The sequence below is a fragment of the Spirochaeta thermophila DSM 6578 genome, assembly GCF_000184345.1.
Taxonomy (GTDB): domain Bacteria; phylum Spirochaetota; class Spirochaetia; order Winmispirales; family Winmispiraceae; genus Winmispira; species Winmispira thermophila.
The window spans coordinates 2,231,062-2,288,466 of sequence record NC_017583.1 but is presented as its reverse complement, the minus strand read 5'-3'; the positions used below and the strand labels follow the sequence as shown (position 1 = coordinate 2,288,466).

The window sequence follows — 57,405 nt, the reverse complement described above, 5'->3', positions numbered from 1 at the left end:
GCATCGCCGACGATGCGGTCTTCGAAGGTTCCTGTGAGATGCTTCGTGCGCCGGATGAGATCGACATCTTCGCCTACACGGTGGACCAGCTTCGATACTCGCTCAAGAAGGTGAAGTAGCACGTCCCATGCACGCATCAATCGTCGTCTTCGGTACAGAGCTTCTTCGGGGCAGGGTGAGGGACAGCCATGTGCAGTACCTCTCCCGCGAGCTCGGGCTCCTGGGCGTGGAGGTGAGGGAGGCGCTCGTGCTCCCCGACGATCCTGCGCTCGGGCATGAGGAGCTCTCCCGCATGATCGAGCGGGGTGGAGTGGTGCTGGTGTGTGGGGGGCTCGGGCCCACGAGCGACGATCACGGGAGAGAGCTTCTGGCCTCGTGCGCGGGTGTGCCGCTCGTCTTCAGAGAAGATGTGTGGCAGGCCCTCGTCGAGCGGTATCCCCACCTGCGGGAGGTTCCCTCCAACCGCCGGCAGGCCTACGTACCCGAAGGGTTCGAGGCCCTGCCCAACCCCGCGGGGACCGCACCGGGACTCTGGGGCAGGGTGGGGGAGACGTGGGTGGCCGCGCTTCCAGGCCCTCCCGTGGAGCTCGCCCGGGTATTCGAGGATGAGGTTGCGCCTCGCATCAGGGCGATCTCCGGGAGGGCGAGCGATACCGGCGAGCGGATGTATACCACCTATCTCATCCCCGAGTCGGCCCTGGAAGACGCCCTCGCACCCTGGGAGGGGAGGCTCACCTGGGCCACGCAGGCCCAGCCGGGGAGGGTGTTTCTCGTGCTCTCGGGTGGAGACGAGGAGACCATCCGCGCGTGCGTGACCTCGCTCGAGGAGCGGTTCCTCCCCGTGCTCGTCTTCGAAGGGGAGAAGGATCTGTTCGTCCTTCTCAAGGAGGCCCTAGCCCGCCGTGGGCTCACGGTGGGTTTCGCCGAGTCGTGTACCGGCGGGAGACTCTCCTCATCGCTCACGAGGGTGGCCGGCTCTTCGGAGATATTCTGGGGAGGGGTGGTGACCTATAGCAACGAGGCGAAAGAACGGTTCCTCGGCGTGCGGCCCGAGACATTGCAGACCTTCGGGGCGGTGTCCCGACAGACCGTGGAGGAGATGGTGCGGGGTGTATTCGACCGCATGCCCGTGGACGTGGCTGCCGCGGTCTCCGGGATTGCCGGGCCTTCAGGGGGGAGCCCCGAGAAACCGGTGGGCACGGTGTGGGTGGGAGTGGGCAGGAGAGGCGGCCGAAGCCGTACCTTCAGGGCCCTCCTTCGCGGTGACCGGGAGCGGATACAACACAAGAGCACGCTCCTCGCGGGGCTGCTCACGTACGTTTTGGTGCAGGAGGAAGACTGGCTTGACAGGAAGGAGCTTGCAGACTATATTGAAAATAAACTGACGTGAGGCACACCCCGATCGTTCTCCCCCTGATACCGGGATGGAATTCCATGAACAGAGTGATGTGAGTGAGGAGTTCACGCCTATAATCCCTTCGCATACTGGAGTTTTTCATGGCACTATTGCGCAGAAGACGAAACGAATCCACTGAAGACACGACATCCATCGCAGGAGAAGGGGATCTCTTCGGGGATCTCGCGCCTGCCGGAGAAGAGAAGCCGCCTTCCGATCCCTCGGAGACCGGAGAGATGGAAGCCTCTGAGAAGACCGAAGCCGCCGAGAAGGGCGCAGCCCCTGAAGGCGAGGAGCGACCGGGAGACGATGCCGGCGACCGGTCCGAGCCCCCTTCCGAGGAATCCGTGGGCGCCGAGGATGCGGCTCCTGCGGAGCCCGAAGAAGCAGCAGGGCAGGCGGAGGCGGAGGAGGAACCGCAGAGCGCACCACAGAAGGTGCAGAGGCGGGGCAGGAGGCGGAAGATCAAGGTGGCCATCGTGAAGGACGGCGAACGTCAGAACGGCAACGGCCATGCGCGAAAACCCGTCTCCCAGGCGTTCGTGCCGCCGATCTCGCCTCCTCCCAATGCAGAAGGGGTGGGCGAAGAGCACACGCCCCCCATGCCTTCGGTGGACGCACGCGGGCCTTCGAGGATAGAGCGGCTCGCCACCTGGATCCACGAACTGGTGAAGCCCTACCGGCCGTATCGCATGATCCTCCCCAACGACCCTGCGGGGATCACCATCAACGAGCTCATCCTCCTCGATATGAAGGAGATACGGGGGATCGCCGAGTACCTGGGCGTGAAACACGACGATCTGGTCGCCTTCAGGAAGCAGGAGCTCATCTACGAGATCCTCAAGCAGTACACCCACAGGGGCGGAAACATCTACGCATACGGTGCCCTCGAGATTCTTCCGGACGGGTACGGGTTCCTCAGGTCGCCTCAGAACAACTTCCTCAATGGGACCGACGACATCTATCTCTCGCCCTCGCAGATACGGCTTTTCAACCTGAAGACCGGAGATACGGTCTTCGGTCAGATACGCCTCCCCAACAAGGAGGGGGAGCGGTATTTCGCGATGCTCCGGGTGGAGAGCATCAACTTCACCGATCCTTCGGTGGCCCAGCAGCGGATTCCGTTCGAGAACCTCACCCCGGTCTATCCGAACGAGCGGCTCGATCTCGAGACCAGGGAGGGGAACATCTCCACCCGAATGATCAATCTCTTCTGTCCCATAGGAAAGGGGCAGAGGGGCCTCATCGTCTCCCCACCGCGTACCGGTAAGACGATCCTCCTCCAGCAGATCGCCAATGCGATCACCGAGAACCATCCCGAGGTGTACCTCATCGTCCTCCTCATCGACGAGCGACCTGAGGAAGTCACCGACATGCAGCGGAACGTGGAGGCCGAGGTGATCTCCTCCACGTTCGACGAGCAGGCGAAGAACCACGTACAGGTGGCGGAGATGGTGCTGGAGAAGGCCAAGCGCCTCGTGGAGCACGGCCACGACGTGGTGATCCTGCTCGACTCCATCACGCGACTCGCCCGGGCCTACAACCAGACCGTGCCTACGTCCGGGAAGATCCTCTCCGGTGGTGTCGACTCCAATGCCCTGCATCGTCCCAAGCGGTTCTTCGGGGCGGCGCGGAACATAGAGAACGGCGGGAGCCTCACCATCGTGGCGACGGCGCTCATCGATACGGGGAGCCGCATGGACGAGGTGATCTTCGAGGAGTTCAAGGGTACGGGTAACATGGAGGTGCACCTCGACAGGCGGCTCGCGGACAGGAGGCTCTTCCCTGCCATCAACATCAAGAAGTCGGGTACGCGGAAGGAGGAGCTCCTCCTCGCTCCCATGGAGCTCCAGCGGATCTGGATACTGCGCAAGTTCCTCAACCCGCTCGACGACGTGGAGATCATCGAGTTCCTCATTGACAAAATGTCGAAAACCAAGAATAATGAGGTGTTCCTCAATTCCATGAATACACCGCTTGTCCCCAACGAGGGGATGTAGAGATAGGAGTGAGCTATGAAAAAGGGTATCCATCCCGAATACAGGCTTGTGGCGTTCAGGGATGCGTCGACGGGTACGATCTTCCTCGCCCACTCGACCGTGAAGACCAAGGAGACGGTGACCTACGAGGGCAAGGAATATCCCCTCTGCAACCTGGAGATCTCCAGCGCCTCGCATCCGTTCTTCACGGGGAAACAGAAGCTGGTGGACACGGCGGGGCGGATCGAGCGCTTCAGGAAGAAGTACAACATCAAAGAATAGGCTCTCCGGTATGTTGTTCTCCCACCCTTCGCGGGGTGGGATTTTTTTGTGCGTGTGGACTATGCTGGTGGTATGAGGACGAAGGACGGACGACTGTGTGGGGTGCTCCCTCCTCTTAGGACCGAGGGTCGGTGGATCGTGGATGGGGCGGGGAGGGTGGTGCTCCTCAGGGGGATCAACCTGGGGGGAGATTCGAAGGTGCCTGCACGGCCGGACGGGCGTACCCACGTGCGTGAGGGGTTCTACGACCGGCGGGATGTCTCGTTCGTGGGGAGGCCGCTGCCGCTCGAGGAGGCGGAGGACCACCTGGAGCGGATTCGCGCCTATGGGTGTTCCCTCCTGCGGCTGGTGATCACCTGGGAGGCGGTGGAGCACGCAGGACCGGGGGTGTACGACAGGGAGTTCCTGGACTACCTGAAGGCGTTGGTGGAGATTGCGGGGGAGCGGGGGCTCCTCGTGTGGGTGGATCCGCACCAGGATGTGTGGTCGAGGTGGACAGGGGGGGATGGTGCGCCGGCGTGGACCCTGGAGGCGGTGGGGATGGATCCGCGGCGGATGCACGCCTCGGGTGCGGCTTTCCTCCACCAGGAGGCGGGGGAGGCGTTTCCCTACATGGCCTGGCCCACCAACTACTCGCGCTACGGTGCGGCCACGATGTTCACCCTGTTCTTCGGGGGACGGGTGTTCGCCCCGCACTGCAGGGTGGAGGGGCGGAACGTCCAGGAATGGCTCCAGGATCGGTATCTGGGGATGCTGCGGGAGGTGGCGAGGAGCCTGCGGGGGCTTCGGAACGTGGTGGGGGTGGGGACCATGAACGAGCCGCACCCGGGGTTCATCGGGGTGCGCGACCTGCGTGGCCTTGAGAACCACATGCTGGCCCTGGGACCTGTGCCCACGGGGTTCGAGGCGATGGCACTGGCCAGCGGGTTCCCCACCAGGGTGGGGGTGTACCGGCCGGGGCTCGGGGGTGAGAGGCGGGTGGGGGAGGCGGTGCTCAACCCGGAGGGGGTGTCGGTGTTTCGGGAGGGGAGGGAGTGTCCGTGGCTCGTCGAAGGGGTGTGGGCGGTGGAGGGGGGAAGGCCGGTGCTCAGGATGCCCGACTACTTCGCGCGGGTGGGGGGACGTCCCGTCTCGTTCGAGGAGGATTTCCTGGCGCCGTTCGTGGCGCGGGTGGCGGAGGCGGTGCGGGCGGTGCTCCCGGAGGTGCTCGTGATGGCGGAAGGGGTGCCGAACGGCAGGCCGCCACGGTTCAAGGGAGGGGCGCCGGATAGGCTCGTGCACGCCTTTCACTGGTACGACGGGCTGACGCTCTTTACCCGCAGGTTCGTACCGTGGTTCACGATGGAGGAGGGAGGGATCCGGCCTGTGCTGGGGAGGGGGGCGGTGAGGGCCTCGTTCCGGCGCCAGCTGGAGAGGAGGGTGGAGGAGACGTTCCGGGCCATGGGCGAGGTGCCGTGCGTGGTAGGGGAGTTCGGGGTGCCGTTCGGTCCCGGGAGGAAGGGGGGTGGGGGGCAGTACAGGCGGCAGGAGGAGGCCCTCTCCATGTACTACGATGCCATGGACGAGCTCCTCCTCGGCTGCACGCTGTGGAACTACTCGGCCTCGAACACCCATGCGCATGCTGATGGGTGGAACCTGGAGGACCTCTCGGTGTGGTCGAGGGACGATGCCCCGGAGGGGAGGGGGTGGAGGGGGTTCGTGAGGCCGTACCTCCTGGCGGTGGCGGGTGTGCCCCTGCGTGAGCGCTTTGCGAGGGGCGTGTTCACGTGCGCGTTCAGGGCCGATCCCTCCGTGAGGGCGCCCACGGTGATACGCCTTCCCCGCCTCGGGTTCGGAGGTGCGTGGAGGGTGGAGGTGAGCGGGGAGGGGGTGCGGTGTGAGGAGGTGCCGGAGGAGGGGGTGCTGCTCGTGTGGTGTGAGCGGAAGGGCGAGGTGAGGGTGAGGGCCGCCGCCGTGTAGACCGGCGGAGCTGGGAGTATTATATTTTTGCCATGAACGACGAGACGATCCTGCGAGAGATCAGGGAACGGAGGGCCTACCGCGCCCTCTCCCCGCGTCCTGTGCCGAGGGAGGTGCTGGAGCGCCTCCTGCACGCCGCTACCCTTGCCCCTTCCTGCATGAACAAGCAGCCCTGGCGGTTCCTCGTGGCCCTCTCCGAGGAGGCGAGGGGGAAGGTGGCCGCCCACCTCTCCCCGGGGAACTACTGGGCGAAGGAGGCCCCTGCGTACGTCCTGGTGGTGACCGCGCCCGAGCTCGACTGTCAGCTCGACGACAGGCGGGAGTATGCCTTCTTCGATACGGGGATGGCGGTGATGGGCCTGCTCCTCCAGGCCACGCACGAGGGGCTCTATGCCCACCCCATGGCAGGGTTCGATGCCCCGGGTCTGCGAAAGGCCTTTGGGATCTCCGAGCGTGCGGTGCTCCTTACGGTGATTGCCCTGGGGTATCCGGGTGATCCCGCTTCGCTCAACGAAAAGCACCGGGAGGTCGAGAAGGGCCCGAGGGTGAGAAAGCCGCTCGCAGACGTGGTGTGCTGGGATGAGTGGGACGAGGAGCGGGCCCTGAAGTAGGGATCCCTGAGAGGGGTGCCCGTTCCCTACAGAGCATGAGTATCAAGGAGGAGACGACTCAATGGAAACGATTCGTCATGCGCTCGAGGTGTTCTTTTCTTTCAAGGCCTATGTGATGCTCCCGTTCATCATGCTGGCCCTGGGCCTTGTGGTGGGCATGAGGGTGAAGGATGCCCTGCTTTCCGCGCTTCGCATGGGGGTGGGGTTCGCCTCGATCTTCGTGGTCTTCTCGTTTTTCGTGGACAACATCCGGCCTGCAGTGGAGGCCATCGTGTCGGTTCGGGGGCTCGAGTACACGGTGCTCGATGTGGGGTGGCCGCCGCTCGCAGCGATCACCTGGGCCTCGATGATCGCCCCGCTCTCGATCCTCCTCGTGCTGGGACTCAACGTGCTCATGATCGCGCTCAACCTCACGCGCACGGTCTACCTCGATATCTGGAACTACTGGCACTTCGCCCTGCTGGGGGCGCTGGTCCAGGCGGTGACCGGGAACGTGTGGCTCGCGCTCCTTGCAACCCTCCTCATCGCGTTCCTCACCATAAAGCTTGCCGACTGGGCAGCGGTGTACGTGGAGAGGGAGACCGCGCTCGAGGGGGTGACCATTTCACCGGTCTCTGTGGTGGGGCTCCTGCCCTTCACCGCGGCGATGGACTTCCTGTTCGAGCGGATACCCGGGTTCCGCAGGTGGAACGTGAACCCTCAGGACCGAAAGGATGAGTCGAAGCCACGTTCCCTCCTTTCCGAGCCCATGGTGATAGGGCTTCTCCTCGGCGTGGTGCTCGGCGTGCTCGCCGCCTATTCGGTGAAGCAGGTACTGGAGCTCTCGATACACCTTGCGGCGGTGATGTTCCTGCTTCCGCTCGCAGGTGAGCTCATAGGGAAGGGGATCTCGCCCATCTCCTCTACCCTCAAGGAAAAGATCCAGCGGCGCTTCCCTTCGAAGCAGGGGCTGTATGTGGCGGTGGACACCGGGGTGCTCATGCAGCATCGTTCGGTGATCGTGACCGGGCTCCTTCTCATGCCGATTTCGCTCCTCCTGGCCTTCTTCATCCCGGGGAACAGGGTGCTCCCGCTGGGCGACCTTCCCAACCTCATCTCCGTGATGTCCGTCTCTGTGCTCCTCTATCGCGGGAATGTGGTGCGCTCGGTGCTCGCCGGTATCCCGGTGGTGATCACCTATCTGCTCATCGCCACGAAGCTCGCCCCGCTCTACACCTCGCTCGCGGCCGGGGTGGGCGTGGAGGTGCCGGAGGGCCAGTTCATCACGGCCTTCACCGACGGCGGTCACCACCTCAGGTTCTACCTGCTGGGGCTCTTCTCCGGAGAGGGGTGGGCCTTCTGGCTCCTTCCGGGGGTGGTGCTCCTCTTCGTGGCGGCCTTTGCCCATGCGCGTCGCAGGGCACGGGAGCGCGTGTGAGGGAGCCTCAGGGCACGAGGACGATCTGGATGTCGCACACGTTCGTGCCGGTGGGGCCGGTCACGAGGAGTGCATCGAGGGAGGCGAGGGCGTGGTAGGCGTCGTTGTCGGCGAGGGCGGCCCGGAGGCGGGACAGGTGGGGCCGGGCGTGCTCGATGATGCGGGGGATGATGAGGCCGCCGGCGGCGTCGGTGGGGCCGTCGGTGCCGTCGGTACCGCCGGAGAGGAAGCCTGCAGGCCGCAGGGCCGGGCGCTGGAGGAGGGAGAGGAGCACGGCGAGGGCCATCTCCTGATTGCGGCCGCCCGTGCCGCTTCCGGTGACGGTCACGGTGGTCTCGCCGCCTGCGAGGATGCAGCAGGGCGGGGAAAGGGGGATGCCGCGTGCTGCGTCGCGCATGAGGGCGGCGAAGAGGTGGGCCACCTCCCGGGCCTCACCCTCCAGGCCTGCGGTGAGGATGAGGGGGGTGTAGCCACGGCGGCGGGCTTCTGAGGAGGCGGCCCTGAGGGCGGTGAGGTTGTTGCCCACAAGGTGTGTGGTCACGCGGTCGAAGGCCGGGTCGCCGGGCTTGGGTGTCTCGGGGACCTCGCCGCGGACCCCGGCCTCCAGGAGGGCCTTCGCACCGGGGGGGAGCCGGTCCTCCATGCCGTAGCGGTGCACGATGGCGAGGGCGTCGGCAAAGGTGGTGGGATCTGGGACGGTGGGGCCCGAGGCGATGGTGGACAGATCGTCCCCGATCACGTCGGAGAGCACCAGGGTGACGGTGCGTGCCGGAGAGAGGGCGCGGGCGAGCCGGCCGCCCTTGAGGCCGGAGAGGTGCTTCCTCACGCAGTTCACCTCGCTGATGGGGGCACCGCTCTCAAGAAGGGCGCGGGTGGTGGTGAGCAGGTCGTCCAGGGTGAGGCCGATGCGCTCGTCCCGGTAGGGGAGGGTGAGGAGGCTGGAGGCGCCTCCGGAGATGAGGAGGAGCACCAGGACGCGTTCGTCGGCCCGGGAGGCGAGGCGCAGGAAGGCCTCGCCCGCCTCGAGGCTCCTCTCGTCGGGTACCGGGTGGCCGGCTTCCTTCACCGGGAGGCGTTCGAGGGGCCGGGCATGGCCGTACTTGGTGACCACGAGCCCGTCCGTGATGCGGTCGCCGAGGATCTCCTCCGCCGCACGGGCCATGGGGCATGCGGCCTTGCCTGCGGCGAGCACCCACACCTCGCGGAACGAGGAGAGGTCGCATCGTAGAGAGGGGCCTTTGGCCTGTACGGTGAGGAGGTTCCCTTCGAGGGAGAGGGCGCTTCGTACGAGGGATGCGGGGTCCACCGCCGCCACGGCGGTCGTGAAGAGTCCGGTGAGGTCGGCTTCCAAGGGTTCCATGGAACAAGTATAGGCAAAAAACTTCGGGAATTGAAGGGAATCCTTTCTCCTGTGATCCACATTTATAGATAATTTCTGAGCATTTCTTGACAAAGGCCCCGACGTGGAGTAGTCTCTGGATATAGTTTCATCCGTATATTCCCCGGAGGAGTTCGAATGGAGACGAGGCGAATTGTCATCATAGGCGGCGGGTATGCCGGTGTGCATGCGGCCAAGATCCTGGAGAAGCGGTTCAGGAAGCGGGAGGATGTGGAGATCCTGCTCATCGATAAGAATCCCTACCACACGCTCATGACCGACCTCCACGAGGTGGCAGGCGGGCGGGTGGTGCCCGATGCCACGAGGGTGAGTTTCCACGTGATCTTCGGGGGGAGGAAGGTGCGTTGGGTCACCGACAGGGTGGAGACCGTGGACGTGGAGGAGAAGGTGGTGATAGGGGAGGAGGGACGCTACCCCTACACCTACCTGGTGATGGCGGCTGGCGGGGCGCCGGAGTTCTTCAACATACCGGGTGTGCAGGAGAACTGTTTCACCCTCTGGAGCTGGGACGATGCGGTGAGGCTGCGGAGGCACGTGGAGAACTGCTTCGACGAGGCCTCGAAGACTCAGGATCCCCGGAAGAGGCGGCGCTACCTCACCTTTGTGATCGCAGGGGGTGGGTTCACCGGGGTCGAGCTCGCAGGCGAGCTGCTCGAACACAGGAAGGTGCTCTGCAGGAAGTACCACATTCCGAAGGATGAGGTGAGGGTCGTCATGGTGGAGGCCCTCCCGCGGATCCTCCCGAACTTCACCGAGCGTCTCGCCCGGAAGGCGCACCGGAGGCTCGAACGGATGGGGGCGGAGATCCTCACGAGCTCGCCCATCACCGGCGCGCGCAAGAGGGAGGTGCTCATAGGCGAGAAGACCATAGAGACCGAGACCTTCATCTGGACCGCCGGGGTGCACGGCGGTGAGCTGAGTGCTCGGGTGCCGCTCACCATGGGACAGGCGGCCAGGGGGCAGTGCTCGGTGGTGACGTCGGACGGGATCCACGGCATGGCGGCCTGCTACATCGACGAGGAGGACCGGGATATGGTGGGGGTGCGGGGCCGGTTCCTGGTGAACGATCAGATGCAGGCCCACGATCACCCCGATGTCTACGTGGTGGGCGATATCACCTGGTACGTGGAGGGGAAGAAGGTCCTCCCCCAGGTGGTGGAGACGGCGCTCCAGACCGCCGAGACTGCGGCGCACAACATCATCGCCGATATAGAGGGCAAGGAGAAAAAGCCCTTCCGGAGCAACTACCACGGGTTCATGGTGTCGGTGGGGAGCAAGTACGCGGTGGCCCACGTGATGGGGGTGCAGATGTCCGGGGTTCCCGCCATGGCCCTCAAGCACATGGTGAACCTCCACTACCTGTGGGGACTCGCAGGGTTCAATGCGGTGTGGAAGTACCTCAAGGAGGAGTTCCTCCACATCAAGGACAGGCGTTCGATCGTGCACGATCACCTCGCGTGGCGGATCCCTGTGTACTGGGCCCTCCCCTTGCGGCTTTTCCTGGGGGCGAAGTGGCTCGTGGAGGGGATCAAGAAGGTGCTGGAGGGGTGGCTCAATCCCGGCGCGGGTGGGGTCTTCAACCCCGATCCTTCGGCGATCCACCTTCCCGGTGTGGTGCTGGGTGATGCGGTGAGCGCGGCCTCGGCCCAGGCGGCAGCGGATGCGGCCACTGCGGCGAGCGCGGCGACGGAGGCTGCAGCGGGTGGCGGCTACGGCGAGGCGCTCATGCCGGCTTTGGGGATCTACACCTGGTTCGCCGAGCACGTGCTCTCGGCCGTGCCTGCGCTCGCCTTCCTGGCGCAGGCAGGGGTGGTGCTCGCGGAGATCTTGATAGGGCTCGCCTTCGTCGGAGGGCTCTTCGTATTCCCGGCTGCGGTGGCGACGATCGGTCTTGCGGTGATGTTCATCATCTCCGGGTGGGGTTCCCCCGAGCTGTTGTGGTACATCGCAGCGGCGGTGGTGATGATGGGTGGTGCGGGTCGTGGCTTCGGCCTGGATCACTACGTGATGCCCTGGGTCAGGGACCGCTGGAACGGGTTCGGTCTCGCCAAGAGGACCTATTTCTACAGCGGAGAGCCTCGTCCCTGATGTTCTGGGAGAAGTTTCCTTCCATAGCGCCCGACGTGGTGCGGGTGAGGGATCTCATCCGTGAGGAGCTCGGCTCCCCTTCGGGGGAGCTTTCTTCTGCGCTCGTGGACCTCGCCTCGCGGGATGCGAAGCTCCTGCGGCCGGGATGTATGGTCCTCTCGGCGCGGTTCGGCGTGGGCGAGGGTGAGATCCCCGAGAGGGTGGTGCGGCTCGCCGCGGCCCTCGAGATGCTCCACATGGCGACGCTGGTCCACGACGATATCGTGGACGATGCGGCGACGAGACGGGGTGGGGCGGCCTTGCATCGGGCGTACGGGGTGAAGGAGGCGGTGCTCATGGGGGATCTGTTGTTCGCGAAGGCCCTCGAACTGGTGGCCGAGTACGCGAGCAGGGAGCACGCGGTGTTCCTCTCCCGCGGGGTACGGCACATCCTCGACGGCGAGATAGAGGAGGTGGAGGTGCGTCGGGCGTTGGGGAGGGAGTCCTTCAGCCTGCGGCGGTATCTGCGGCGTATCCTGAGGAAGACGGGGCTCCTGTTCGTGGTGGCGTTCCACCTGGGGGCGTCGGAGGCCGGGGCGGAGGAGGAGGTGGTGCGTCGGCTCAGGCGTATCGGCTACAACGTGGGGATGGCGTTCCAGGTGATCGACGATGTGCTCGACGTGGCGGGAAGGGGGTTGGGGAAGCCGGTGGGGCGGGATGTGGAGCAGGGGGTGGTGGGGGCGCCGGCGGTGATGCTCGCGCGGAAGGAGGGGGACCGCCTGGGGGTCTGGATGAGACGGGCGTGTGCGGGAGGGATGGCCGGCCGCGTGTGGGCGGGAAAGGTGCGGAGACTGCTCGTGGACTCGGGGGCGGTGCAGGAGGCGAGGGGGATGGCACAGGGATTCACCGACCGGGCCATGCGGGAGGCGGCGGGACTGCCGGAGGGGAGGTGGCGGGAGGTGCTGGAGGGGGTGCTGGCGGAGCTGGTGGTGCGAAGGGTGTAGGGGGTGTCAGGGGACGGGGAGGAAGAGACGGAGGGCGAGGGGGACGACGGCGGCGAGGGTGAAGACGAGAAAGATCGAGAGGATGTCCTGCATGGAGGGGCCCTTGGTGGCGTGCGCGTAGCCCCGCCGGTGCATGCGGCGGTAGGTGAGAAGGGCGTGGGTGAGGCCGAGGGCGGCGGTGGGGAGGGTGAGGCGGGGGAGGATGTCGAGGAGGCCGCAGAGCGCGAGGATGAGGTAGCCCAGGATGCCCTGCGCGTAGACGAGGATGCGGCTGGCGTGGTGGCCCAGCAGGATCGAGAGGGTGAGGCGCCCTGCCACGCGGTCTCCTTCCATGTCGCAGGTGTTGTTCACGGTGAGGATGGAGGCCACGAGGAGGGTGGAGGGGACGGCGAGGAGGAGTGCCTGGGGGGTGATGCGGCCTGTCTGCACGAAGATGGAAAGGAGCACCAGCACGCCTCCCAGGAACCCGCCTGCGAAGAGCTCCCCGAAGGGGGTGAAGGAGAGGGGCCTCGGCCCCCCGTTATAGAAGAAACCCACCGCCATGCAGAGGGCTCCTGTACCGAGAAGCCCGAGGGCAGAGGTGAATCCAAATGCCTTGCCCACGAGAAACGCGAGGACGAGACCCAAAATCCCGGCGATGAGGAAAAGACCCACGGCTATGATGAGGGCATATCCGGGCGGTACGTTCTGATGGACGAGCACCTTGTCCTCTTCCCGGTTGAGTTCTTTCCGATCGACGCCCTTCCAGTAGTCGAAGAAGGTGTTGAAGGCCGTGGTGCCCATATCCACCGCGAACACGGCGAGGAACATGACCAGGAGGCGTACGGGCTCCCATTCCCCCACCATGGCGATGGCGTAGAGCGTACCTATGGCGAACGAGGAGACACTTACCAGCTTCGTACGGATTTCCACGATGCGGGCGAACTGATAGGGTGTGATCACGCGATCCTCCTTGGTGCGAACGATAGCAGGAAGAAGGGTATGAAGAAAAGGCCTCCCTGTCTGGGGAGGCCTTGTAGTGTGGCGAAGGGTCTACCTTCGGGCGTCCTTGAGCGCCTCCTGGGCGAGCTGGAAGAAGGAGTTCACGTGTATCGAGACCCCCGAGATGGCATCGGTGTGGCCCTCGTCGTCCTTGTAGGTGATCTTGGTGGGATCCTGGGTCTGCATGAGGTACTTCTCCACCGCCTCGGCCTGCTGCCACCAGGGGGCCTGTGCCCCACCGTTCTCATACATGCCGTACTCGCCGTTGCGGGAGCGAGTGTCCTTGGGATCGCCGCCGTCCTTGTGGAGCGCATCCCATCGCACGGCCACGATCCTTCCGCCCAGCACCGTGATGTCCACGAACTCCTTCCATCCCTGGGGGCTGAAGTCGGCCTGTTCGGCATGATAGGTGCCGTCCTTGTAGGGGCCGTAGCCGACGGGGCCGCGCTCCAGGGCCTCCTTCGCGAGCTCGAAGAGCTCCTTCACGTGGATGGAGACACCCGAGATGGCGTCGGTGTGGCCCTCATCGTCCTTGTAGGTGATCTTGGTGGGATCCTGGGTCTCGAGGAGATACGCCACCGCCTTCTGTGCCTGCTCGTGCCAGGGAACCTTGGCACCGCCACGCTCCACCATGGGATACTGTCCGTTCATGGAGCGTGTGATCTTGTCGGGACCCGCGTCTCGATGCACGGCGTTCCAGACCACGGAGGCGATCTTCCCGTCCTTCACCTCGAGGATCACCACGTCCTTCCAGCCGGTCTCGGGGTCGAAGTCGGGAAGCTGGGCGAAGTACACCCCGTCCTTCCATGTACTGGCTGCGGCTTCTTCCTTCTTTGCGCAACCGGAGAGGATGAGGAACACGCCCATGAGTATGACGAGCATGGAGATAATGGCCTTTCGCATATAGCCTCCTCGTGATATTATGATAATTTATTATATATTTCCTTAGAGAAAAGTGCAAGAGTGTTATTCATTTTTTGACGGAATCACCACGTCATCGGCCCTGATCACCACGTCCGGGCTCTCATGTCCGAGGATCTCCTTCACCTGCGAGGAGTGCCTGCCTCTCACGAGAAGGATTTCCTCGCTGCTTAAGGCCGCGATGGCTTTGATGGTGCGGTTCACCGTGACCACTTCGCCGGCATCGAAGTGTCCCTCCACCTCCCGTATGCCGGAGGGGAGGAGGCTTTTGCGGGAGAGGAGGGCGCGGTAGGCCCCCTCGTCCACCACGATGTTGCCTTTGGGCCTGGCCTGGAGGATCCACCGTTCCCGCTGACTCCTCCTCGCCTGAGGGAGGAAGAGGGTGCCCTCCTCCTCGCCTGCGAGGATACGCTCGAGGATCCGCTCCTTCCTCCCGTGTGCGATGACCACCATGCACCCCGCTTCGCCGGCGATCTGGGCGGCCCTGAGCTTGGTGCGCATTCCACCGGTGGCATGGGTGGTGCCTGCATCCCCTGCGAGGGCGAGGATCCGGGGAGTGATCTCCTCCACCTGGGGGATGAGGGTCGCCGAGGGGTCTTCCCTCGGATCGGCGGTGTAGAGGCCGTCGATGTCGGTGAGGATGACGAGAAGCTGGGCGTCGATCTTGCTCGCGATGTGGGCGCTCAGGGTGTCGTTGTCCCCGAAGGCCGTGCCTATCTCGGCCGTGGAGACCGAGTCGTTCTCGTTGAAGATGGGGATGGCGCCAAGCTCGAGGAGGGTTTCCACCGCCTGTCTGAGGTTGAGGTAGGTCTTTCGGTTGTCGAAGACCTCCCGGGTGAGGAGCACCTGGGCCACGGGAATACGGTGGGCGAGGAAAGCTTCCCGATAGGTGTACATGAGCACCGGCTGGCCGATGGCGGCGAGGGCCTGTCTGAGACGTATCTTCTTCACCTTACCGGTGATGCCGAGCTCCCGCGCCCCCATACCGATGGCACCCGAGGTGACGATGAGCGGACTGTAGCCGTACTCCTTGAGCCGGGCGATCTGGGAGGCGATCTCGTGGATGAAGGCCTCGTCGATGCCGTCGGGCCCGGTGAGGCAGTTGGTGCCTATTTTCACCACGATGCGCCTTACCGCCGAAAAGTCGCGCATGTTCATTCACCTTGAGAGAAAGGATAGGGTTTGGAAAGCTTCCTGTGTGTGAAGGGGCGGGCGGAAGGGCCGGTATAGTCGGCCACCACGTGACCGTTGCCCAGGAGGAGGTACTTGTAGATCACCAAGCCTTCGAGCCCCACCGGGCCCCGGGCGTGGATCTTGTTGGTGCTGATACCCACTTCGGCCCCGAGTCCGTAGCGGTACCCGTCGGAGAAGCGGGTGCTGCAGTTCCATAACACGTCTGCCGAATCCACGAGGGAGAGGAAGGTGCGGGCGGTATCGGGTGACGAAGTGAGGACGGTGTCGGTGTGGCCCGATCCATACGTGTTGATGTGGTCCACCGCCTCCTCCAGACTGTCGACCATCTTGATGGAGAGGATGTAATCGAGGTATTCGGTGCCCCAGTCGGCCTCGGTGGCGGGGTGGCACGCGATGATCTTTCTGGTACGATCGCAGCCCCGCAGTTCCACTCCCTTTTCTTGGAGCGCCTTTGCGAGAGGGGGAAGTACCCGGTGTGCGATCTCTGCGTGCACGAGCAGGGTCTCCAGTGCATTGCACACGGCCACGTACTGGGTCTTCGCATCCACCACCACACGCACCGCCATGTCGATGTCGGCATCCTGGTGGATGTAGGCATGGCAGATCCCGTCGGCATGCCCCAGGACCGGGATGCGGGTGTTGTCCATGATGTACCGCACGAACTGGTTGGAACCGCGGGGGATGATGAGGTCGATGTACTCGTCGAGCTCGAGCATGGCCTTCACATCCTCGCGGGTATGGAGGAGCTGGATCCATCCCTCGGGGATGCCTGCGGAAAGGGAGGCCTCTTCTATGATGCGGGCGAGCATTGTGTTGGTGCGTTCGGCTTCGCTCCCCCCCTTGAGGAGGGCCGCATTCCCGCTCTTAAGACAGAGGGTGGAGATCTGCACCAGGGCATCGGGCCTGGACTCGAAGATCACGCCGATCACCCCGATGGGGCAGGAGACCTTGTAGAGCTCGAGCCCCTCGTCGAGCTCGGTGGCCGAGAGGGTCTTGCCCACGGGGTCTTCGAGCGAGATGAGGGTCTCTATGCCCTTGCACACCTCGGCGATCTTCTCCTCGGTGAAGGCGAGCCGTTTCTTGAGCGGCATGGGGAGCCCTGTCTCTTCGGCCCGTGCGAGATCCTCCTGGTTCGCCTCCACGATCTCCTTTGTATGGGAGATGAGGGCCTCCCGAATGGCCGAGAGCGCCCGGTTCTTGAGCCCGGTCGAGACTGCCTGGAGCCGTTGTGCCGCCTTTCTCGCCTCACGTGCCTGCTCGAGTACCGACATGATCCCTCCTTGGAGATTTCGCACCAGTATCGGGTATAAGCATAGAGGATGAGCGCCTCCGCTTCAATCGGGAGAGAGCGGCCTGAGTTCACACAACCTCGTGAGGAATTTCATGGATGTGTTCAGGAATTCTGCTGTCCACTGCGCTATGTTGATAGTATGCCATAGTAATCCCATCTGGAAGGGGGATACCATGAAACGAGTGATCATGGGTATGGTGGGCATCATCGTTCTGGTGCTCGCAGGGTGTGATCTCACAGGAACGGGTGAGGACGGGGGAGGGAGCGAGGAATACCTCATCGTCGCCGATGGTGACATCGACGGAAACGTGACCTGGGAATCCGGCAAGGTCTACGTGGTCGAGAACTCGGTAAACGTGATAGGTGACGGACGGCTCGTGATCGAGCCGGGGGTGGTGGTGAAGTTCTACCCGGATGCGTACCTGTGGGTGAGTGATCAGGCGGCGGTCATCGCAGAGGGCACCGCGGATGCACCCATCGTCTTCACCTCGATACGGGACGACGCCCACGGCGGGGATTCCAACGGCGACGGGGACCTCACCCAGCCCGCGCGTGGCGACTGGGACCAGGTCTACATCGAGGCGAGCGGGAGCAGGTTCGTGTACTGCGAGTTCCTGTACGGAGGGGGAGGGTCGTACGACAGCACACTGGAGGTCTACGGTTCCTATGTGACCGTGGATCACTGCACCTTCGCCCACAACGAGGGACAGGGCTCCGGAGCCTTCGATGCCGCGGTGGCCCTCTCGCAGACCGTCATTACCAACAACGTGTTCTACGACAACGAGAAGCCCCTGCGGGTGGGGGTGCGCTACAGCCTGGACGACTCGAACACCTTCCACGATCCCGACAATCCCGCGGTGACCAACGACTACAACGGGATCTTCGTGGACTCCTACTCCCTCGCCATCGGAGCGGATGGGCCGAGCATCACCTGGGAGGAGACCGAGGTGGCCTATGTCCTCGAGTGGACGCTCACGGTATCGGCAGGCTACACCCTCACGCTCGGGAACGACGTGGTGCTGAAGCTGTGGGGTGCTGGCACGGAGATCTACCTCGAGACCAGCGAGGATCAGCTCGTGAACCACGACGGAAGCGGGGGACTGTAACATCGAGTGTTGAAAAAGGCGGGGAAAAAAGATAAGGGGTATCTCCCACCACCAAACCTCTGAAAGAAGGAGGAGATACCCCATGAAGCGTGGTAACACACGCACACTGATTGATACACAGTATACCCTCTCTGATCTGATGAAGCAAGTGGAGGCCCAACTCCGGGAGGAGGTGCGCCACACCTACAAGACGTACCTGGAGCACCTCCTTGAGACGCTGAGAGAGGAGGCAGTGGGACGACCACGATATGCACGAGGGGAGGCTGAGAAGGCACCGTACTACCGGTACGGCTACAGAAAGTGGAAGAGCGTGCAGACCCCCTGGGGGCCGATCGAGGAGGTACGCGTGCCCGTATTCGCACCGGCGGGGGGAAGGAGGTAAAGCTGGTGACCTACGAGCAGAGGCTCGTGGCCCTCGCTGAGCAGCTCCTCCTTGGGTATGTGAGAGGGATGAGCGCGCGGACGTGGGCCATTCTGTTACGGGAGCTGGGGATAGGAGAGGCTCACCCGCAGACACTCCTTAGGCTCATAAAGCGTCTTCGCGAGGAGAAAGAGCGGTGGCGGAGGCGGCCCATTAGAGGGGTGAAGGCGCTCGTGCTGGATGGGGTGTGGGGAAAGCTGAGGGGAAAAGGGAGGAGGGGGCTGGTGATCCTGAGTGCCGTGGGAGTGAAGGAGGACGGGTCTCATGAGCTCCTCGACTGGGTGGTTGCGGAGCAGGAGGACCGGGCGAGCTACGAGCGACTCCTTACCAAACTCTATGAGCGAGGGCTTGAGGAGGTGGAGCTGGTGGTGGCCGATGAGGCAGAGGGGATCTGGCAGGCGGTGGAGACCGTGTATCCTGAGGCGAAGAAGCAGGTATGCCTCTGGCACCTGCAATGCACCCTTGAGCAGAAGCTTCTGCAGGATATGGGGGACCAGAAGGGGAAGAAGGCTCACCTCCAGGAGGAGAGGCGAGCCTTTCGGACTGAGTACTGGAGGCTCTTTGAGGCAGGAGGGAAGGAGGAGGCAGAGGAAGCGTTCGAGGCATTCGTGAAGAAGTGGGCGACGAAGGCCCCCCGGATGACGGCTGCTCTCCTGTGGCGGAAGGAGCGGCTCTTCTCCTATCTGGAGTTACCCTATGAGTGGAAGGAGAAGGTGAGGACGAGCAACCTTGCGGAGAACATGTTTCGTCACATGAGGAGCTTTCTGCGGAGGTATCCTGGGTATATGAGCCGTGCCCATGCAGATGAGGTGGTAGGCCTCTACGTGGTGGGCATGCAGGTGATACAAGAGGTGGGGAGATGCACCCCTTATCAACTCCAGCTCAATTTCAACACTCCCCCTTGACAGTGCCGGAAGCGGGGTGGCCTTCACCTCGTACCGGGACGATACGAGAAAGGGCGACACCAACGGCGACGGGACTACCACCTCGCCTGCAGACGGCGACTGGGAGGGGATCTACGTGGATGATGGGACTACGGGGTATGTGAATTGGAGCAACATCTACTACGACAGTCACTAGATGAGCGCCTGCGGGCACCCACGGCCCGGCGTAAGCCGGGCTTTTTTTTGTTGACATAATGATGGGGGTGTTGTATTATTCGAATGAAATGTTCGATTATTCAAAAGGAGTTTCCATGGAGCAGACGGAAGTGAGGGAGCAGATCCTGGACACTGCGAGGGACTTGTTTCAGAAGCAAGGCTTTGGCAAGACCTCTATGGACGACATAGCCCGTCACCTGGGTCGAGCGAAGAGCGGGATCTACTACTACTTCAAAAGCAAGCACGCCATCCTGGAGGAGCTTGTGAGGCGTGAGATTGAGCGTATGGAGGAAGAAGTGGAGTGGATCACAGGGCGGGAAGAGATCCCCGCAGATGTCCGCTTGAAGAAGTGCGTACGCGCCTGTATTCAGGCTTTACCAGGGATGAAGAGCTATTTTCTCATCCTGCGGGATCGTTCGCTGAGGAGCCACCCTTCCATCCAGGCGCTCAGGACATCGTTCCATGAGTTCATGGCCCGGAAGCTCGAAGAGTTGTTCGGGGAACTAAAGGAGCGGGGAAGGTCTGCGATACACGACTCCTCCGTACGGGATGCGTTCCTCGTGTTTCTGCGGGGGTGCGAGCTCCTCATAGAGGAGGTAGGGGCGGGGGTCAGGGATCGATTGAAGGATCTCGCCGACCTCCTCGTCAGAGGAATCCGTATCGCGACATAGCGGTTGCAGGGAACGTGCTGGATATTCCCGAGGGAGGAAGGAAAGGGGAGAGGGGGTGGTTTTCGGCTTTTGGCGACCGACGGTCGGTCGAAAAACGGGTGTTGGAGGATGGGGGGCGAATGAGTCACCGGAGGACTGATACGGAATCCTCTCCGGAGAGTTTCTCCGGATCGTATAAACCTATCTCTTTGGAGAAAGGAGAGAGTCGATGAAGAGGATGGGAAGGGGACTCGGAACTCAGGTCCCTTCGCTCCTGCTCTCGACTTCGGTCGGGAGGAAATGGCTTCTCCGCAGGGTGGAGAAGGTGATTGAAGACTCCTTCAGGACAAGTGTGGATCCTCCCTATGTGAGGGAGGTGAAGAAGGCCTTTCTCCTCTCCCTCCTCAGGCAGGGGCTGAAACAGATGGATCGGGGGAGGTTTTCGCCTCGTTTTGCTGTTCGGGCCGTGTCTCTCTTCATGAAGGAGATATTCTTCAATCGCGACTACCTCCGCGTCCTTGAGGAGTTCAGGGAGCGCTATGGCTTTCATCCGCCCGCTTTCCTTACGCTCTCTCCCACCCAGAAATGCAACCTCAACTGTGTGGGGTGCTATGCGGCGAGCCATGCTGCCACCGCGGCCTCTCTTCCCTATGCGATTGCCCGGCGTATCGTGAGGGAGATGCACGATCTTATGGGAGCAAGGTTCATCGTGATCTCCGGAGGAGAGCCCCTGCTCTGGAGAGACGGGGGGAAGGGGATCCTGGATCTCGCCGAAGAGTTCCCGGACACCCTGTTTCTCATGTATACGAACGGGCTGCTCATCGACGAGAAGGTGGCGGAGCGCATGGTGAAGCTGGGGAATCTCACGCCAGCCATCTCGGTGGAGGGATTTAAGGAACACACGGATGCCCGCAGGGGAGAGGGCATCTTCGACCGTATCCTCGAGCGGATGTCTGTGCTCCGTTCGTGGGGTGTTCCCTTTGGCGTTTCGATCACCGCCACCAGGGAAAACATCGATCTGCTCCTGGATGAGAGGTTCTACGACTTCTGGTTCGAAGAGCAGGGCGCCACGTACATGTGGATGTTCCACCTCATGCCCATAGGTCGGGCAAAGGACACCATGGATCTCATGCTCACCCCGGAGGAGCGGCGTGATCTTCTCCTGGTGGTGGAGAGGATGCTCCTTGAGAAGAGCTATTTCGTTGGAGACTTCTGGAACGCCGGGGCCGCCTCTGAAGGATGCATCGCCTACGGCCGTGGTGGAGGGTACTTCTACATCGACTGGCACGGCAACATCATGCCCTGCGTCTTCATCCCCTACTACGTGCACAACGTGCACGATCTCTACCGGGAGGGTAAGACCCTCGTCGATGCCCTTATGAGTGGCTTTTTCGAGGCGGGCCGAACGTGGCAGGAGGAGTACAAGCTTCAGGACGGGAACTTCTTCATGCCATGCTCCATTCGCGATCACCATCCCACCTTCAGATCGCGCATTCTCCCTGACGAGGCGAAGCCCGAGGACCAGCATGCAGCAGAGGCGTTGGCAGACCTCGAGTACTATGAAACCCTGTGTGCATTTCACACACGACTGAAGGAACTGGTGGATCCCCTCTGGAAGGAGCGGGTGGAAGGAGGGGGGCCCGTGACGTCCGGGGAGAGGGGCTGAACGCCTCCCTTCTTTGTGCTTTCGGGACTGTTGACACCCTTGGAAGGGAGGGGTACCATGTTTTCGACCATTGGCCGAGAAAGGGGGACCCATGGGACACCAGCTTCAGGATCAGGAAACGAAGCTCTTTCTTGACCTCTACAAGCACATGTTCTCCGCAAGGGAGATCGATCGCATAGAGGAGGACTACACCAAACGGGGTGAGGCCTTCTTCACCGTCTCGGGCGCAGGTCATGAGGCTGCGGCAGTGCTTGCCCCGCTCTTCACAGCGCACGACTGGCTCCACTGTCACTACCGCGACAAGGCCCTCATGCTCGCGCGAGGGCTCGATTCGGCCCAGTTCTTCCATTCGCTCTTCACCAACAGGGAGTCTCACTCCGCAGGCAGGCAGATGAGCGCGCACATCAGCGCCCCACACCTCAAGATCCTCTCCATCGTGGGGCCGGTGGGAAACTCCGCCCTCCAGGCGGTGGGTGTGGCCAAGGCCGTACGGGATACCGAGGGGGCTCCGGTGGTGCTCTGCTCCCTGGGCGACGGCATGATCCAGCAGGGTGAGGTGCTCGAGGCCATCGCCCACGCGGTGAGGGATGGCCTCCCCGTGCTCTTCTTCATCGAGGACAACAAGTACGCCATCTCCACCAGGACCAGAGGGAAGACCTTCTACGAGCTTCCCGAAGGCAGGGTGGACTCGTTCTACGGCATCCCCATCACGTATGTGGACGGTACCGATGCGGTGACCGCCTACCGCACCCTCAAGGATGTGGTGGCAGGGATGCGGGAGGACAGAAAGCCGCGCATCGTGGTCTTCGATGTGGAGCGGCTGTGCAACCACACCAATGCGGACGATGAGTCGGTGTACCGTCCCGAAGAAGAGCGAAAGCGGGTGCGGGAGGTTGCAGACCCCATCAAGAAGCTCAGGCAGGTGCTCATAGAGAACGGGATCGCAGAAGAGGAGCTTGCCTCCAGGGAGCAGGAGTGGCGCAAGGAACTGGAGGAGCTCGCCGCCCGGTGTCAGCTCGTGTCCGACCCGGAGCCCATCTTCACCGCGAAGAAACCCCTCCCTCCAGAGCTGGAGGACCCTTCGATCGAAGACAAGGCACCTCCCCTCTCGGAAGAAGAGGTGCTCGTGATGCGCGATGCCATCAACCGGGTACTGGAGAAACACCTCGCAGAGAATCCCGGGGTTTTCCTCTTCGGAGAGGACATAGAGGATCCCAAGGGCGATGTCTTCGGGGTGACGAGGGGGCTCACCCGGAAGTTTCCGGGTCGTGTCCAGAACTCGCCCCTCGCCGAGTCGAGCATTCTGGGCATCTCCATAGGCATGGCCCTCGCAGGAAAACGACCTGTGGCCTTCCTCCAGTTCGCCGACTTTCTCCCCATTGCCTTCAACCAGATGATCAGCGAGCTGGGGAGCATGTGGTGGCGGACGAACGGCGGGTGGGAGTGTCCGGTGATCGTGATGATCTCGTGTGGGGGGTACAAGCCGGGGCTCGGGCCATTCCACGCGAGCACCATGGAGGGGATTGCGGCACACATCCCGGGGGTAGACGTGTTCATGCCGAGCTCGGCCGACGATGCGGCAGGGCTCCTGAACGCCGCCTTTGCCTCCGGAAGGCCTACCCTCTTCTTCTACCCCAAGAGCATGCTCAACAACAGGCAGTTTGCCGCCACCCGCGATGTGCGCCAGCACCTCGTTCCCATAGGCAGGGCAAAGGTCCTCAGGCGCGGCGAAGACCTCACCATGGTCACCTGGGGGAACAACATCCTCCACTGTCTCAAGGCCGCCGAGACCCTCTCGCAGTATGGTGTGGAGACAGAGGTGATCGACCTCCGGAGCATCGTGCCGTGGGACAAGGAGACGGTCCTCGCCTCTGTGAAGAAGACCGGCAGGCTCATCGTGGTGCATGAGGACACGCACACCGCGGGCATGGGGGCGGAGATCGTGGCCACCGCGGCAGAGGAGGCAGGGGTGCCTGTGGAGGTGGTGCGGGTGACACGGGCCGACACCTATGTGCCGTGCAACTTCCCGTGTCAGCTCGAGGTGCTCCCCTCGTACAAGCGGGTGCTCACCACGGCGGTGGAGATGCTTGGGGGGAGCATCCGATGGCAGGAGAAGCCCAGGGCCGAGGCCGGCTACTACTTCCTGGAGGCAGTGGGGTCGAGCCCCTCTGACGAGCGGATCACCATCCTCGAGTGGAAGGTGAAGGAAGGCGATGCCATCAAGGCCGGCGAGATCGTGGCCGAGGCCGAGGCCGACAAGGCGGCGGTGGAGATTCGGGCCTCGGTCGATGGAGTGGTGGAGGAGCTGCTCGTACAGGAAGGTGAGTCGGCCCCTGTGGGGAGCGCCATCGCAAAGATCCGATTGCCGGAGGGAGCCGCCCGTAAGGAGAAGCCCCTGACCCAGGAGGAACCCGGTACACCACTCATCGAGGGGCTCGGCGGGGCGAAGAAGAAGGCCCGCCTCACCGTAGAGGCACCTCGCGAGGAGAGGGCAACGGTACGGGACGGCGGAGAGGGTGCCCTGCCTGTGATCGTGGACGTGGCAGGAAGGCCGGGCTCCCGGGTGGTGACCAATGAGGAGATCTCCCGCATGTGCCCCACATGGACGCCTGAAGACATCGTCCGGCGAACCGGTATCCAGGAGCGCCGGTGGGGCTCCGACGATGAGGATATCCTCTCGCTCTCCGTGGATGCGGTGCAGAGACTCTTCGAGAAGACCGGCGCCCGGATAGAGGATGTGGGGGCCATCATCTGTGCCACCACCACCCCTCCCTACAACAGCCCTGCACTTGCCACCCTGCTCCAGAACCGGCTCAGCGAGGGGAAGGGCGGGATCACCTGTCCTGCATATGATATCAATGCGGCCTGCTCCGGGTACCTCTATGCCCTCCAGATCGCCTACGACTACCTCTCTTCACGGCCGAAGGAGACCGTGCTGGTGGTGACGGCCGATGTGCTCTCCAGGAGGCTCGACACCTCTGATCCTTCCACCGCGCCGGTCTTTGCCGATGGTGCGAGCGCCACGCTCGTGGCAGGACCCGAGGCCGGAGTACGGGGCAAGGCCCTCCTCTACCGGCCTGTGCTCTCGGCAGAGGGTGAGGATGGGTCCATCCTCAGGATCCCCTACCAGGAGCCCATCTTCATGGACGGTCCTGCGGTCTACCAGCGCGCGGTGAAGGCGCTCATCCACATCCTTCGCAGGGCCCTCGAAGAGGCGGGTTTCACGGTGGAGGACATGGATCTCATGGTTCCCCACCAGGCGAACCAGCGCATCATCGATGCGGTGCGGAAGCGCATGGGGCTCCCCGAGGAGAAGGTGTTCTCCAACATCGCCCGGCTGGGGAACACCTCGGCGACCACCATTCCCCTCTGTTTCGAGGAGATCTTCCCCACAGCCGGGCCGGGGATGGTGCTGGGACTTACGGCATTTGGTGCAGGGTTCACCTTTGCAGGGGGAGTAGTGAAGACCCTGTGATCGATGAGGGGCTGATCTCCCGTGTGCGCATGAAGGATTCAGGCCGCCGCAGAGTCGGCGGCCTTTTTGTGTCCTGTTGTCAAAGCGCGGAATATGGTGTAGAGGAAGGAAGATACGCGCGCATAAGGAGGCGGACGTGAGGGAGCATCTGGTACCGGGCACCCGTGTGGGAGGATTCCTCATAAAAGAAGTGGATGCAGTCCCGGATTTCACCGGGGTGGGGATACGGGCGGTGCATGAGCCCACGGGGCTCGAGGTCTACCACCTGTACAACGACGATGATGAGAACTTCTTCGCCTTTGTCTTCAAGACCCTTCCCGACGACGATAAAGGCACACCACATATCCTGGAGCACACGGTGCTCTGCGGTTCGGAGCGGTTTCCCCTTAAGGACCCTTTTGCGGTGCTCATGAAGGGGAGCCTTGCAAGCTTTCTCAATGCCATGACGTATCCTGACAGGACGATCTATCCTGCAGGGAGCACGGTGAAGGAGGACTACTTCAACCTCATGAAGGTGTACGGGGATGCGGTGTTCTTCCCCCTTCTGCGGGAAGAGGCCTTCATGCAGGAGGGGCACCGCCTCGAGTGGGTTCCTGATGGGAGACTTGTGAGGGTGGGGGTGGTGTACAACGAGATGAAGGGGGTCTACTCCGATCCAGAGGCGGTCTCGGGCGAATGGTCGCTGCGCGGCCTGTTCTCCGAGAGCCCCTACCGGTTCGAGAGCGGGGGTGATCCGCACGCCATTCCCTCGCTCACCTATGAAGAGTTCGTGCGCTTCCACAGGGACCACTATCATCCCTCGCGGTGCAAGGTGATGCTCTACGGCAATATCCCTACAGAGGAACAGCTGGCCTTCCTGGAGCGGGAGTTCCTCTCGCGGTGTGAGGGGAGGCGGGCGCCGGATACGCGGGTGCCCTTCCAGGCGAGGTGGGAGGTTCCGCGTACCATGGAGAAGACATACGGCATAGGTGAGGGGGAGCCGCTCGAGGGTCGTTCCATCATGACCGTCAACTGGTTGCTCACCACCCTGTGGGACAGGTTCACCACCATGAGCCTGGAAGTGCTGAGCGAGGTGCTCGTGGGACACGACGGTGCGCCCCTGCGCAAGGCCCTCCTGGAGTCGGGTCTGGGTGAGGATGTGGCCTCTACCACTGGGATCGAGAGTGAGATCTTCCAGCCGGTCTTTTCCGCAGGGCTCAAGGGGACCGATCCGGAGAGGGCTGGAGAGATAGAGGAGTGCATCTTCTCGTCCCTGAGGGAGCTTGCAGAGGAGGGGATCGATCGGGAGCTGATCGAGAGTGTGCTGCGGCGTGTGGAGTTCAGGTTCAGGGAGCTTCCGGGCAAGCGGAATGCAGGGCTCTCCCTCATCCGCAGGGTGGTGCGTGGCTGGATCTACGATATTCCGCCGGGATTCATGCTGGAGTTTCTCCCGGTCTTCGAGGCCCTCAAGGCGCGGCTCGCCGAGGAGCCCGACTACTTCTCGCGGCTCATCAAGGAGTACTTTCTCGAAAATCCGCATCGGCTTACCCTGGTGGTACGGCCTGAGCCTGGCAAGCTCGCGCGGGAGGAGGAGGCCGAACGCCGGGCCCTCGAGGAGCTGGGGGCGAGGCTTTCTGAGGAGGAGCGGAGGGAGGTACAGGAGAAGGCGGAGCGAGTGCGGGTCTTCCAGCAGAGTCCCGATGATCAGGGCGTGATCCCCCTTCTTCGGCGGGAGGATCTCCCCCGGGAGGTGGAGCGGATCCCTCAGGAAGAGGTGGTGTGTACGGGGGTGCCGGTCTACGTGCACCCGCTTGAGACGAACGGGATCGTGTATGTGGATCTCCTGTTCCCGCTCTCCGGGATCAACCAGGAGGAGCTGCCGTATGTACCGCTCCTTGTGGATGTGCTGGAGGGCGGGGGGCTTCCGGATATGTCCTACGACAGAGTGGCGGTGCGGCTCTCGCTCACCACGGGTGGGTTCTCGGTTGAAGAGGATGCCACGTCGCACCTCCTCACGCGGGAGCCGGTGCCTCAGGTGGTGGTGCGCGTGAAGATGCTGGAGCAGTACGTGGAGGAGGGGCTGGGGCTGGTGCGGCGTCTGCTCGAAGAGGTGGATGTGCGTGATGAAAAGCGGTTGCGGATGTTGTTCCTGGAACTCAAACAGGACTTTGTCTCATCGATCGTGCCTTCGGGACACAGTTTCATGAGTCTACGTGCCGAGGCGGCCTTTTCGCGGGCCATGCGTCTGGAGGAGGCCTGGGGAGGGGTGAGCCAGTTCTTCTTCCTGCGTGAGCGTGAGAAGGAGGGGCTGGCAGGGGTTGGTGAGGTGCTCGAGGGGATGAGGCGGCGTGTGGTGGTGAAGGGGGGTCTCGTGGCAGGGATCACGGGGCGGGGTGAGGGGGTACGTCGTGTGCAGCGGGTCCTGGAGGAGTGGTTCGGGGCGATGGAAGAGGGGATGGGTGGGGGTGTGCCTGAGGGGCCTGAGGTGGGGCGTGTGGCGGAGGCCTTCGTGGCGCCGAGCAAGGTGGCGTACGTGGCGCAGGCAGTGCCGGCCTTGAGGCTGGGGGAGGAGGGGTTTTCGGCCATGGTGGTGCTCGCCCACCTGCTCAAGGGTGGGCCGCTGTGGGAGCGGGTGCGTATGGAGGGAGGGGCGTATGGGGCGTTCGCAGGGGCGTCTGCCATGGAGGGGGTGTTCACGGTGACGAGCTATAGGGATCCCCATGTGCGCAGGACACTCCAGGTGGTGCGCGAGGTGGTGGAGGAGGTGGCGGAGCGGGGGGTGCCGGAGGATGTGGTGGAGCAGGCGGTACGGGGGGTGGTGGGGCGCGAGATCGCGCCGGATGGGCCGGGGGTGAAGGGGTTCAGGGCGCTGCGCAGGTGTGTGCTGGGGATAGGGGATGAGGTGCGTCAGGCGTACCGGGAGGGGGTGTTGGGGTGCGGGGTGAGGGAGGTGCAGGAGGCGGCGCGGCGGCTGGTGGAGAGGTGGGATGAGGGGCGGGTGGCGGTGCTGGGGGATGGGGAGCGGGTGGCCGAGCTGGAGGGGATGCCGCACCGGAAGGTGGTGCTCCCGCTGTGAGCGGGATGCGATCTGGTGTGGGGAGATTTTCATTGCGTTTTAACAGAGATGCGCTACAATGGGAGAAATCAGACAAGGGAGGTGGATGGTGAAAGGTATGACGACCCAGGAGCGCAGCTGGGTGCTCTACGACTGGGCGAACTCTGCGCACACCATGATCGTGATGACGGTGATCTTTCCCATGTTCTTCAAGGGCGTGCTCGCCTCGGGGATGGAGGCCCATCGTTCTACGGCTCTCCTCGGTTATGCCAACAGTGCTGCCTCACTCGTGGTGGCCTTCCTGGCCCCGATACTAGGTGCCTTGGCTGACTACCGAAACTCCAAGAAACGGTTCTTCTCGGTCTTTTTCACCATGGGCGTGCTCGCCACCGCAGGGATCGCCTTTGTGCTTGAAGGTCAGTGGAGCATAGGGCTTCTCCTCTTTGTGATCTCGGTGATCGGGTTTTCGGGGGCCAATATCTTCTACGATTCGTTCGTGGTGGACGTGACTTCCTCGGAGCGTATGGACTGGGTCTCTGCGAGCGGCTATGGGTGGGGCTACATCGGCGGGAGCATCCCGTTCCTTCTCGCAATGGTCCTCATCCTTCTTCATAAGCAGCTGGGACTCGAGAGCCAGGTACCCATGGTGAGGGCCTCGTTCCTCATTGCGGCGGCCTGGTGGGCGGTCTTCAGCATCCCGTTCTTCCTCTTTGTGAAGCAGAACTACTTCGTGGAGCATGCGGGCAGGCCTGTGCGCGAGGCTTTCAGCAGACTCTACCACACCTTCAGGAACGTGGCCCACTACAGGGCCCTCTTCGTCTTTCTCCTGGCCTATTTTTTCTACATCGATGGGGTGGTGACCATCATCAAGATGGCGATTCCCATAGGGATGGATATCGGGCTTGGACAGACGACGTTGCTGGTGGTGCTCCTGGTGGTGCAGTTCGTGGCCTTTCCCTTTTCGCTCATCTACGGGAGGCTTGCGGAGCGGTTTTCCACCCGGACGATGCTCTTCGTGGGGATCGCCACGTACTTCGTGATCACCCTGCTCGCGACGTCTTTGCCGTTCATCCCTTCGCTCGGGGTGAAGACCGCGGTCTTCTGGCTCATCGCGGTGCTCGTGGGTACGGCGCAGGGTGGGGTGCAGTCGCTGAGCCGTTCGTACTACGGGAGGCTCGTGCCCAAGGAGAAGTCGGCGGAGTTCTTCGGGTTTTTCGACGTGATGGGCAAGTTCGCGGCGATCATGGGGCCGGCGCTGGTGGGGGCCTTCACCGATCTCACGCGCCACACGGCGGCGGGGATCTTCAGCGTGAACCTGCTGTTCCTCATAGGGCTCGTGCTCCTGCTGGTGGAGAGGAACCTGGAGAAGAGGGGGGTGTAGGGTGCCGAAGGAGGTGCTCCACTGGGTGATCGCCCGGATGGTGGGAGAGGGGCTCCCTCCGGGGAGGGTGCGAAAGGCGGTGGAGGCGCACCCCGGGCTGTTCTTCTACGGGGCGGTGGCGCCCGACTCGCTCTTCTACGTGCTGTCCCCTTCGAGGGAGGTGAGGGAGGCGGGGAGGCGGGTGCACGGCACGGCGGGGGTGGAGAGCTTTGCAGGGCTGCGGCGTGTGGTGGAGGGTGGGGCCGGGGAGGTGGCGGATGCCCTGGTGGCGGGGTGGCTTACCCACGTGGCGGCGGATGTGGTCTTTCACCCCATGGTGTTCTACCTTACGGGGAGCAGGGAGGCGGAGGATGAGCGGGTGAGGAAGGGGAGCACCTACCGGCACTATGCCCTGGAGACGGTGCTCGATCTGTACGTGTTGGACCGGTGGGAGGTGCCGTGGGGAGGGCGGCTCGAGCGGATGGTGGGGCCGTATGGGGGGGATCGGCGGGTGGGGGAGGTGCTCGGGGCTGCGTGGTTCCTGGATGAGGGGCGGGCGGATGAGGCGGGCCGCGTGATGCGGCGGCACGCCCTGCTGCAGGGGCTGTTCTTCTCGAAGGGGGCGGCCTTCCTGGTGGATGCGGCGGGTGTGGTGGTGCCGTGGTTGCGGAGCTTCCGCGGGCTGTTCTACCGGGAGCGGTTCCGATGGCTGCGAGGGGTGTGGAGAGGGCCAGTGGCCTGGCGGCACCCGGTGACCGGGGAGGAGCGTGAGGCAGGGGTGGAGGAGTTGATGGAGGAGGCGGTGGAGAAGGGGCGGGAGCTGGTGCGGATGCTGGAGGAGGTGCCGGCCCGGGAGTGGCCGGTGGGGCCATGCCTGGAGACAGGGCTTCCTGTGGACGACACGAGACCCATGCGGTACTTTGATGTGGAGAGAGAGCCGGTATGCAGTATCTGGAGCTGAGAGCGCCTGACGACATGCACCTTCACCTCAGGCAGGGTGAGGCCCTCATCCACTATGCCCGCGATGCGGCACGCTCGTTTGCCCGCGGCCTGGTCATGCCGAACACCATCCCTCCGCTCACCTCGCCCGATGCGGTGCGCGAGTGTGGGAGTCGGATTCGCCGGGCAGCCCCGGGCTTCACTCCCCTTCTCACCTTCAAGATCCTCCCGAACATGGATCCGGGCCTCGTCCATTCTCTCAAGGAGGCAGGGGCGGTGGCAGGCAAACTCTACCCCGAGGGGGTCACCACCAATGCAGAGGACGGGGTGCGCGACGTGGAAGCGCTTTTCCCTGTGTTCGAAGCCATGGCCGGAGAGGACCTCGTGCTCTGTGTGCACGCCGAGATACCCGGCGCCCCGGTGTTCGAGCGGGAGGTGGCCTTCCATGAGACCTTTCTGCGCATTCACCGCGCCTTTCCCTCGCTTCGACTGGTCTTCGAGCACATCTCCGACGCGCGCACCCTGGCGTTGATCCGAGACCTGCCGGCAGACCGTGTGGCGGGAACCATCACCCTTCACCACCTCCTCTTCACCCTCGAGGACCTCATGGGAGGGGCTCTCAATCCGCACCTCTTCTGCAAACCAGTGGTGAAGACGGCCGACGATAGAAAGGCCCTGCGTGAGGCAGTCTTCTCAGGCGATCCGCACTTTTTCTTTGGCTCGGACAGCGCGCCCCACCCCCGTGCGCACAAGGAGCAGAAGGGGGCGGCGGGGTGCTACACCGCGCCTTACGCACTCGAGGCCCTCGCCTCGCTCTTCGAGGCGCACGGTGTGCTCGGTGCGCTGGAAGGCTTTGTGAGCGAGCGCGGCGCCCGTTTCTACGGCCTCCCGCGCAACGAGGGAAGGCTGGTGCTCCGAAGGGAGGAGTGGACCGTACCGGAGGAGTACCACGACGTAGTTCCCGCCTGTGCAGGGATGCGGCTCACCTGGAGGGTGGTGGAGAAGGAGGGGTGAGCATATCCCTTCTGCTGATGATGTGGCGCCTTCCACCAGGGCCCATGGTGCTGGGAAAGAAAGGAGGTGACCTGCTGTGCCTTTCTCTTGATTAGACGTCTAATATTTAGTATTGTTTTCTTGTTATATTCTACCTCTGGAGGCTATGTGTGCAACAGATGCGAGGCGTATCGCTTCAGGAGCAGATGTTTTCCGGGCCGGTATTTCCCCTCCTTATTAGGCTCTCCCTTCCCATATTTGCTGGGATGCTCTTTCAGTTGCTCTACAACATCACCGATACCATCTGGATAAGCTGGATTGATCTGGAGGATCCCTCTCTGGTGGGGGGTATCGGGATCATCTTCCCCCTCATATTTCTCTTTATGGCCCTTGGAAATGGGCTTATGGTGGGTACGGCTTCTCTGGTGGCGAGAGCCGTAGGTGAGCAGAACGAGGAACACCTCGATGCTGCAGCTGATTCTGGTCTCTTTATGGGCCTCCTCATCACAGTGGTGATGGTGGTGGGAGGATATGTCTTTAAGGATGCGCTTGTGGGAGGTCTGGGGGCAGAAGGGGCCTACTATGAGAGGGCGCTTGAGTACTTTACCTATGTGCTTCCCGGAGCTGCGTTCATCTTCATGCAGAACACCCTCATCGGGGTGCTTCAGGGTGAGGGGCTCGTGAACTACGTGATGAGGTCGATGATCATCGGGACGGTTCTCAATATCGTGCTTGATCCTGTGTTCATCTTCCTCTTCGGTTGGGGTGTAAAGGGCGCGGCCCTCGCTACGGTGCTCGCCCAGGGGATCGGTTTTCTCTACGTGGTGTACGTCTTTCTCGCGGGGAAGACGAGGGTTCCCATCCACATACGGCTTTCGGGGATACGGGGCAAGGTGATGGCCGAGATCTTCTCGGTGGGCTTTCCCCAGACCTTGGGACAGGCGATCATGTCCTTGAGCTTCCTCATCTTCAACCGCATCGTGATCGCCATAGATCCCCTCGCGCTCACGGCCTTCACCCTCTGCGGCCGGTTCGACCAGGCCATCCTCATGCCCATCTTCGCCGTGGCCTCGGCCCTTGTGACCATGATGGGGCAGAACTTCGGGCGGCGGCTCTACGATCGGATGCTCATCATCTGGCACGTGGCGCTCAGGGTCTCGGTGGCCACGGTGGCGGTGATCGTGCTCGCCATCGTGCTTTTCGCGCCGAGGATCTTCTCCCTCTTCACCGATGTCCCCGAGGTGCTCTCCTATGCGGTGGCCCAGGTCCGCACCATGGAGTACGCCTTCATCTTCGCTTCGTTCGGGATCCTGGGCAGGTCGTTCTTCCAGGCCATAGGAAAGGGATGGGCGGGGCTCCTCCTCGTGCTTCTTCGCCTGGTGCTCCTCGCCGTGCCTGCGGTGCTTCTCTTTGTGTATGTGTTCGATCTGGGGATACGGGGTGTCTGGTTCGGGCTCGTCTTCGCCAATGTCTCCACCGCGCTCACCGCTGCCTTGTGGGTGCCTCGTACCATACGGTCGATGATGGAGAGGGAGCCGATGCCGGCCCTCCGGTAAAGGGTGGTCAAAACCGACCCGATGGAGTATGGTAGAGCGATATCTACCCAAGGGGATGACATGAAAACAAGAACCATCGTATGCGTGTTGGCGGCATTGGTGCTCGCCGTGTTTCCGGCGTGCGCCGGCGGGAAGGGAGAGCCGAAGGGAGGGGAGACGGAGGAGGTGCAGGCGGCGGCTCCCGCTTCCGGGGAGGCGGCGGCAAGGGTGAACGGGGAAGAGGTGCCTTCGAAGGAGGTGGAGAGGGAGGTCCAGAGGTACGTCGCGCAGTATCAGCAGTACGGTATGGAGGTGTCGCCGGAGGAGGAACAGAAGCTCAGGGAACAGGTCCTGGACGTGCTCATAGGGAGACTCCTCCTCCTCCAGGAGGCGAAGAGAATGGGGTTGTCGGTCGATCAGGCCCAGGTGGACGCTCAGATAGAACAGTACAAGCTCCAGTCGGGTTCCGAGGAGACCTTCAAGAACATCCTTGCACAGGCGGGCTATACCGAGGAGGAATTCCGTGAGGAGCTCTCCCGGGCCTTCCTCCTCCAGCAGGTGGTGGATGAGAAGGTCACCAAACATCTCTCGGTGAGCGACGAGGAGGCGAGGGCGTACTACGACGAGAACCCGGAACAGTTCGAGCAGCCCGAACAGATCAGGGCGCGTCATATCCTCATCCGCCTTGCGCCGGATGCTTCCAAGGAAGAGGAGGAGGCCGCGTATGCGAAGATCCATGAAGTACAGGAGAAACTGAACCAGGGAGCCGATTTCGCCGAGCTCGCGAAGACGTACTCCGAGGGACCTTCCGCCCCCAACGGCGGTGACCTTGGATTCTTCGGCAAAGGCCAGATGGTTCCCGCCTTCGAGGAGGCCGCTTTCGCCCTCGAGGTGAACCAGGTGAGCGACGTGGTGCGTACCGAGTACGGGCTCCACCTCATCCAGGTCACCGACAGACAGGAAGCAGGCAAGGCGTCGTTCGAGGAGGTGAAGGACCAGCTCAAGGAGATGCTCCTCCAGCAGAAGAGTTCAGAGGCCATCAATGCCTTGGTGGAGGAGCTCAAAGGGAAGGCGGAGATAGAGATCTACTGAAGAGGAGATGTGTCGAGGAGGCACACAGGGGAGGGAGACGGGCCCTCCCCTATTTCTCTTTCTTTTCGTTCAGCACCATACCTGCGAGAGTCTCGATGGCGCGGGGTACGGCTTCGCGGGAGGTTCCCCACGGACGGTTCGCGTTCCGGTAGTCGTACTGGTCGATGAAGTAGGAGAGGGCTTCCTCAAGGGCGCGAAAGCGGTCCTCCTGACGCGTTGTTACTGTGGATAGAAACGATGAAAGGTGTTTTCCTCCGAGTAGAAGGGGGGCTTCCCGGAGGAGGAGGTCTTCATGGGGGATGCAGAAGCCCATACAGCGGGTCACGGCTTCCCTGAAGTCCTCTTCTTTCTTCCAGAGGGTGAAGACGATGTGTATGTTGAGGGAGGTGCCTTCTTCGAGTTCGTCACAGATGAGGCAGGTCTCGTCCTCGATCTGGGATCTGTTCCTCAGTATCCTGATGAGCCGGGGGACGCGTTCCACATGTCTTCGCACCTCGTCGTACCGCTTCCGCCTTCGGCCGACCCGGTAGGCGAGGATGTCCTTGAGCTGGATGGCGAGGGGCAGGAGGTCGTTACGTTCATAGAGGAGCCGGAGGTGGTGACCGCAGTAGCCTCTCTCTTCTATGAGGGTACGGGTCGCGGGGTCCATGATGTTCTCGAGGTGCGAGGTGATGAGCTGGTGTTCCTGCTTTCGTTCGAGGACGCAGAGGGGACACTCGGCGTCCTGCCGGAAAGCGTCCCAGACGGCGAGCGTGGCTATATTGTGTTTCATGGTGAAACTCTAGTAGGATTTTCCGATTATTGCTATATACTGGTAGGGGGAGGAGTATATGAGAAAGCGACTGTGTGTGCTCATCCTGCTCGCAGGGGCCGGCATGCTCCATGCCCAGATGTTCTCGGCGGGGATAGGGACTTCGTTCTTCCAGTACGAACGGACCTTCCTCGACCTGGAGGGGGCGTACCATCAGAAGGTGGCCGACACCATGGAAATGGTGGTTGGGGCACACGTGGCGATCGCCACCGAGGAACGGGGTGGACAGGTGGCGGCCGATTTCCTCATCGCAGGGGAGCTCGGGCTCGAGTTCCTTTTCCCCACCTCGCCGGTCTTCGTCCCCTACTTCGGGGCGGGGCTTTCCCCCCAGTTCTCCCTTGCGGAGGAGACCTCGTTCTTCCTGGGACCCTATGGGGAAGCGGGGTTCAGGCTCAACGTGCATCCCTACATGGACTGGTTCCTGGAGCTGCAGCAGGAGCTCACCATAGGTCCGCCGCGATGGATCAACAACAGTACGAGGCTTTCCACCGGGATACTCTTCCACTTCTAGCGCCTTTTCATGCCGTGTGTGTAGTCGGGCCGGGGTGGATCCCCGGCCTTTCCGTTTCGTGATATCATTATTATTTTTAGCGTATCCATTTATTGTAGACACATCGGTGGTATTCCACTGCATCTCGACTACATCGTCAGGGTTGGAGGTGTCATGGCTCGACATGAATTCCAGACAGAAGTCCACAGACTCCTCGATATCATCATCCACTCGCTCTATTCGCACCGGGAGATCTTCCTCCGGGAGCTCGTCTCCAATGCCTCGGACGCCCTCGACAAGCTCAGATTCCTCGTGCTCACCGACGAGGCCTACAAGGGGGTCCCCTTCGCTCCCAGGATCGATATCCGGTTCGACGAGGAAGGACGATCGTATCTCCAGGTGGAGGATACCGGTATCGGGATGAACGAGCAGGATCTCATCGAGAACCTGGGGACCATCGCCAAGTCGGGTACGAACGAGTTCCTCTCGCGTCTCACAGGGGATGCGAAGAAGGATGCGACCCTCATCGGACAGTTCGGGGTGGGCTTCTACAGCGCCTTCATGGTGGCCGATAGGGTAGAGGTGCTCACCAGAAAGGCCGGAGAAGAGAAGGCCTTTCTCTGGGTGAGCGATGGAAAGGGGGAATACGAGATCCTTCCGGCCGAACGGGCGGGTCACGGGACCACGGTGAAGCTCTATCTCAACGAGCAGGGCAAGGAGTTCGCCTCTCGGTGGCGGATCGAGGAGATCGTACGACGGTACTCGAACCACATCCAGTTCCCCATCTACCTCCACTACACCGAAGAAAAGGAAGGAACGCGGACCGAGGTGGAGAAGCAGCTGAATGCTGCGGTGGCCCTCTGGCGTCGCCCGAAGGGCGAGATCTCCGAACAGGAGTACAAGGATTTCTACAAGACGCTCACCCACGACGAGGAGGATCCGCTCTTCTGGCTCCACTTCAAAGCAGAGGGGACTCTGGAGTACACCGTGCTCCTCTACGTGCCCTCGAGCGCTCCTTTCGACATGTTCTCCCCCCACTATCGGGCGGGGGTGAAGCTCTACGTGAAGCGAGTCTTCATCACCGAGGACGACAGGGAGCTCCTCCCCACGTACCTCAGGTTCGTGAGAGGGGTGATCGACTCGGAGGATCTCCCTCTCAACGTGAGCCGTGAGATGCTCCAGGAGCACCGTATCCTCGCCACCATCCGGAATGCGGCGGTGAAGCGCTTCCTGCAGGAATGCACGCGGATCGCAGAGGAGGATCCGGCCACGTACGAGCGGTTCATCAGGGAGTACAACAAGCCGCTCAAGGAGGGACTCTACCTCGATCACCAGCACCGGGACGTGCTCATCGAGCTGGTGCGGTTCAAGTCCACGAAGGTGGAGGGCTACACGAGCCTCGCGGCCTACAAGGAGCGGATGAAGCCAGATCAGAAGGCTATCTACTACATCACCGGTGGCGATGAGAAGCTCCTCCGGAGCGCTCCGATCCTGGAGGCCTACAGAGCACGGGACATCGAGGTGCTCATCATGGACGACGAGATAGACGAGCTCCTCGCCCCTGTGATCGGTTCGTACCAGGGGGTGCCGCTCAAGGCGGTGCATACCAGGGATGCGGCCGAGGAACTGGGTGAGAGTGAGGAGGAGAAGAGGCGTCGGGAGGAGAAGAAGGATGTGCTCGAGAAGATGAAGGCGGTGCTCAAAGAACGGGTGAAGGACGTGGTGGCATCGAGCAGGCTTTCGGACGTACCTGCGGCGGCCGTGCTGGACGAACGCGATCTCTCCCCACAGATGCAGGCGATTCTCAAGGCAATGGGGCAGGTCGACCTGCCGGAGACCAAGCCCGTGCTCGAGGTGAATCTCGACCACCCGGTGGTCGAGCGGATACGTGCGGCCGAGGGGCAGGAACTGGAGGACATGGTGTTGCTCGTGTACGATCAAGCCGTGCTCTCCGCAGGGCTCAGGCCGGAGGACGGGCCCGAGTTCGCGCGAAGGATCGTGCGGATGCTCGAGCGGGGGTAGGGGAGACCGGTTCCCTTCGTGGACCCCTCCGATGGCAGCGGCGCACCGGGATCCCGTGGAAGGGGAGGGTGAAGGATGGAATGAGCCAGGTCCGTCTCTTGGGTACTATTTCCCTTTATTCCGGATTCCCGACGGCCGACAAGAAAAGAGAGGCCCTTTTGGGCCGGGAGATCACCTTGATGAGGAGCGTCGGGATGCACAGTGACTTTTTCAGGGTAAAGGGCGCACATCCCGTGTATGCGGAGATCGTAAGGGATGCGGGCGATTCCCTCCTCATGAGGATTCTCAAGTATCTCGAGGGTGATGTCTACGAGGAGGAGTCCTGGATCTCACGGGACCTCTTCGAGACGTGTATGAGGACGGGGTATCTGAGTCCGGCCGAGAGGCCCGAGATAGAGCGGTTGCGGGCGTGAAGGAATCCCTCCCGGAAGGGAGGGTTTTTTCGTCTTTCAGTGGACACCTGTCCGGAACATACTATAATAAAGGTATGAGAACCCCTCTCGTGTACGCAAAGGTATGCGTAGCACACGGAGAGGGGCTCATGATTTGCATTTTTCTTACAAAAATAGTAATATATAGATCGGATGAATGCCGATGAAAGGGGATGATCGTGAAACGAGAAGAAATCCTCACGAGACTCGAGGAGGTGGTGGACACCACCAGATTCGGGCTCCTGGTGACCGTCGATGGAGCGCGGGTCCCCAATGCCCGCTGGATGACCGTCGGGTTCCTCAAGGGGCAGCACAGGGACCTCTATACCGTCTCGTCTCCGCAGGACCGTAAGGTGGAGGAGGTGAGGGCGAATCCCTCAGTGCTCTGGGTCTTCAGCCGCAAGGACTACCGGGAGGTTTTCAGGGTGTGGGGTCGCGCCCAGGTGATCGAGAACCCTGCGCTCCTTGGTGAGCTCCTCGAGGGGATCGCGGAGGCGTTGGAGCTTTTCTGGAAGGTGCACGGTGAGCTCGAGGAGTTCGTGGTGATCGAGACGGTGATCACCAGGCTGGAGTACGAGAGACCCCGGGAAGGGGTGAGGGAGGTGGTCTCATGGGAGTGAAACGCCCGGGTACACAGAAGGGAGGGAAGGAAAAGCAGCGCCGGGACCTCTACATGAAGTTCCTGAGGGAGATGCTCCTCATCCGCGTCTTCGAGGAGAAGTCGGCCCAGATGTACGGGCTCAGGAAGATCGGGGGGTTCTGCCACCTCTACATCGGGCAGGAGGCGGTGGCCGTGGGCTCCATCGCCGCGATCGATCTTGCGAAGGACTACGTGGTCACGGCCTACCGAGATCACGGCCATGCTCTCGCCTGCGGCATGGATCCGAAGGTGGTGATGGCCGAGCTCTTCGGGAAGGTGACGGGGTGCAGTAGGGGGAAAGGCGGATCCATGCACATGTTCGACGTGGAGAAGCACTTCCTCGGGGGTAACGGGATCGTGGGTGCCCAGATCCCGGTGGGGACCGGGGTGGCGTTCGCCCAGAAGTACGAGGGGACCGGAGGAGTGACGCTCGTGTATTTCGGAGACGGCGCCATCCACCAGGGGGCCTTCCACGAGGCACTCAACCTGGCCAAGATCTGGGAGCTCCCGGTGGTCTATATCTGTGAGAACAACCAGTGGGGGATGGGGACCTTCTGGAAGAAGGTCTCGGCTGTGGCCGATCTCTACAAGCTCGGGGCGGCCTACGACATCCCCGGTGTGCAGGTGGACGGGATGGACGTGCGGGCGGTCTACGAGGCCACCACTGAGGCGGTCTCCCGCGCGAGGGAGGGAGACCCGGTGCTCATCGAGGCCCGCACCTACCGTTACAAGGGGCATTCCATGAGCGACCCTGCAAAATACCGTACGAGGGAGGAGCTCGAGGAGTACAAGCGCCAGGATCCCATAGGGAGGCTCAAGACTTTCATGGAGGAGGAGGGGCTTCTCGAAGAGAAGACGTTCAGGGCCCTCTATGAGGAGATTCAAAAGGAAGTGGATGAGGCTGTGGAGTTTGCCGAGCGAAGTGAAGAGCCTGCACTTCACACCATATACGAAGATGTGTATGCAGGGGAGGATGCCACATGGCGGTCATGACTTATAGGGAAGCGCTCAACCAGGCCCTCGACGAGGAGATGGCGAGGGACGAACGAGTGTTCCTCATGGGTGAGGAGGTGGGGGAGTACGACGGGGCCTACAAGGTGAGCAGAGGGCTGCTCGCCAAGTACGGTCCGAAGCGTGTGATCGACACCCCCATCTCCGAGCTCGGATTCACCGGTATCGGGATAGGGGCGGCGATCGCAGGGCTCAGGCCGGTGGTGGAGTGGATGACCCACAACTTCGCCATCCTGGCCATGGACCAGGTGATCAACAATGCGGCCAAGATGCGTCACATGTCGGGCGGCCAGCTCAAGGTGCCGATCGTCTTCAGGGGCCCCAACGGACCTGCGGAGTACCTCTCGTCGCAGCACTCCCAGTCGCTCGCCGCCTTCTGGATGCATGTGCCCGGTCTCAAGGTGGTGGCACCCGCCACGCCCTACGATGCGAAGGGGCTCCTCAAGTCGGCCATCAGGGATGACGACCCGGTGGTGATGCTCGAGGCGGAGCTCATGTACGCCTGGCAGGGAGAGGTGCCCGAGGAGGAGTACGTCGTCCCCATCGGGAAGGCCGATATCAAACGACCGGGGAAGGATGTGTCGGTGATCACCTACTCCAAGCCGCTCAAGGTCGTGATGGAGGCGGCGAAGGTACTCGAGGAGCGGGGGGTGGATGTGGAGGTGGTGGACCTCAGATCGCTCAGACCCCTCGACACCGAGACGATCTTCGCCTCGGTGCGCAAGACCCACCGGGCCGTGGTGGTGGACGAGGCCTGGCCCATGTGCGGGCCTGCTTCGTTCGTGGCCTGGGCCGTCGGCAGGGCCTGCTTCGACGACCTGGACGCCCAGGTGGAGATCGTGACGTCCGAGGACGTTCCCATGCCCTACAACCACACGCTGGAGCTCGCAGTGCAGCCTTCCGTGGAGAAGGTGGTGGCGGCAGTCTCCAGGGTGCTCTATCTGGAGTAGACTATGGCGGAAAAGGTGCTCATGATAGCCCTCTCCCCCACCATGGAGGAAGGAACGATCGTCGCCTGGCACAAGAACAAGGGTGACAGGGTCGAGAGCGGGGATGTCCTCTGTGAGGTGGAGACCGACAAGGCCACGATGGACTACGAATCCACCCAGAGCGGCGTGCTCCTCGAGATCCTCAAGAAGGAGGGGGAGAAGGCACGGGTGGGTGAGGTGATCGCGGTTCTCGGGGAGGAGGGGGAGGACGTCTCCTCGATCCTCGCCGAGATTTCGAGTGATACAGGAGAGACAAAGGCTGTAGAAAAGGGAGGGGGGGCACGAGAGCGAGAGGAACCCCGGGTTGAGGTGGAAAGCGCTGCTTCTCCACTGGGAGCTGAGAAGAAGGCGGTGCGTGTGAAGACAGGAGAGAGGAGAGATGTCCGTGAACCGGTGGAGACGGGAGGTACGGTGGAGCTGCCACTTCCTCCCGGAAGGGTGAAGGCGAGCCCACTTGCGCGGAAGCGGGCGAAGGAACTTGGTGTGGACCTGCGGGTGGTGCGTGGCTCCGGGCCGGGTGGCAGGGTGACGGTGCAGGACGTGGAGGAGGCCGCGAAGGCCGGACACGCCGCTCCCCTGGCAGCATCCGGTGGGCCGCGGCGGGTTGCAGGCGGGCTGGAGCCCGTGACGCCCATGCGGGCGGCCATCGCACGGCGGCTCTCCGAGTCGAAGCGCACCGCTCCCCACTTCACCCTCACGGTGAAGGTCCGCGCCGACAGGCTCGTTGCCCTGCGGGAGCAGGTGAACGAAAGCCGGGAGGAGCGGCTCTCCTTCAATGCCTTCCTCATGAAGCTCGCTGCCGAGGCCCTCGTGCGGCATCCGCAGATCCTCTCCTCATGGGAGGGCGAGGCCATCCGCTACTTCGATTCGGTGGACATTGGGCTCGCCGTGGCGCTCCCCGGCGGCCTCATCACCCCCGTGGTGCGTTCCTGTGAGTACAAGACCGTGGAGGAGATCGATCACGAGCTCAAGGACCTCATCGCCAGGGCCCGTGAAGCGAAGCTGGCCCCTGAGGAGTACAGCGGGGCGGGGTTCACCATCAGCAACCTGGGGTCTTATGGCATCACGGAGTTCACGGCCATCATCAATCCGCCCGCTTCGGCCATACTCGCCGTGGGGGCGGTGACTACCGAACCGGTGTGGGAGGGAGGAGGCGTGGTGCCGGCGCGCATCGTGCGGCTCACCCTCTCCTGCGATCACAGGACCATAGACGGCGCACTGGGGGCTGCCTTCATGGCCGACCTCGCGAAGTACCTGGAGGAACCCGGGCGTGCGCTGGTCTAGCCCTTAGGTGCTGCTTCGTCCGAAGCGGGCTGCTGCGGCACCCATGACGATGATCCCGAGCCCTCCGAGTGCGAGCACCTCTCTCCAGAGCGCGGAGAGGGGTGCTCCTTTTATGTAGAGCTCCCGCACCACGGTCATCATGTAGCGGAGGGGGTTGAGCAGGGTGAGGGCCTTGAGCCACTCGGGCATGTTCGCCACAGGGATGAGGAACCCGCTCAGGAGGATGAGCATCACCATGGCGAACCAGGCGAAGAAGAGAGCCTGTGTCTGGGTGTGCGAGACCGTGGAGATGAGGAGGGCGAGCCCCAGGGTGGCGAAGAGGTAGAGGATGACCACGAGGAAGAGCGAGAGGATGTTTCCTTGCGGGATGGTGCCGAAGATGGCCCATGCCGCGGTCATGGCGAGAGAGAGTTCGGCGAGGGAGTAGAGGAGGAAGGGGAAGAGCGTGCCTGCCAGGATCTGGAGTGGGGAGAGGGGACTCACCAGGAGCTGGTCGAGCGTGCCCTGTTCCTTCTCCCGTACGAGGGAGAGCGAGCCGAGGAGGAGCGAGACCACGGTGACGATGAGGATCACGAGCCCGGGGACCATATACACCTGGCTCTTGAGGAGCGGGTTGTACCAGTAGTGCACCGTGGCGCTTCCCTCACGGAATACGGGTTGAGTGCCGGCGTGACGAAAGGTTTGTGCCACCAAGGCCTCGAAATAGGTGTAGGCCGTGAAGGCCTGGGTGCCATCCACGGCATCGAGAAGGCAGAGCACCTGGGCCTGTCCCCTTTCGAGGTGTCGGGAGAAGTCCGGGGGGATGTAGATCCCAAGCTTCACCTCCCACTCCTCGATGCGTTCCTCGAGCTCGTCGAGAGATGTCACACGGGCGACGAGATCGAACCTGTCGCTCGCCTCGAGGGCGGCCGTGAGGGAACGGGAGGCCGGAGAGCGGTCGAGGTCGAGGATCGCGGTCTTCACGTGCGCAGTCTCGAAGGTGAGGGCGTAGCCGAGCACCAGGAGCTGGACGAGCGGGGCTGCGATCATGAGACGAGGAAGCAGCGGATCGGCCTTGAGAAGGAGGAATTCCTTCCTGAGAAAGGCGAGGAGTCGTTTCATGACGAGAGCTCCATGAGGGTTTTTGCGCGCACCGTGCCCACGAAGAGGAAGAACAAGGTGAATCCACCCAGGGCTGAGAGTTGAGGGATGAGCTGGGAGACGGTGTTCCCCTTGAGCATGATGCCCCGCAGGCACTGGAGGAAGTAGGTGGCGGGCAGGGCGTGGCCTATCATCCTCAGGACCAGGGGCATGGACTCGAGGGGAAAGATGAAGCCCGAGAGAAGGAGGGTGGGGAAGAGGGTGATGAGAAGCGACATGAGCATGGCGGACTGCTGGGTGGGGGCCACGCTCGAGACCAGGATGCCCATGCTGATCCCGGTGAGGGTGTAGAGGAGGAGGACCCCTACGAGGAGGAACGCGTTCCCCTTGAGCGGCACGCCGAAGAGGAGCATGCCCGCAGCCAGGACCACCAGTGAGAGGATCCCTGCGAGGAGGAAATAGGGGATGAGCTTGCCCCCTATCACCTCGGCCGGGGAGAGGTGGGAGAGCCTGAGGAGTGTGAAGGTTCCCGACTCCTTTTCCCTTGTGATGGTGAGGCTGGAGAGCAGGGCGGAGGCCATGAGAATGAGGAGGGCGGTGATTCCGGGTACGAAGAAGAAGGCGCTCTCCCGTGTGGGGTTGTAGAGGAAGACAGGGGTGGCGGAGATAGAGGACGAGGGGATGGATGCGAGGACCGCGGAGATGGCGTGGAGGATGTAGGCGGCCACAGTCTGGGCCCGCTGCGGATCGGAGGCGTCCACTGCGAGGTGGGGGAGGATGTCGCCTCCCCGGATGAGGCTCCGGGTAGTGCCGGGAAGGAGGGTGAGTACGGCCTCCGCTTCCCTCCGTGCGAAGAGCTCTGATGCAGGGAGCTCGGAGCGTCTCACGAGAAAGAGTGGATTGCCTGAAAGACGGTCCACGAGAGTCCGGGAGAGGGATGTCCGATCGAAGTCGTGGATCACGAGGAGGATCTGTTTCGGCTCTGTTTCCATGGCATACCCGAGGAGGATGAGCTGGAGGAGGGGGAGAATGAAGAGTACGAGGAGCGTGCGGTAGTCTCGGGCGAGGTGCCACCATTCTTTTCGGAGGAGAGCCCAGAGTTTCATCCCGTATCTCCTGATTTCACCATGTGTATGAAGGCCTCCTGGAGGGTGCGTGTGCCGGATCGGGCCATGATTTCCCGCGGAGCCCCTTCGTTGAGGAGCTTTCCCTGATGCATGATTGCCACCCGCTGACAGTATTCGGCCTCTTCCATGTAGTGGGTGGTCACCAGGATGGTTTTACCCTCCGAGCTCTGGCGGTAGATCTCCTCCCAAAACTCCTGCCTTCCGATGGGATCTACTCCAGAAGTAGGCTCGTCGAGGATGAGAAGGGGCGGATCGTGGAGGAGGGCGCACATGAGGCCGACGCGCTGTCTGAATCCCAGGGGGAGCGTGCGTACCGGCTGACGAAATCCCTCCCCGAGCCATGAAGAGAGACGGGCAAGGTGAGCCTTCGTCGTGTCTTGGGGTACTCCGTAGAGGGCGGAGAAGAAGCGCAGGTTTTCCTCGGGAGAGAGGTCCTCGTAGAGAGAGAAGCGTTGGGAGAGGTAGCCGATACGGGTGCGGGCGAGGCGGGGCCGCCGGTGGACCGGTATGTCATCCACGAAGATGCGGCCTTCAGTGGGAGCGAGGAGGCCGCAGATCATCCTTATGGTGGTGGTCTTCCCGGCCCCGTTGGCTCCCAGAAGGCCGAAGACTTCTCCTCGGGCTACCGAAAACGAGATGTGGTCCACCGCGATGAAGGTGCCGAAACGCTTCACGAGTCCTTCCACTTCGATCATGGGAGGGGTGGTGTGCTGCCCTCTGTTCATAACGCCTCCCGGTCTCTTATGCCGAGGAAGGTGGCGAGGAAGGCGTCTTCCAGCCTGGGGGAAAGGGGACCTTCGATGCGATAGCCGGCCGAGACGATCGGAGAGAGTTCCTCAGGGGTGGCTGCGAGGCGGAGCCCGTCCGGCCCGAGGTAGCAGGGGATGTGGGGCGCCATCCTGCGTACTTCCTCCCGGAGTGCCCGGGGATCGGTCTCGGTGTCGATCCGAAAGATGCGGCCCTCCATCCTCCCGCTGAGTTGATCGGGGGAGCCCTGAAGCATGATTTTCCCCTCATGGAGGAAGAGCACGGTGTCGCAGTGCTCGGCCTCGCCGAGGTTGGGAGTTGAGATGAGGATGCCCATGCCCTCTCCCTTGAGGGTGTCGAGCATGTCCCAGAACTCTTTGCGAGAGAGTGGATCCACGCCGGTGGTAGGTTCATCGAGGATGAGGAGGCGGGGGGCGTGGAGCAGGGCACACGAGAGGGCGAGTTTCTGCTTCATCCCGCCTGAGAGGGCACCGGCCCTCCGAGTCCTGAATGGTTCAAGCCTGCTGAAGCGGTAGAGCCAGGCGGCCTTCTCCCTGAACTGGGCCTCGGAGAGGCCGTGGACAGTGGCGAAGAACCAGAGGTTTTCTTCCACCGTGAGGTCTTCGTAGAGGGAGAATCGCTCGGGCATGTAGCCCACATGGCTCCTGATCCAGTGAGAGTGGTCCTCCTCGGGGAGATGGATGGTGCCGCTCTCGGGGTGTTCCATCCCGAGGAGGATGCGCATGGTGGTGGTCTTCCCCGCACCATCGGGACCTATGAGCCCCACGATGCGGCCTTCCTCTATCGTGAAGGTGATGTCGTCCACCGCAGGCCTGCTCTGGTAGGTGTGTGTGAGGCCTTCTACTCGCACGAGGGTCATTGGAACGAGACCTCCACCGGCATGCCTATCTTGACCACGAGGTCGTCGTTGGGGATGAGCACCTTCACCCCGTAGACCAGGGCCTCCCGGGTCTCGGGGGTGCGGACCTCCTTGGGAGAGAACTCGGCTTTGGTGGGGAGTTTCACCACCGTGCCGGTCCGCTCGTCGAGCACGGTGCGGACGCGCACCTCCTGCCCGGGCTGTATCCGGGCGAGGGTCCTCTCTTCCACGTAGACGGTGGTGTAGACGTGGGCGAGATCCGCCACCTCCACCACGGGGGAGAAGGACGGGACCATCTCCCCCACGTCGTAGAAGACTTCCTCCACGATCCCTGCTGCGGGTGCGGCGATGAGGGTGCGTGTGCGCTGGAGTTCGAGGCCTTCGAGCTCTGCCTGAAGGGCCTTCCTCTGGGCGTGGAGGGCCTTCTTCCGGGCCTGGAGTGCGGCCAGCTCTGCCTCCTGGTTGGAGAGTCGGGAAGCGAGCTCGTCCACGGTCTGGGGTGAGACTGCCTGGGCTTCGAGCAGGGTCTTGTTGCGTTCGTAGGTGGTGCGCAGGTAATCCCGCATCTCTGCGGCTTGTCGGATGCGGGCTTCGAGCTCCTCGTCCTGGTAGACAAGTTGTTCGAGTTGGGCCTCGAGTGCGGTGATCTTGAGGTCGAGGGCGGTATGGTCGAGTCGGGCGAGGATCTGGTCTTCCTCTACCTCGTCGCCTTCCTGGACTTCCAATGCGACGAGGCGTTCGGCCACGGGGCTGGAGAGGAGGTACTGCGTGCCCTCCACGATGCCGGTGTACCAGCCGTGTTCCGCACTGCAGGCGGCAAAGAGCAGGGTGAGGGGGATGATGAGTCGTCTCATGGGGTCTCCTCCTGTGGCAAGAGTGGTGATCCGGCGAAAAGGCGGGTCTGGTGGTAGGCGAGGAGGTAGGCGTAGAGTGCCTGTTGAACTCCGAGTTCGGCTTCGCGGAGCCGTTGCTCGGCTTCGAGGAGCTGGGCAAGGGGAGTCTGCCCCTGGCGCCACTCTTCCTGCACGATGGCGTGCCGTCGTTCCGCGAGCGCGAGGATCTCCCGGTCCGCCTGATAGGCGGTGTAGCGGGTATGCGCCTCCTCGAGGAGCCGGTCGAAGGCAAGGGCGAGATCCCGGATGGTGCGGGTGTGCGTGGCCCGGGCTGCCTCGAGGCGGGCTTTCTGTTCGTCGATGTGCGCGGTGCGGGCGCCGGAGGTGAAGAGGGGCCAGGTGAGGCCGATGCGTCCGGTGAAGAGGATGTCGGCTTCGTCCTCGGTGAGGGAGAGACCGGGGTATTCGAGGGTGCCACCCGCCTGTACCTGGAGGTGCGGCCACCAGGAGGCTTTTGCGGCCTCGAGGAGGGCCGCCTGGGTGTGGATCCGGGCCTCGACTGCGAGAGCGGCAGGGAGGGTGGTGAGGCGGTCGCGGAGGGGTTCCAGGGTGGAGGGGGCTTGCACGGTGAGGAGTTCAGGGGGGATGGAAAGGCCTTCGAGCCGGTCGAGCCCGCAGCGGAGGGCGAGTTCACGGAGTATGAGTCGTGAGTCGGCCTCGACTTCCTCGATGCGGGCGGCGGTCTGGGTGATCTGGACGAGCAGGTCGAGTTCGTCTTTCTCGGAGGCGAGGCCTCCGGTCTTGAGTGCAGTGAGGCGTTCACGGTGGGCCTGGAGCCGGGCGAGTGCGGCCTGGAGGGACTGGGTGGAGGCGAGAGAGAGCCGGTATCGGAAGGCGAGAGTGAGGATGGTGCGGGTGAGCTCTTGTCCGTGTGCGGAGACGAGGAGCCGGGCGGCGGTCAGGGTGTGTCGGGCGGCTTCGAGGCGTGCGAGGCCTTCCATGCCGAGTGACCACTCCCAGGTGGCGAGGAGGCCGGCCTGATAGGAGGTGGTATCACCAAGTTCGAGGTCGAGGGTGCCGATGGGGAGGGTGAGGGTGGCGTGGGGGATGTCGGATTGGAAGGCGGCAGAGGCGGAGAGGCCGAGCGAGGGGAGGAGGGATGCGAGGGCCTGGTGGCGGGATGCGTCGGCGGCGGAGGCTTCGGCGGAGAGGGCGTGGATGTCGGGGTCGTGCTGGAAGGCGAGGGTGAGGAGGGTGGGGAGGTCTGGAGACTGGGCGGGGAGGAGGGTGGCGAGGAGGGTGAGGAAGAAGAGGGTCTGGAGTGGTTTCATGGGCTACTCCTTTTTGATGGCATCCCATATGAGACGGGCGACGTGATCGGCCCGTTCTTCGAGGACCTGCTCCACATCGAGTTCGATGCCGGCCTTCTCTGCGATGAGCGGGAGGAGGGCGGGGGCGACGAGGAGGGGAAATATGTTGAGGGATACGATGTCGAGGATGAGCTGGAAAGGATCCATTTCTTTGATGCGTCCCTCTTTCCGGGCCTCCTCGATCTTCTCGAGGAAGTAACTCCACACGTGGCGCTCCCCCAGCGTGAGCTGGCGGGCGAAGATGGCGAGGAATTCGGCCCTGTTGGAGGCGAGTTCGCCGATGAGGAACCTGAAGAGTTGGGGATGGGCCCGCATGGCTTCGATGTGGCGCCTGATGAGGACCGGGAGGAGCTCTTCGAGTGTGAGGGCCTCGTCCCCGGGTCGGAAGACCAGCCTGAGGGCGAGTCGGGCCATCTCCTCGGCGATGGTCTCGTAGAGACTGTCCTTGGTTCTGAAGTAGTAGTGGACAAGGGCCTTGTTCACCCCGGCCCTTTGGGCGATCTCCCTCATGGTGGTACCGGCCTTCCCTTTCTCGCTGAAGACCTCGAAGGCCGCCTTTCGTATCCGTTCCTCTGTACCGGTATCCATGTTCCTCATGTGTTATCCTCAAAGTTTAACTCTATGGTTAAACCTTACGTCAAAGGGGGCTATCTGTCAAGTGGGGGCGTATGGCGTTATCCCTTTCGATGGTTCGCCAGTACCCTGGTGTACACCTCCACCAGGCGTTCGGCGTGTCGTTCTATGGAGTACTCGTCCGCCACACCTCGGGAGGCGGCGGCCATCCGATCCCGTAACGCTGTGTCCTCAAGGAGGAGGGCAACCTTCTCCTCAATCTCCGCATCGTCGTCCACCTGGAACCCGTTCTCCCCCTCGCGTACCACACCTTCGTAGCTCACATCGCGCCTGCAGACAAGAGGCAAGCCTGCCGCCGCGGCCTCGAGGGTGGTGATGGGGTGCACCTCGCTGAGTGAGGCCGAGACGAACACCTCTGCGATCGAGTAGAAGGCGGCGATCTTCTCCCAGTCCACGAACCCGGTGAGGATCACCCGATCGTTCAGGCCCTCCGCTTTCACCCTTCGCGCGAGCGGCTCGAATCCGGGCCCGTCGCCCACATAGACGAGCCGCACCGCTGTGTTCCTCTTCAGGAGAGGCTTCATCGCCTCGTAGAGCTCCTCGATGCGCTTCTCGGGTCCCATCCGGCCCACGAAGAGCACCACACGGTGCTCGGGAGAGAGGCGGTACCGCTCCCTGATCTCCCGCACCGCCTCTTCCCGGATGTTGCCCTTGAACCTCTGGATGTCGATGCCGTTGGGAACCACCACCGTCTCCATCCAGGGGGTGATCTCCCGGAAGTAGAGGGCCGATTTGGGCGAGGGGGCGATGAGGAGCGAGGCCCCCTTGAGGTAACGCCTGAAGTAGGTCCTCACCACGGGCTTCATCTTGAGGAGGGGGAAGTAGTGGGCGTAGTCCTCCCACATGGTGTGGGCGGTACACACCCGGGGGATCCCCAGGGCCCGGGCGGCCTTGCCCGCGGCGAATCCCGTGGCGAACTCGGTGTGGCTGTGTACGATGTCGATCCGGTGTCGTGTGAGGAACTCGACCACTCGTTTCTTCCTCGTGAGGGCGTAGCCGTACCCCTGCTTGGAACCGAAGTCGAGGGAGATCTGCGGGAAGAGGAGGAAGTCGTCATGACCGGTGTACGGATGGTGTGCCGTGTCCACGGAGACGATCACCACGTGGTGTCCCTGGCGTACGAGGGCATCCCTGGCCTGGAGCACCACCGTGACCACCCCGTTCTTCATCGGGGGGAAACAGTCCATGAAAAAGGCGATGTTCATATCGGGTCTCACTCCTCATCGATGGATCCTTGATCGGGGACTCGATTATCACATGGAATCGCATAATAGTCCACCTCCGTGTAATCTTCTGTAAAGACGGGACATACGGGACTGTAACATCGAGTGTTGAAAAAGGCGGGGAAAAAAGATAAAGGGTATCTCCCACCACCAAACCTCTGAAAGAAGGAGGAGATACCCCATGAAGCGTGGTAACACACGCACACTGATTGATACACAGTATACCCTCTCTGATCTGATGAAGCAAGTGGAGGCCCAACTCCGGGAGGAGGTGCGCCACACCTACAAGACGTACCTGGAGCACCTCCTTGAGACGCTGAGAGAGGAGGCAGTGGGACGACCACGATATGCACGAGGGGAGGCTGAGAAGGCACCGTACTACCGGTACGGCTACAGAAAGTGGAAGAGCGTGCAGACCCCCTGGGGGCCGATCGAGGAGGTACGCGTGCCCCGCATTCGCACCGGCGGGGGGAAGGAGGTAAAGCTGGTGACCTACGAGCAGAGGCTCGTGGCCCTCGCTGAGCAGCTCCTCCTTGGGTATGTGAGAGGGATGAGCGCGCGGACGTGGGCCATTCTGTTACGGGAGCTGGGGATAGGAGAGGCTCACCCGCAGACACTCCTTAGGCTCATAAAGCGTCTTCGCGAGGAGAAAGAGCGGTGGCGGAGGCGGCCCATTAGAGGGGTGAAGGCGCTCGTGCTGGATGGGGTGTGGGGAAAGCTGAGGGGAAAAGGGAGGAGGGGGCTGGTGATCCTGAGTGCCGTGGGAGTGAAGGAGGACGGGTCTCATGAGCTCCTCGACTGGGTGGTTGCGGAGCAGGAGGACCGGGCGAGCTACGAGCGACTCCTTACCAAACTCTATGAGCGAGGGCTTGAGGAGGTGGAGCTGGTGGTGGCCGATGAGGCAGAGGGGATCTGGCAGGCGGTGGAGACCGTGTATCCTGAGGCGAAGAAGCAGGTATGCCTCTGGCACCTGCAATGCACCCTTGAGCAGAAGCTTCTGCAGGATATGGGGGACCAGAAGGGGAAGAAGGCTCACCTCCAGGAGGAGAGGCGAGCCTTTCGGACTGAGTACTGGAGGCTCTTTGAGGCAGGAGGGAAGGAGGAGGCAGAGGAAGCGTTCGAGGCATTCGTGAAGAAGTGGGCGACGAAGGCCCCCCGGATGACGGCTGCTCTCCTGTGGCGGAAGGAGCGGCTCTTCTCCTATCTGGAGTTACCCTATGAGTGGAAGGAGAAGGTGAGGACGAGCAACCTTGCGGAGAACATGTTTCGTCACATGAGGAGCTTTCTGCGGAGGTATCCTGGGTATATGAGCCGTGCCCATGCAGATGAGGTGGTAGGCCTCTACGTGGTGGGCATGCAGGTGATACAAGAGGTGGGGAGATGCACCCCTTATCAACTCCAGCTCAATTTCAACACTCCCCCTTGACAGTGCCGGACATACTCCAAGCTTGACTTCTTTTCACCTGCGTGGTAGCTTGTGTGCACTATATTTTCCAGAGAAGGGAAGTATTTATGGTATACAGTACAGCTCTTTTCCCGCTCCTGGCCGCCGCACCCGAGGGTGCGCAAGGGGCGAGCACCTCCGGACAGATGATGGTGACGCTCATCACCTTCGGTCTCATCTTCCTCATCTTCTATTTTCTCATCATCAGGCCGCAGAACAAGCGGCAGAAAGAGGTGCAGCAGATGCTCGCCTCTCTCGACAAGGGGGACGAGGTGGTGACCATCGGAGGCATCCACGGTGTGGTTCAGTCCGTGAAGGAGGATTCCGTGGTCATCAAGGTGGACGACCACACCACCCTCCTCATGGAGAAATCGGCCATCGCCCGCAAGAAGGAACGAACCCTCAAGCCGGTGTCCGACAAGTAACGCTGCAAAATCCCATCGAGTGGAGTGTTCGCTATGAGTAAGAGAGCCCGACTGCTGCTTGTGCTCTTCTTTATGGTCATCGCCGGGGTGTTCATCTACCCCACCGTCAAGTGGTACTTTTTCGTTCCCGAGGAAGAGAAGACGGTCGCCCAGGCGTCCGTGGAGGAAGTGCGGCGCTACAGCCAGACGAAGGCGCTGGAGGTACTCGAACGTCTCAAGCAAGGGGTGCGCGAGAATCCGGATGCCGAGCTCCCGGAGGATCTCTCGTTCCTCATCACCTATGCCAAGAGGAACTATCGCATCGCAAAGGAGCCTCTTCCCGGGAAGTGGTCCTACAAGAGCGTGCTCTCGAGTTTCGTTGACGAAAAGGAAGCTCTCGAGACCATAGAGGACTACTTCAGGGCACGGATCATCTCGCTCAAGGAGCTGAGGAACAGGACGCTCCAGCTCGGGCTCGACCTCTCCGGGGGACTCACGGTGACGCTCGCCCCGGATTTCTCGTCCCTGGCAGAGCGACTGGGTCACGAGCCCACTGATGTCGAGAGACGGGATGCGGTGGACAGGGCACTCGAAGTGCTCAACAACCGCATCGATCGGTTCGGTGTCACCGAGCCCCAGATCCGCAAGCTCGAAGGGAACAAGATCCTTATCGAGATTCCCGGAGATCCCGATCCCACGAGGGTGAACTCCTTCCTCATGGGAAAGGGGCGACTCACCTTCCACATCGTCGACGACGAGACCACGCAGAAGCTCATCGAATATCAGCGGCAGACGGGTATCACCGATCCTGCGATTCTGGCCGAGCGGGTGGACTTCGTGCCGGCGGGTACCAAGATCGCAGGCTACTACACCAAGGACAAGTACGGGGTGGACAAGCTGGTGCGTTCCATCGCCATCTACGAGGAGGTGGGCCTGGACGGCACCTACCTCACGAGCGCCCAGGTCTCGCGTGATCCGCTCACGGGAAAACCGGTGGTCCTCTTCTCCCTCAACAGCGAGGGGAGCGACATCTTCTACAAGCTCACGAGCGCCAACGTGGACAGGAGCCTCGCCATCGTGCTCGACGACAAGGTGAAGGCGTACGCCACCATACAGGAGCCCATCAGGGGCAACGTACAGATCACCGGCTTCTCCACCGAGGAGGCGCAGAACATCTCGCTCATACTCAGGACCGCTGCCCTTCCCGTGGACCTCGTGATAGAGGACTACGAGGCGGTGGGTGCTTCCCTGGGTGAGGACTCCATCCGCAGGGGTGTGCAGGCCATCGTGCTCGGCTTCGCCCTCGTGGTGTTCTTCATGATCCTCTACTACAAGGGGGCGGGGATCGTCGCCGACATCGCTCTCCTGCTCAATCTCTTCTTCATGACCGCCTTGCTCTCGGTCTTCAACTTCACCCTCACCCTCACGAGCATCGCGGGGGTCATCCTCACCGTGGGTATGGCGGTGGACGCCAACGTGATCATCTACGAGCGTATCAAGGAGGAGCTCCGGCTCGGAAAGACCCCGGCGAGCGCGGTGAAGGCGGGTTTTTCCAAGGCCTTCTGGACCATCGTGGACGCGAACGTCACGACCTTCATCGCGGCCATCTTCCTCTCCCAGGTGGGGCGGGGGCCCATCCAAGGTTTCGCGGTCACGCTGGCCATAGGTATCGTGAGCTCCATGTTCACGGCCCTGGTGGTCTCGCGGCTCATCTTCGACTACCTGGTGGAACAGCGTAAGGTGAAGAAGCTCAGTATCAGCTGGAGGCTGTAGTGATGAGAGTCATACGCTTTACCCGATATCGCGCCCTTGCCATCACGCTCTCTCTCCTGGTGATCGTCGCTGGCGGGGTGGCCACGTTCTTTCAGGGTGGTTTCAACCTGGGGATCGATTTCCGGGCAGGACTCACCGAGCGGGTGGCGGTAGCCCCGTCGGTGTCGGCGTCGATAGAGGATGTGCGTCGGGCGCTCGCCGGGATTCAGGGGGTGCAGGTTCAGACCATAGGAGCCCCTGAGGATCAGGAGTTCCTCGTCAAGGTGAAGGAGGAGGAGGGGGCCGAGAACTTCAGGGAGACCACACGTACGGCCATCCTGTCGGCCCTCGGAGCGGCGTTCGGTCAGGGGAACGTGGAGGAGCGTTCCTCCCAGTACATCGGGCCGCGGTTCTCCGCGAGTATCGCTTCGCAGTCCTTCCTCCTGGTGCTGGTGGCGATCCTCTTCATGCTGGTGTACATCTGGTTCAGGTTCCAGTTGGCCTATGCGGTGGGTGCGATCACGGCTCTGTTCCACGACGTGTTCGTGCTTCTCGGGGTGATCGGGGCCTTCCAGCTCGAGGTGAGTACCGCCACCATCGCGGCCATCCTCACCATCGTGGGGTACTCGATCAACGACACCATCGTGGTCTTCGACCGTATCAGGGAGAACACGCAGCTCCTCAAGGAAAGGCCTTTCAGGGAGATCGTGGATGGCTCCATCACCCAGACCCTGAGCCGTACTCTCATCACCTCGCTCACCACCCTGCTCGCGGTGCTCGCGATCTACATCTTCACCACGGGCGATATCAAGCTCTTCGCCTTCAACCTCATCGTGGGTATCGTGGTGGGTACGTATTCCTCGATCTTCATCGCCTCCCCGGTGATGATGTGGATCAGGAACGCGCGGCACAGGGAGGAGGAGGAGATGAAGGAACAGCGGCAGCAGGTCCTCTCCGTGAAGGAGGAGACGGCGCCGCCCGCCGAAGAGGCTGCAGGTGGGGAGTCGGAGGAGAAGGGCGAGGGAAGCGGGGTCCAGATCGTCCAGGGGCGCCGTAAGTTGCCGCGGAGTAAGCGAAAGAAGAAGAAATAGGGTATACCGAGAGGATGTCGAGGGCCGCCCCCTAGGGGCGGCCCTCTTGTGTGTGGAGACGCGGGAGCACTATACTCGGCTCGGAGGTGTGGGATGCAGAAGAAGTTTGGTACGATACGGGGGGTGTTCATCCCTTCGTATGAGGCGCTCTTTGGTGCCGTACTTTTTTTGGTGCTCCCCATGCTCACCGGGGCGATGGGGTTCTGGAGGATGGCGCTCATCGTGGTGCTTTCGAACACGGTGACGCTCGCCACGGCCTTCTCTCTTGCCGACTGTGTGACGAACCTGCGTCAGGTGGGGCCTGGGGGGATGTATGCTCTCGCCCGGAGGTCGTTCGGCCGTGCGTTCGGGGGATCCATCGGGATTCAGCTCTTCCTCGCCCAGTCGGTCTCCATAGGGTTCTATGTCATCGGTTTTGCTGAGCCGCTCCAGGAGGTTCTGTCGGGGTTGCCGGGATATAGGGAGCTCGTGGCCTCCCTGGGGCTCTCGCTGCTCGAGCAGAAACAGGTGATCGCCTCGTTGCTCGCAGTGGTGGGGTGTGTGAGCTCTCTCATCGGGGCTGACTTCACTTCACGGATACAGGTGGTGATCTTCTTCATTCTCACCGCCTCAATAGGGGCGATTCTCATCTCCCCGCTCGTGGGGACGCCCTCATCTGAGGGTGGGGTGTTCGCCAATCGGTTGAACCTCACAGGCCTGGGTGGATTCGGGTTCTGGGTTGCGTTCGCCGCGTTCTTCCCCGCGGTGACAGGGATCGATGCCGGAGTGGGGATGAGTGGGGAGCTCAAGGATGCGCGCAAGTCCTTACCCCTCGGGACGTTTCTCGCCATTGCGGTGACGGCGCTGGGGTATCTGGGGGTGACGTACGTCTACAGCCTCATGGATCCTCACCTGCTCCTTAGGGGAGAAGGGGGAGAGGTGCCTTCCCTGGTGGCGCTCTTCGGTCGCAACCTGCCTGCCGTTTCGCTCCTGGTGCTCCTGGGTATCCTCTTCGCCACGGGTTCTTCGGCTCTCGCCTACTTCCTCACCGCGCCCAGGACCCTCAAGACCCTCGCCGAGGACGGGATCCTTCCGGGCTTCCTCTCGTTCGTGAGAAAGGATTTCGTCAAGGGAGGATCTGAGCCGCGGTGGGCCACATTGGTCACGTTCCTCATCGTGCTCGGGACGGTGTGGTCGGGCGATATCACCTTCGTCTCCACGGTGGTGGGTATCTGCTTCCTGGTGGTGTATGGCTGGATCAACGTGGCGGCCTTCTTCGAGCGGATGAGCGGAAATCCGAGCTTCAGGCCCACGTTCAGGGGTCACTGGGCGATTTCTCTCTATGGGGCGTTGCTCGCACTCGCGGTGATCGGGCTCTTCAACGTGTGGGTGGGCCTGGGGGTCCTGGGGTCACAGCTCCTGCTCTTCTGGCTGCTCCTCAAGTACCGGGCTGGTGGTCGGCTCGAGGGGGTGTGGTGGGGGCTCATCTTCTCGGTGCTCCAGTGGGCCTTCGGCCGTATGCGCAGGATCATCCAGGGGACCAAGAACTGGCGGCCGGTCATGGGGGTGTTCGCCTTCGCGGACAGGCCCGAGCAGATCGAGCAGGGGGTGCGGGTGGCCTCGAGGATCACGGCGTTCAAGGGCCTTTCGGTCTTCAACCTCCTCAGGCCGGACGATTTCGAGGGGGAGATCGACTCCGGCGGGGATACGGCGGTGATCTTTCAGCGGAAGAATCCCTTTTCGGCCCTCATACGAGGGGCGGCGTTGGCCGCGATGCCGGGGGGGCTCGTGCTCAACACCGTGCTCCTGCCGCTCGACAGGCGCCTCAACCTCATCGACCTGGTGGAGGAGCTCGCGGGCGAAGGACGACACGTGCTCCTCTACAAGCATGGGGTGCCGAGGGGAGAGGAGGACGAGAGGATCGATGTGTGGTGGAAGGGGCAGGAGAACGGCAACCTCATGGCGCTGCTCGCCTACATCATACGGGAGACGGATGCAGAGAGGGGGCTTCCCCGGAAGCGGATCCGGCTCATACGGGTGCTCGAGGAGCGGATGGAGCGGGTGAGGGAGGAGGCCGAGCTGCGGTCGTTGCTGGATGTGGCGCGGCTGGAGGGGGAGGTGCTGGTCCTCGATCCGGACGAGCGGCCGTTCGACGAGGTGGTGGAGGAGCACTCGAGAGATGCCTCTCTCGTGCTCATGGGGATGCCGGGCCAGCGGGCTTCGGGGCTCGCACGGGTGTTCTCGCTCGATAGGCGCGAGTTCGATCGACAGATCGCACGGTTCGACGAGCTTCCCCCGGTGCTCTTCGTGAAGAGCGCCTACCGGGTGGCGTTGTTCGACGAGGAGTAGTTTGAAGGGAGGACCTGTGGTGGGTACGGTGCGGGTGGTGCCGGTGTGGTCGTGTGGGAGGTGGGTGAGGGAACGGATGGGTGAGGGGGGGTGGGTGGTGCGGTGTGGGAGTGGGGTGGAGGCGCGGCGGTTGGGGGTGGAGGTGCGGGTGCTGCGGGAGGGGGTGCGATGGCGGGGGAGGGAGGTGCGGGTGGGGAGGGGTGGAGGGCGGCTCGTGTGTGTGGGGTTCGGAGAGGGGATGATGCCGGGGAGGGGGGAGCGGTGGGAGGAGGTGTGGGTGTTGGCGGGGGGGAGGGGACTTGTGGGGGGGGTGCGGGGGCGGGTTGAGGGGATTGGGGGGTGGGAGTGGGTGGCTGAGAGGCCGAGGGAGGGGGTGTGGGAGGCGGTGGGGTGGCGGGGGTGGCGGGAGAGGGGGGAGGTGGTGCGGGCGCTGGGAGAGGGGGTGTGCAGGGGGTGGTGGTGGGGCGATGTGGAGGAGGCGGTGGATACGCTGCTTGTGCTGGGCTACCTGGTGCGGCGGAGGTGGGCTGAGGGGGTGGTGGGGCGGGTGTCGGGGATGGGGGCGCTCGTGCCCTCGAGGGATACCCGTACATTCCGGGAACGGGTGTGTGGGCTCATCACACCCAGTGGACGGTGGTCTGGATCCCTTCCAGGGTGAGGACGATCTCGCGCCACCCTCTCGTGTGCACGGCGACGAGATCCTCGCTGTGGGGGTCGATCTGGAAGAACGTGGAGGGGGTGAGGAAGGCGGTGATGCCCTCCCTGACGACCACGCGATCGTTGTGGTAGTGCCCGCAGAAGACGAGGGCGCCTTCACCGAGGATCCCGATCGCCTCCCGGGGGTTGGCGAGGGCGTAGTTCCTGTCCATGTGGGGTACGCCGCAGGGGAAGGGCGGGTAGTGGGTGAAGAGGATGGAGGAGGGGGATCGCTCTCGATGTGTGA

At 62.6% G+C, this 57,405-nt stretch carries 48 protein-coding genes and 1 pseudogene (2 of these 49 cut by a window edge); 34 read left to right on the top strand and 15 right to left on the bottom strand.

What is annotated here, in order from left to right:
- The 7 genes from SPITH_RS10390 to SPITH_RS10360 all read left to right on the top strand — a co-directional run.
- Positions 1-119 carry the end of a bactofilin family protein gene (locus tag SPITH_RS10390; RefSeq protein ID WP_014625617.1) on the top strand. It extends 295 nt beyond the left edge of the window, so the window shows 119 of its 414 coding nt (coding positions 296-414); its start codon lies beyond the left edge, outside the window; its stop codon occupies positions 117-119.
- Positions 120-127: 8 nt separating this feature from the next.
- Entirely contained in the window at positions 128-1,390 is a 1,263-nt protein-coding gene (locus SPITH_RS10385; protein WP_014625616.1) for a nicotinamide-nucleotide amidohydrolase family protein, read from the top strand.
- 107 nt (positions 1,391-1,497) lie between these two features.
- Positions 1,498-3,396 (top strand): transcription termination factor Rho, encoded by a 1,899-nt coding sequence (gene rho / locus SPITH_RS10380; RefSeq protein ID WP_014625615.1) that lies wholly within the window; start codon positions 1,498-1,500, stop codon positions 3,394-3,396.
- Between the two features lie 15 nt (positions 3,397-3,411).
- The gene (locus SPITH_RS10375; protein ID WP_014625614.1) at positions 3,412-3,657 is read left to right on the top strand and encodes a type B 50S ribosomal protein L31; all 246 of its coding nucleotides are present in this window, start codon (positions 3,412-3,414) and stop codon (positions 3,655-3,657) included.
- A 72-nt stretch (positions 3,658-3,729) separates the two neighbouring features.
- Positions 3,730-5,616, top strand: coding sequence for a glycoside hydrolase family 5 protein (locus SPITH_RS10370; RefSeq protein ID WP_041624095.1), 1,887 nt, complete (start codon positions 3,730-3,732; stop codon positions 5,614-5,616).
- A gap of 32 nt (positions 5,617-5,648) precedes the next feature.
- On the top strand, positions 5,649-6,227 hold the full coding sequence (locus tag SPITH_RS10365; RefSeq protein ID WP_014625612.1) for a nitroreductase family protein: 579 nt from the start codon (positions 5,649-5,651) through the stop codon (positions 6,225-6,227).
- 61 nt (positions 6,228-6,288) lie between these two features.
- A complete protein-coding gene (locus SPITH_RS10360; protein WP_014625611.1) occupies positions 6,289-7,644 on the top strand; it encodes a PTS transporter subunit IIC in 1,356 nt (451 codons plus the stop codon).
- A 7-nt stretch (positions 7,645-7,651) separates the two neighbouring features.
- Here the strand turns inward: SPITH_RS10360 and SPITH_RS10355 are convergent, their stop codons facing one another.
- Entirely contained in the window at positions 7,652-9,004 is a 1,353-nt protein-coding gene (locus SPITH_RS10355) for a glycerate kinase type-2 family protein (RefSeq protein WP_014625610.1), read from the bottom strand.
- Positions 9,005-9,160: 156 nt separating this feature from the next.
- On the opposite strand from SPITH_RS10355, the gene SPITH_RS10350 reads away from it, so the two are divergent.
- Both SPITH_RS10350 and SPITH_RS10345 read left to right on the top strand, forming a co-directional pair.
- Entirely contained in the window at positions 9,161-11,131 is a 1,971-nt protein-coding gene (locus SPITH_RS10350) for an NAD(P)/FAD-dependent oxidoreductase (RefSeq protein WP_014625609.1), read from the top strand.
- Positions 11,131-12,114: a polyprenyl synthetase family protein gene (locus SPITH_RS10345; protein ID WP_014625608.1), complete on the top strand. Its 984-nt coding sequence runs from the start codon at positions 11,131-11,133 to the stop codon at positions 12,112-12,114. Before SPITH_RS10350 ends, SPITH_RS10345 begins: the two co-directional genes overlap by 1 nt.
- A 6-nt stretch (positions 12,115-12,120) precedes the next feature.
- Here the strand turns inward: SPITH_RS10345 and SPITH_RS10340 are convergent, their stop codons facing one another.
- The 4 genes from SPITH_RS10340 to SPITH_RS10325 all read right to left on the bottom strand — a co-directional run bounded on the left by SPITH_RS10340 (position 12,121) and on the right by SPITH_RS10325 (position 16,481).
- A complete protein-coding gene (locus tag SPITH_RS10340) occupies positions 12,121-13,056 on the bottom strand; it encodes a prenyltransferase (protein ID WP_014625607.1) in 936 nt (311 codons plus the stop codon).
- Between the two features lie 90 nt (positions 13,057-13,146).
- Positions 13,147-13,998: an FMN-binding protein gene (locus SPITH_RS10335; protein WP_014625606.1), complete on the bottom strand. Its 852-nt coding sequence runs from the start codon at positions 13,996-13,998 to the stop codon at positions 13,147-13,149.
- Between the two features lie 63 nt (positions 13,999-14,061).
- Positions 14,062-15,168, bottom strand: coding sequence for a glutamate 5-kinase (gene proB / locus SPITH_RS10330; RefSeq protein WP_041624370.1), 1,107 nt, complete (start codon positions 15,166-15,168; stop codon positions 14,062-14,064).
- Positions 15,169-15,170: 2 nt separating this feature from the next.
- Entirely contained in the window at positions 15,171-16,481 is a 1,311-nt protein-coding gene (locus tag SPITH_RS10325) for a glutamate-5-semialdehyde dehydrogenase (RefSeq protein ID WP_014625604.1), read from the bottom strand.
- A gap of 193 nt (positions 16,482-16,674) precedes the next feature.
- On the opposite strand from SPITH_RS10325, the gene SPITH_RS10320 reads away from it, so the two are divergent.
- From SPITH_RS10320 to SPITH_RS10270, 12 genes and pseudogenes are all read left to right on the top strand, one after another.
- Positions 16,675-17,607, top strand: a complete 933-nt coding sequence (locus SPITH_RS10320; RefSeq protein ID WP_014625603.1) for a polysaccharide lyase domain-containing protein — start codon at positions 16,675-16,677, stop codon at positions 17,605-17,607.
- 82 nt (positions 17,608-17,689) lie between these two features.
- Positions 17,690-18,933, top strand: a pseudogene (locus SPITH_RS10315) (IS256 family transposase).
- 16 nt (positions 18,934-18,949) lie between these two features.
- Entirely contained in the window at positions 18,950-19,108 is a 159-nt protein-coding gene (locus tag SPITH_RS12200; protein ID WP_169311820.1) for a hypothetical protein, read from the top strand.
- A gap of 115 nt (positions 19,109-19,223) precedes the next feature.
- Positions 19,224-19,799, top strand: a complete 576-nt coding sequence (locus SPITH_RS11835) for a TetR/AcrR family transcriptional regulator (protein ID WP_014625602.1) — start codon at positions 19,224-19,226, stop codon at positions 19,797-19,799.
- Between the two features lie 208 nt (positions 19,800-20,007).
- A complete protein-coding gene (locus SPITH_RS10305; protein ID WP_014625601.1) occupies positions 20,008-21,444 on the top strand; it encodes a radical SAM/SPASM domain-containing protein in 1,437 nt (478 codons plus the stop codon).
- Between the two features lie 91 nt (positions 21,445-21,535).
- Positions 21,536-24,919 (top strand): beta-ketoacyl-ACP synthase 3, encoded by a 3,384-nt coding sequence (locus SPITH_RS10300; protein ID WP_014625600.1) that lies wholly within the window; start codon positions 21,536-21,538, stop codon positions 24,917-24,919.
- A 136-nt stretch (positions 24,920-25,055) separates the two neighbouring features.
- Positions 25,056-27,974: an insulinase family protein gene (locus SPITH_RS10295; RefSeq protein ID WP_014625599.1), complete on the top strand. Its 2,919-nt coding sequence runs from the start codon at positions 25,056-25,058 to the stop codon at positions 27,972-27,974.
- A gap of 85 nt (positions 27,975-28,059) precedes the next feature.
- The gene (locus SPITH_RS10290; protein ID WP_014625598.1) at positions 28,060-29,334 is read left to right on the top strand and encodes an MFS transporter; all 1,275 of its coding nucleotides are present in this window, start codon (positions 28,060-28,062) and stop codon (positions 29,332-29,334) included.
- A gap of 1 nt (position 29,335) precedes the next feature.
- A complete protein-coding gene (locus SPITH_RS12840; protein ID WP_014625597.1) occupies positions 29,336-30,274 on the top strand; it encodes a zinc dependent phospholipase C family protein in 939 nt (312 codons plus the stop codon).
- Entirely contained in the window at positions 30,256-31,266 is a 1,011-nt protein-coding gene (gene pyrC / locus SPITH_RS10280) for a dihydroorotase (protein WP_014625596.1), read from the top strand. Before SPITH_RS12840 ends, pyrC begins: the two co-directional genes overlap by 19 nt.
- Positions 31,267-31,424: 158 nt before the next feature.
- Entirely contained in the window at positions 31,425-32,801 is a 1,377-nt protein-coding gene (locus tag SPITH_RS10275; RefSeq protein WP_245523500.1) for an MATE family efflux transporter, read from the top strand.
- A gap of 60 nt (positions 32,802-32,861) precedes the next feature.
- A complete protein-coding gene (locus tag SPITH_RS10270) occupies positions 32,862-33,872 on the top strand; it encodes a peptidylprolyl isomerase (RefSeq protein WP_014625594.1) in 1,011 nt (336 codons plus the stop codon).
- Between the two features lie 49 nt (positions 33,873-33,921).
- Here the strand turns inward: SPITH_RS10270 and SPITH_RS10265 are convergent, their stop codons facing one another.
- Positions 33,922-34,644 carry a DUF6062 family protein gene (locus tag SPITH_RS10265; protein ID WP_014625593.1) on the bottom strand — a complete coding sequence of 241 codons (723 nt, stop codon included), beginning with the start codon at positions 34,642-34,644 and terminating at the stop codon, positions 33,922-33,924.
- Positions 34,645-34,702: 58 nt separating this feature from the next.
- Here SPITH_RS10265 and SPITH_RS10260 point away from each other — a divergent pair, with 58 nt between their 5' ends.
- From SPITH_RS10260 to SPITH_RS10230, 7 genes are all read left to right on the top strand, one after another.
- Positions 34,703-35,194 (top strand): hypothetical protein, encoded by a 492-nt coding sequence (locus tag SPITH_RS10260; protein ID WP_014625592.1) that lies wholly within the window; start codon positions 34,703-34,705, stop codon positions 35,192-35,194.
- Positions 35,195-35,347: 153 nt separating this feature from the next.
- Positions 35,348-37,195, top strand: a complete 1,848-nt coding sequence (gene htpG / locus SPITH_RS10255; protein WP_014625591.1) for a molecular chaperone HtpG — start codon at positions 35,348-35,350, stop codon at positions 37,193-37,195.
- A 194-nt stretch (positions 37,196-37,389) separates the two neighbouring features.
- Complete coding sequence (locus tag SPITH_RS10250) at positions 37,390-37,608, top strand: hypothetical protein (RefSeq protein WP_014625590.1); 219 nt, start codon at positions 37,390-37,392, stop codon at positions 37,606-37,608.
- A 191-nt stretch (positions 37,609-37,799) separates the two neighbouring features.
- Complete coding sequence (locus tag SPITH_RS10245; protein ID WP_014625589.1) at positions 37,800-38,246, top strand: pyridoxamine 5'-phosphate oxidase family protein; 447 nt, start codon at positions 37,800-37,802, stop codon at positions 38,244-38,246.
- A complete protein-coding gene (gene pdhA / locus SPITH_RS10240; RefSeq protein ID WP_014625588.1) occupies positions 38,237-39,259 on the top strand; it encodes a pyruvate dehydrogenase (acetyl-transferring) E1 component subunit alpha in 1,023 nt (340 codons plus the stop codon). Before SPITH_RS10245 ends, pdhA begins: the two co-directional genes overlap by 10 nt.
- The gene (locus SPITH_RS10235; RefSeq protein ID WP_014625587.1) at positions 39,247-40,227 is read left to right on the top strand and encodes a pyruvate dehydrogenase complex E1 component subunit beta; all 981 of its coding nucleotides are present in this window, start codon (positions 39,247-39,249) and stop codon (positions 40,225-40,227) included. Before pdhA ends, SPITH_RS10235 begins: the two co-directional genes overlap by 13 nt.
- 3 nt (positions 40,228-40,230) lie before the next feature.
- Positions 40,231-41,550: a dihydrolipoamide acetyltransferase family protein gene (locus SPITH_RS10230; RefSeq protein ID WP_014625586.1), complete on the top strand. Its 1,320-nt coding sequence runs from the start codon at positions 40,231-40,233 to the stop codon at positions 41,548-41,550.
- A 3-nt stretch (positions 41,551-41,553) separates the two neighbouring features.
- Here the strand turns inward: SPITH_RS10230 and SPITH_RS10225 are convergent, their stop codons facing one another.
- The 8 genes from SPITH_RS10225 to SPITH_RS10190 all read right to left on the bottom strand — a co-directional run bounded on the left by SPITH_RS10225 (position 41,554) and on the right by SPITH_RS10190 (position 49,425).
- A complete protein-coding gene (locus tag SPITH_RS10225) occupies positions 41,554-42,651 on the bottom strand; it encodes an ABC transporter permease (RefSeq protein ID WP_014625585.1) in 1,098 nt (365 codons plus the stop codon).
- On the bottom strand, positions 42,648-43,736 hold the full coding sequence (locus tag SPITH_RS10220) for an ABC transporter permease (protein WP_014625584.1): 1,089 nt from the start codon (positions 43,734-43,736) through the stop codon (positions 42,648-42,650). The genes SPITH_RS10225 and SPITH_RS10220 overlap by 4 nt, the downstream gene beginning before the upstream one ends.
- Positions 43,733-44,482: an ABC transporter ATP-binding protein gene (locus SPITH_RS10215; RefSeq protein ID WP_014625583.1), complete on the bottom strand. Its 750-nt coding sequence runs from the start codon at positions 44,480-44,482 to the stop codon at positions 43,733-43,735. Before SPITH_RS10215 ends, SPITH_RS10220 begins: the two co-directional genes overlap by 4 nt.
- The gene (locus tag SPITH_RS10210) at positions 44,479-45,384 is read right to left on the bottom strand and encodes an ABC transporter ATP-binding protein (RefSeq protein ID WP_014625582.1); all 906 of its coding nucleotides are present in this window, start codon (positions 45,382-45,384) and stop codon (positions 44,479-44,481) included. The genes SPITH_RS10215 and SPITH_RS10210 overlap by 4 nt, the downstream gene beginning before the upstream one ends.
- The gene (locus SPITH_RS10205) at positions 45,381-46,238 is read right to left on the bottom strand and encodes an HlyD family secretion protein (protein WP_014625581.1); all 858 of its coding nucleotides are present in this window, start codon (positions 46,236-46,238) and stop codon (positions 45,381-45,383) included. The genes SPITH_RS10210 and SPITH_RS10205 overlap by 4 nt, the downstream gene beginning before the upstream one ends.
- Positions 46,235-47,548, bottom strand: coding sequence for a TolC family protein (locus SPITH_RS10200; RefSeq protein ID WP_014625580.1), 1,314 nt, complete (start codon positions 47,546-47,548; stop codon positions 46,235-46,237). The genes SPITH_RS10205 and SPITH_RS10200 overlap by 4 nt, the downstream gene beginning before the upstream one ends.
- Positions 47,549-47,551: 3 nt before the next feature.
- Positions 47,552-48,184: a TetR/AcrR family transcriptional regulator gene (locus SPITH_RS10195; protein WP_014625579.1), complete on the bottom strand. Its 633-nt coding sequence runs from the start codon at positions 48,182-48,184 to the stop codon at positions 47,552-47,554.
- A 77-nt stretch (positions 48,185-48,261) separates the two neighbouring features.
- On the bottom strand, positions 48,262-49,425 hold the full coding sequence (locus SPITH_RS10190) for a glycosyltransferase (protein ID WP_014625578.1): 1,164 nt from the start codon (positions 49,423-49,425) through the stop codon (positions 48,262-48,264).
- Positions 49,426-49,624: 199 nt separating this feature from the next.
- On the opposite strand from SPITH_RS10190, the gene SPITH_RS10185 reads away from it, so the two are divergent.
- The 6 genes from SPITH_RS10185 to SPITH_RS10160 all read left to right on the top strand — a co-directional run bounded on the left by SPITH_RS10185 (position 49,625) and on the right by SPITH_RS10160 (position 57,120).
- A complete protein-coding gene (locus tag SPITH_RS10185; protein WP_014624767.1) occupies positions 49,625-50,869 on the top strand; it encodes an IS256 family transposase in 1,245 nt (414 codons plus the stop codon).
- A gap of 86 nt (positions 50,870-50,955) precedes the next feature.
- Entirely contained in the window at positions 50,956-51,312 is a 357-nt protein-coding gene (gene yajC / locus SPITH_RS10180) for a preprotein translocase subunit YajC (RefSeq protein WP_014625577.1), read from the top strand.
- A gap of 33 nt (positions 51,313-51,345) precedes the next feature.
- On the top strand, positions 51,346-53,064 hold the full coding sequence (gene secD, locus SPITH_RS10175; RefSeq protein ID WP_014625576.1) for a protein translocase subunit SecD: 1,719 nt from the start codon (positions 51,346-51,348) through the stop codon (positions 53,062-53,064).
- A gap of 2 nt (positions 53,065-53,066) precedes the next feature.
- Positions 53,067-54,134, top strand: coding sequence for a protein translocase subunit SecF (gene secF / locus SPITH_RS10170; RefSeq protein ID WP_014625575.1), 1,068 nt, complete (start codon positions 53,067-53,069; stop codon positions 54,132-54,134).
- Positions 54,135-54,227: 93 nt separating this feature from the next.
- Positions 54,228-56,462, top strand: coding sequence for an APC family permease (locus SPITH_RS10165; protein WP_014625574.1), 2,235 nt, complete (start codon positions 54,228-54,230; stop codon positions 56,460-56,462).
- Position 56,463: 1 nt separating this feature from the next.
- The gene (locus SPITH_RS10160; RefSeq protein ID WP_245523384.1) at positions 56,464-57,120 is read left to right on the top strand and encodes a hypothetical protein; all 657 of its coding nucleotides are present in this window, start codon (positions 56,464-56,466) and stop codon (positions 57,118-57,120) included.
- Here SPITH_RS10160 and SPITH_RS10155 read toward each other — a convergent pair.
- Positions 57,080-57,405, bottom strand: partial view of a metallophosphoesterase family protein gene (locus tag SPITH_RS10155; RefSeq protein ID WP_014625572.1) — the 3' portion only. The gene runs 403 nt beyond the window's last position; the window shows 326 of its 729 coding nt (coding positions 404-729); the start codon falls outside the window, past its right edge — the gene reads right to left on this strand; it ends in the stop codon at positions 57,080-57,082. The two genes, SPITH_RS10160 and SPITH_RS10155, sit on opposite strands and share 41 nt — an antisense overlap.

What these genes read in the sequence shown, in the direction of transcription:
- SPITH_RS10385 (WP_014625616.1), top strand. Translation starts at nt 128, where the DNA reads ATGCACGCATCAATCGTCGTCTTCGGTACAGAGCTTCTTCGGGGCAGG.
- rho (WP_014625615.1), top strand. Translation starts at nt 1,498, where the DNA reads ATGGCACTATTGCGCAGAAGACGAAACGAATCCACTGAAGACACGACA.
- SPITH_RS10375 (WP_014625614.1), top strand. Translation starts at nt 3,412, where the DNA reads ATGAAAAAGGGTATCCATCCCGAATACAGGCTTGTGGCGTTCAGGGAT.
- SPITH_RS10370 (WP_041624095.1), top strand. Translation starts at nt 3,730, where the DNA reads ATGAGGACGAAGGACGGACGACTGTGTGGGGTGCTCCCTCCTCTTAGG.
- SPITH_RS10365 (WP_014625612.1), top strand. Translation starts at nt 5,649, where the DNA reads ATGAACGACGAGACGATCCTGCGAGAGATCAGGGAACGGAGGGCCTAC.
- SPITH_RS10360 (WP_014625611.1), top strand. Translation starts at nt 6,289, where the DNA reads ATGGAAACGATTCGTCATGCGCTCGAGGTGTTCTTTTCTTTCAAGGCC.
- SPITH_RS10355 (WP_014625610.1), bottom strand. Translation starts at nt 9,004, where the DNA reads ATGGAACCCTTGGAAGCCGACCTCACCGGACTCTTCACGACCGCCGTG.
- SPITH_RS10350 (WP_014625609.1), top strand. Translation starts at nt 9,161, where the DNA reads ATGGAGACGAGGCGAATTGTCATCATAGGCGGCGGGTATGCCGGTGTG.
- SPITH_RS10345 (WP_014625608.1), top strand. Translation starts at nt 11,131, where the DNA reads ATGTTCTGGGAGAAGTTTCCTTCCATAGCGCCCGACGTGGTGCGGGTG.
- SPITH_RS10335 (WP_014625606.1), bottom strand. Translation starts at nt 13,998, where the DNA reads ATGCGAAAGGCCATTATCTCCATGCTCGTCATACTCATGGGCGTGTTC.
- proB (WP_041624370.1), bottom strand. Translation starts at nt 15,168, where the DNA reads ATGCGCGACTTTTCGGCGGTAAGGCGCATCGTGGTGAAAATAGGCACC.
- SPITH_RS10325 (WP_014625604.1), bottom strand. Translation starts at nt 16,481, where the DNA reads ATGTCGGTACTCGAGCAGGCACGTGAGGCGAGAAAGGCGGCACAACGG.
- SPITH_RS10320 (WP_014625603.1), top strand. Translation starts at nt 16,675, where the DNA reads ATGAAACGAGTGATCATGGGTATGGTGGGCATCATCGTTCTGGTGCTC.
- SPITH_RS11835 (WP_014625602.1), top strand. Translation starts at nt 19,224, where the DNA reads ATGGAGCAGACGGAAGTGAGGGAGCAGATCCTGGACACTGCGAGGGAC.
- SPITH_RS10305 (WP_014625601.1), top strand. Translation starts at nt 20,008, where the DNA reads ATGAAGAGGATGGGAAGGGGACTCGGAACTCAGGTCCCTTCGCTCCTG.
- SPITH_RS10300 (WP_014625600.1), top strand. Translation starts at nt 21,536, where the DNA reads ATGGGACACCAGCTTCAGGATCAGGAAACGAAGCTCTTTCTTGACCTC.
- SPITH_RS10290 (WP_014625598.1), top strand. Translation starts at nt 28,060, where the DNA reads ATGGTGAAAGGTATGACGACCCAGGAGCGCAGCTGGGTGCTCTACGAC.
- pyrC (WP_014625596.1), top strand. Translation starts at nt 30,256, where the DNA reads ATGCAGTATCTGGAGCTGAGAGCGCCTGACGACATGCACCTTCACCTC.
- SPITH_RS10275 (WP_245523500.1), top strand. Translation starts at nt 31,425, where the DNA reads ATGCGAGGCGTATCGCTTCAGGAGCAGATGTTTTCCGGGCCGGTATTT.
- SPITH_RS10270 (WP_014625594.1), top strand. Translation starts at nt 32,862, where the DNA reads ATGAAAACAAGAACCATCGTATGCGTGTTGGCGGCATTGGTGCTCGCC.
- SPITH_RS10265 (WP_014625593.1), bottom strand. Translation starts at nt 34,644, where the DNA reads ATGAAACACAATATAGCCACGCTCGCCGTCTGGGACGCTTTCCGGCAG.
- SPITH_RS10260 (WP_014625592.1), top strand. Translation starts at nt 34,703, where the DNA reads ATGAGAAAGCGACTGTGTGTGCTCATCCTGCTCGCAGGGGCCGGCATG.
- htpG (WP_014625591.1), top strand. Translation starts at nt 35,348, where the DNA reads ATGGCTCGACATGAATTCCAGACAGAAGTCCACAGACTCCTCGATATC.
- SPITH_RS10250 (WP_014625590.1), top strand. Translation starts at nt 37,390, where the DNA reads ATGCACAGTGACTTTTTCAGGGTAAAGGGCGCACATCCCGTGTATGCG.
- SPITH_RS10245 (WP_014625589.1), top strand. Translation starts at nt 37,800, where the DNA reads ATGATCGTGAAACGAGAAGAAATCCTCACGAGACTCGAGGAGGTGGTG.
- pdhA (WP_014625588.1), top strand. Translation starts at nt 38,237, where the DNA reads ATGGGAGTGAAACGCCCGGGTACACAGAAGGGAGGGAAGGAAAAGCAG.
- SPITH_RS10235 (WP_014625587.1), top strand. Translation starts at nt 39,247, where the DNA reads ATGGCGGTCATGACTTATAGGGAAGCGCTCAACCAGGCCCTCGACGAG.
- SPITH_RS10230 (WP_014625586.1), top strand. Translation starts at nt 40,231, where the DNA reads ATGGCGGAAAAGGTGCTCATGATAGCCCTCTCCCCCACCATGGAGGAA.
- SPITH_RS10225 (WP_014625585.1), bottom strand. Translation starts at nt 42,651, where the DNA reads ATGAAACGACTCCTCGCCTTTCTCAGGAAGGAATTCCTCCTTCTCAAG.
- SPITH_RS10220 (WP_014625584.1), bottom strand. Translation starts at nt 43,736, where the DNA reads ATGAAACTCTGGGCTCTCCTCCGAAAAGAATGGTGGCACCTCGCCCGA.
- SPITH_RS10215 (WP_014625583.1), bottom strand. Translation starts at nt 44,482, where the DNA reads ATGAACAGAGGGCAGCACACCACCCCTCCCATGATCGAAGTGGAAGGA.
- SPITH_RS10210 (WP_014625582.1), bottom strand. Translation starts at nt 45,384, where the DNA reads ATGACCCTCGTGCGAGTAGAAGGCCTCACACACACCTACCAGAGCAGG.
- SPITH_RS10205 (WP_014625581.1), bottom strand. Translation starts at nt 46,238, where the DNA reads ATGAGACGACTCATCATCCCCCTCACCCTGCTCTTTGCCGCCTGCAGT.
- SPITH_RS10200 (WP_014625580.1), bottom strand. Translation starts at nt 47,548, where the DNA reads ATGAAACCACTCCAGACCCTCTTCTTCCTCACCCTCCTCGCCACCCTC.
- SPITH_RS10195 (WP_014625579.1), bottom strand. Translation starts at nt 48,184, where the DNA reads ATGAGGAACATGGATACCGGTACAGAGGAACGGATACGAAAGGCGGCC.
- SPITH_RS10190 (WP_014625578.1), bottom strand. Translation starts at nt 49,425, where the DNA reads ATGAACATCGCCTTTTTCATGGACTGTTTCCCCCCGATGAAGAACGGG.
- SPITH_RS10185 (WP_014624767.1), top strand. Translation starts at nt 49,625, where the DNA reads ATGAAGCGTGGTAACACACGCACACTGATTGATACACAGTATACCCTC.
- yajC (WP_014625577.1), top strand. Translation starts at nt 50,956, where the DNA reads ATGGTATACAGTACAGCTCTTTTCCCGCTCCTGGCCGCCGCACCCGAG.
- secD (WP_014625576.1), top strand. Translation starts at nt 51,346, where the DNA reads ATGAGTAAGAGAGCCCGACTGCTGCTTGTGCTCTTCTTTATGGTCATC.
- secF (WP_014625575.1), top strand. Translation starts at nt 53,067, where the DNA reads ATGAGAGTCATACGCTTTACCCGATATCGCGCCCTTGCCATCACGCTC.
- SPITH_RS10165 (WP_014625574.1), top strand. Translation starts at nt 54,228, where the DNA reads ATGCAGAAGAAGTTTGGTACGATACGGGGGGTGTTCATCCCTTCGTAT.